The sequence below is a fragment of the Streptosporangium amethystogenes genome, assembly GCF_000721075.1.
Taxonomy (GTDB): domain Bacteria; phylum Actinomycetota; class Actinomycetes; order Streptosporangiales; family Streptosporangiaceae; genus Streptosporangium; species Streptosporangium amethystogenes.
This window is the reverse complement of record NZ_JOEQ01000004.1, coordinates 112,607-169,535: the sequence shown is the minus strand read 5'-3', so window position 1 is coordinate 169,535 and position 56,929 is coordinate 112,607. Positions and strand designations below refer to the sequence as shown.

At 70.5% G+C, this 56,929-nt stretch carries 53 protein-coding genes, 1 tRNA gene, 1 pseudogene and 2 riboswitches (2 of these 57 cut by a window edge); of the genes and pseudogenes, 35 read left to right on the top strand and 20 right to left on the bottom strand.

The window, feature by feature from the left end:
• From IG98_RS0105540 to IG98_RS0105520, 5 genes are all read left to right on the top strand, one after another.
• Positions 1-44 carry the end of a DUF2017 domain-containing protein gene (locus IG98_RS0105540; protein ID WP_030906442.1) on the top strand. 481 nt of this gene lie to the left of the window's left edge, so the window shows 44 of its 525 coding nt (coding positions 482-525); the start codon falls outside the window, past its left edge; the stop codon is at positions 42-44.
• A gap of 9 nt (positions 45-53) precedes the next feature.
• Positions 54-470, top strand: coding sequence for a M67 family metallopeptidase (locus IG98_RS0105535; RefSeq protein ID WP_030906440.1), 417 nt, complete (start codon positions 54-56; stop codon positions 468-470).
• Between the two features lie 37 nt (positions 471-507).
• The gene (locus tag IG98_RS50145; protein WP_157594170.1) at positions 508-663 is read left to right on the top strand and encodes a hypothetical protein; all 156 of its coding nucleotides are present in this window, start codon (positions 508-510) and stop codon (positions 661-663) included.
• Positions 664-751: 88 nt separating this feature from the next.
• A complete protein-coding gene (locus IG98_RS0105525; RefSeq protein WP_030906436.1) occupies positions 752-1,030 on the top strand; it encodes a MoaD/ThiS family protein in 279 nt (92 codons plus the stop codon).
• A 91-nt stretch (positions 1,031-1,121) separates the two neighbouring features.
• A complete protein-coding gene (locus tag IG98_RS0105520) occupies positions 1,122-2,069 on the top strand; it encodes a PLP-dependent cysteine synthase family protein (protein WP_030906433.1) in 948 nt (315 codons plus the stop codon).
• A gap of 165 nt (positions 2,070-2,234) precedes the next feature.
• Here IG98_RS0105520 and IG98_RS0105515 read toward each other — a convergent pair whose 3' ends face one another.
• A complete protein-coding gene (locus tag IG98_RS0105515) occupies positions 2,235-4,079 on the bottom strand; it encodes a DUF3352 domain-containing protein (RefSeq protein ID WP_030906430.1) in 1,845 nt (614 codons plus the stop codon).
• Between the two features lie 386 nt (positions 4,080-4,465).
• Here IG98_RS0105515 and IG98_RS0105510 point away from each other — a divergent pair, with 386 nt between their 5' ends.
• The 6 genes from IG98_RS0105510 (at position 4,466) to IG98_RS0105485 (ending at position 10,294) form a co-directional block, all read left to right on the top strand.
• On the top strand, positions 4,466-5,257 hold the full coding sequence (locus tag IG98_RS0105510) for a thioesterase family protein (protein WP_030906427.1): 792 nt from the start codon (positions 4,466-4,468) through the stop codon (positions 5,255-5,257).
• Positions 5,258-5,355: 98 nt separating this feature from the next.
• Positions 5,356-6,177, top strand: coding sequence for a glutamate racemase (gene murI, locus IG98_RS0105505; protein ID WP_037969442.1), 822 nt, complete (start codon positions 5,356-5,358; stop codon positions 6,175-6,177).
• Between the two features lie 100 nt (positions 6,178-6,277).
• Entirely contained in the window at positions 6,278-7,030 is a 753-nt protein-coding gene (locus tag IG98_RS0105500) for an MBL fold metallo-hydrolase (RefSeq protein ID WP_030906421.1), read from the top strand.
• A gap of 5 nt (positions 7,031-7,035) precedes the next feature.
• A complete protein-coding gene (rph, locus tag IG98_RS0105495; protein ID WP_030906418.1) occupies positions 7,036-7,752 on the top strand; it encodes a ribonuclease PH in 717 nt (238 codons plus the stop codon).
• A 43-nt stretch (positions 7,753-7,795) separates the two neighbouring features.
• Complete coding sequence (rdgB, locus tag IG98_RS0105490; protein ID WP_051751623.1) at positions 7,796-8,434, top strand: RdgB/HAM1 family non-canonical purine NTP pyrophosphatase; 639 nt, start codon at positions 7,796-7,798, stop codon at positions 8,432-8,434.
• A gap of 171 nt (positions 8,435-8,605) precedes the next feature.
• Entirely contained in the window at positions 8,606-10,294 is a 1,689-nt protein-coding gene (locus IG98_RS0105485) for a molybdopterin-dependent oxidoreductase (protein WP_030906413.1), read from the top strand.
• 178 nt (positions 10,295-10,472) lie between these two features.
• Here the strand turns inward: IG98_RS0105485 and IG98_RS0105480 are convergent, their stop codons facing one another.
• Together IG98_RS0105480 and IG98_RS0105470 are read right to left on the bottom strand one after the other, a co-directional pair.
• Complete coding sequence (locus tag IG98_RS0105480; protein ID WP_051751621.1) at positions 10,473-10,775, bottom strand: peptidase inhibitor family I36 protein; 303 nt, start codon at positions 10,773-10,775, stop codon at positions 10,473-10,475.
• A 401-nt stretch (positions 10,776-11,176) separates the two neighbouring features.
• Positions 11,177-11,473 carry a hypothetical protein gene (locus IG98_RS0105470; protein WP_030906407.1) on the bottom strand — a complete coding sequence of 99 codons (297 nt, stop codon included), beginning with the start codon at positions 11,471-11,473 and terminating at the stop codon, positions 11,177-11,179.
• A gap of 356 nt (positions 11,474-11,829) precedes the next feature.
• Here IG98_RS0105470 and IG98_RS0105465 point away from each other — a divergent pair, with 356 nt between their 5' ends.
• Positions 11,830-12,576, top strand: coding sequence for a toxin glutamine deamidase domain-containing protein (locus IG98_RS0105465; RefSeq protein WP_245651406.1), 747 nt, complete (start codon positions 11,830-11,832; stop codon positions 12,574-12,576).
• A complete protein-coding gene (locus tag IG98_RS0105460; RefSeq protein WP_030906401.1) occupies positions 12,573-12,842 on the top strand; it encodes a hypothetical protein in 270 nt (89 codons plus the stop codon). Before IG98_RS0105465 ends, IG98_RS0105460 begins: the two co-directional genes overlap by 4 nt.
• 233 nt (positions 12,843-13,075) lie before the next feature.
• Here IG98_RS0105460 and IG98_RS0105455 read toward each other — a convergent pair whose 3' ends face one another.
• The 7 genes and pseudogenes from IG98_RS0105455 to bcp all read right to left on the bottom strand — a co-directional run bounded on the left by IG98_RS0105455 (position 13,076) and on the right by bcp (position 20,270).
• Complete coding sequence (locus tag IG98_RS0105455) at positions 13,076-15,586, bottom strand: ABC transporter permease (protein WP_030906398.1); 2,511 nt, start codon at positions 15,584-15,586, stop codon at positions 13,076-13,078.
• A 1-nt stretch (position 15,587) separates the two neighbouring features.
• Positions 15,588-16,361, bottom strand: coding sequence for an ABC transporter ATP-binding protein (locus IG98_RS0105450; protein ID WP_030906395.1), 774 nt, complete (start codon positions 16,359-16,361; stop codon positions 15,588-15,590).
• 228 nt (positions 16,362-16,589) lie between these two features.
• Positions 16,590-17,255 (bottom strand): response regulator, encoded by a 666-nt coding sequence (locus IG98_RS0105445; RefSeq protein ID WP_211263897.1) that lies wholly within the window; start codon positions 17,253-17,255, stop codon positions 16,590-16,592.
• A gap of 81 nt (positions 17,256-17,336) precedes the next feature.
• Positions 17,337-18,536, bottom strand: a complete 1,200-nt coding sequence (locus IG98_RS0105440) for a sensor histidine kinase (protein WP_030906389.1) — start codon at positions 18,534-18,536, stop codon at positions 17,337-17,339.
• 655 nt (positions 18,537-19,191) lie between these two features.
• A tRNA-Leu gene (locus tag IG98_RS0105435) sits at positions 19,192-19,264 on the bottom strand.
• 28 nt (positions 19,265-19,292) lie between these two features.
• Positions 19,293-19,433, bottom strand: a pseudogene (locus tag IG98_RS54750) (HNH endonuclease); the annotation flags it as partial.
• A 372-nt stretch (positions 19,434-19,805) separates the two neighbouring features.
• The gene (gene bcp, locus IG98_RS0105430; RefSeq protein ID WP_030906386.1) at positions 19,806-20,270 is read right to left on the bottom strand and encodes a thioredoxin-dependent thiol peroxidase; all 465 of its coding nucleotides are present in this window, start codon (positions 20,268-20,270) and stop codon (positions 19,806-19,808) included.
• 111 nt (positions 20,271-20,381) lie between these two features.
• Between bcp and IG98_RS0105425 the strand changes: the two genes are divergently transcribed.
• Together IG98_RS0105425 and IG98_RS0105420 are read left to right on the top strand one after the other, a co-directional pair.
• Complete coding sequence (locus IG98_RS0105425; RefSeq protein ID WP_030906381.1) at positions 20,382-20,714, top strand: DUF3618 domain-containing protein; 333 nt, start codon at positions 20,382-20,384, stop codon at positions 20,712-20,714.
• A gap of 170 nt (positions 20,715-20,884) precedes the next feature.
• Positions 20,885-21,358: a hypothetical protein gene (locus IG98_RS0105420; protein ID WP_030906378.1), complete on the top strand. Its 474-nt coding sequence runs from the start codon at positions 20,885-20,887 to the stop codon at positions 21,356-21,358.
• 140 nt (positions 21,359-21,498) lie between these two features.
• Here IG98_RS0105420 and IG98_RS0105415 read toward each other — a convergent pair whose 3' ends face one another.
• Entirely contained in the window at positions 21,499-22,692 is a 1,194-nt protein-coding gene (locus tag IG98_RS0105415; protein ID WP_030906375.1) for an amino acid deaminase/aldolase, read from the bottom strand.
• Between the two features lie 148 nt (positions 22,693-22,840).
• On the opposite strand from IG98_RS0105415, the gene IG98_RS0105410 reads away from it, so the two are divergent.
• Complete coding sequence (locus IG98_RS0105410) at positions 22,841-23,479, top strand: DUF6286 domain-containing protein (RefSeq protein ID WP_051751616.1); 639 nt, start codon at positions 22,841-22,843, stop codon at positions 23,477-23,479.
• Between the two features lie 224 nt (positions 23,480-23,703).
• On the opposite strand, the gene IG98_RS0105405 is transcribed toward IG98_RS0105410, so the two are convergent.
• The 5 genes from IG98_RS0105405 to IG98_RS0105385 all read right to left on the bottom strand — a co-directional run bounded on the left by IG98_RS0105405 (position 23,704) and on the right by IG98_RS0105385 (position 29,405).
• Positions 23,704-25,470 carry a hypothetical protein gene (locus tag IG98_RS0105405; protein ID WP_169750075.1) on the bottom strand — a complete coding sequence of 589 codons (1,767 nt, stop codon included), beginning with the start codon at positions 25,468-25,470 and terminating at the stop codon, positions 23,704-23,706.
• 125 nt (positions 25,471-25,595) lie between these two features.
• Positions 25,596-26,972, bottom strand: coding sequence for an L-serine ammonia-lyase (locus IG98_RS0105400; protein WP_030906363.1), 1,377 nt, complete (start codon positions 26,970-26,972; stop codon positions 25,596-25,598).
• Positions 26,973-27,043: 71 nt separating this feature from the next.
• Complete coding sequence (gcvH, locus tag IG98_RS0105395) at positions 27,044-27,433, bottom strand: glycine cleavage system protein GcvH (RefSeq protein ID WP_030906360.1); 390 nt, start codon at positions 27,431-27,433, stop codon at positions 27,044-27,046.
• Complete coding sequence (gcvT, locus tag IG98_RS0105390) at positions 27,430-28,521, bottom strand: glycine cleavage system aminomethyltransferase GcvT (protein ID WP_030906357.1); 1,092 nt, start codon at positions 28,519-28,521, stop codon at positions 27,430-27,432. The genes gcvH and gcvT overlap by 4 nt, the downstream gene beginning before the upstream one ends.
• A 40-nt stretch (positions 28,522-28,561) precedes the next feature.
• Positions 28,562-28,646: riboswitch (glycine riboswitch) on the bottom strand.
• Positions 28,647-28,648: 2 nt separating this feature from the next.
• Positions 28,649-28,747: riboswitch (glycine riboswitch) on the bottom strand.
• A 70-nt stretch (positions 28,748-28,817) separates the two neighbouring features.
• Positions 28,818-29,405: a PadR family transcriptional regulator gene (locus IG98_RS0105385; RefSeq protein ID WP_084195146.1), complete on the bottom strand. Its 588-nt coding sequence runs from the start codon at positions 29,403-29,405 to the stop codon at positions 28,818-28,820.
• Between the two features lie 65 nt (positions 29,406-29,470).
• On the opposite strand from IG98_RS0105385, the gene IG98_RS0105380 reads away from it, so the two are divergent.
• Together IG98_RS0105380 and IG98_RS0105375 are read left to right on the top strand one after the other, a co-directional pair.
• Entirely contained in the window at positions 29,471-30,181 is a 711-nt protein-coding gene (locus tag IG98_RS0105380) for an ABC transporter ATP-binding protein (RefSeq protein ID WP_063766168.1), read from the top strand.
• Positions 30,178-32,958 carry an ABC transporter permease gene (locus IG98_RS0105375; protein ID WP_030906348.1) on the top strand — a complete coding sequence of 927 codons (2,781 nt, stop codon included), beginning with the start codon at positions 30,178-30,180 and terminating at the stop codon, positions 32,956-32,958. The genes IG98_RS0105380 and IG98_RS0105375 overlap by 4 nt, the downstream gene beginning before the upstream one ends.
• Before the next feature lie 65 nt (positions 32,959-33,023).
• Here the strand turns inward: IG98_RS0105375 and IG98_RS0105370 are convergent, their stop codons facing one another.
• The 4 genes from IG98_RS0105370 to IG98_RS0105355 all read right to left on the bottom strand — a co-directional run bounded on the left by IG98_RS0105370 (position 33,024) and on the right by IG98_RS0105355 (position 37,330).
• Positions 33,024-33,719: a gamma-glutamyl-gamma-aminobutyrate hydrolase family protein gene (locus IG98_RS0105370; RefSeq protein ID WP_030906345.1), complete on the bottom strand. Its 696-nt coding sequence runs from the start codon at positions 33,717-33,719 to the stop codon at positions 33,024-33,026.
• 124 nt (positions 33,720-33,843) lie between these two features.
• Positions 33,844-34,608, bottom strand: coding sequence for a 3-oxoacyl-ACP reductase (locus IG98_RS0105365; RefSeq protein WP_030906343.1), 765 nt, complete (start codon positions 34,606-34,608; stop codon positions 33,844-33,846).
• A gap of 5 nt (positions 34,609-34,613) precedes the next feature.
• Positions 34,614-35,960 carry an aldehyde dehydrogenase family protein gene (locus tag IG98_RS0105360; RefSeq protein ID WP_084195191.1) on the bottom strand — a complete coding sequence of 449 codons (1,347 nt, stop codon included), beginning with the start codon at positions 35,958-35,960 and terminating at the stop codon, positions 34,614-34,616.
• 2 nt (positions 35,961-35,962) lie between these two features.
• Positions 35,963-37,330 (bottom strand): glutamine synthetase family protein, encoded by a 1,368-nt coding sequence (locus IG98_RS0105355; protein ID WP_037969440.1) that lies wholly within the window; start codon positions 37,328-37,330, stop codon positions 35,963-35,965.
• Positions 37,331-37,394: 64 nt separating this feature from the next.
• Here IG98_RS0105355 and IG98_RS0105350 point away from each other — a divergent pair, with 64 nt between their 5' ends.
• The 17 genes from IG98_RS0105350 to IG98_RS44515 form a co-directional block, all read left to right on the top strand.
• Positions 37,395-38,114, top strand: coding sequence for a FadR/GntR family transcriptional regulator (locus IG98_RS0105350; RefSeq protein ID WP_030906334.1), 720 nt, complete (start codon positions 37,395-37,397; stop codon positions 38,112-38,114).
• Between the two features lie 39 nt (positions 38,115-38,153).
• A complete protein-coding gene (locus IG98_RS0105345) occupies positions 38,154-38,906 on the top strand; it encodes a hypothetical protein (protein ID WP_037969432.1) in 753 nt (250 codons plus the stop codon).
• Positions 38,869-39,288 (top strand): hypothetical protein, encoded by a 420-nt coding sequence (locus IG98_RS0105340; protein ID WP_211263906.1) that lies wholly within the window; start codon positions 38,869-38,871, stop codon positions 39,286-39,288. The genes IG98_RS0105345 and IG98_RS0105340 overlap by 38 nt, the downstream gene beginning before the upstream one ends.
• A 94-nt stretch (positions 39,289-39,382) precedes the next feature.
• Complete coding sequence (locus IG98_RS0105335; RefSeq protein WP_157594169.1) at positions 39,383-39,580, top strand: hypothetical protein; 198 nt, start codon at positions 39,383-39,385, stop codon at positions 39,578-39,580.
• A gap of 252 nt (positions 39,581-39,832) precedes the next feature.
• The gene (locus tag IG98_RS0105330) at positions 39,833-40,081 is read left to right on the top strand and encodes an acyl carrier protein (protein ID WP_084195145.1); all 249 of its coding nucleotides are present in this window, start codon (positions 39,833-39,835) and stop codon (positions 40,079-40,081) included.
• Positions 40,078-41,298: a beta-ketoacyl-[acyl-carrier-protein] synthase family protein gene (locus tag IG98_RS0105325; protein ID WP_030906320.1), complete on the top strand. Its 1,221-nt coding sequence runs from the start codon at positions 40,078-40,080 to the stop codon at positions 41,296-41,298. Before IG98_RS0105330 ends, IG98_RS0105325 begins: the two co-directional genes overlap by 4 nt.
• A gap of 490 nt (positions 41,299-41,788) precedes the next feature.
• Positions 41,789-43,444, top strand: coding sequence for a urocanate hydratase (gene hutU, locus IG98_RS0105320; protein ID WP_030906317.1), 1,656 nt, complete (start codon positions 41,789-41,791; stop codon positions 43,442-43,444).
• Between the two features lie 193 nt (positions 43,445-43,637).
• The gene (locus tag IG98_RS54190; RefSeq protein ID WP_281178435.1) at positions 43,638-44,462 is read left to right on the top strand and encodes a MurR/RpiR family transcriptional regulator; all 825 of its coding nucleotides are present in this window, start codon (positions 43,638-43,640) and stop codon (positions 44,460-44,462) included.
• Positions 44,463-44,481: 19 nt separating this feature from the next.
• Positions 44,482-45,168, top strand: a complete 687-nt coding sequence (locus tag IG98_RS0105310) for an SDR family oxidoreductase (protein WP_030906309.1) — start codon at positions 44,482-44,484, stop codon at positions 45,166-45,168.
• A gap of 124 nt (positions 45,169-45,292) precedes the next feature.
• The gene (locus tag IG98_RS0105305) at positions 45,293-46,456 is read left to right on the top strand and encodes an allantoate amidohydrolase (protein ID WP_030906306.1); all 1,164 of its coding nucleotides are present in this window, start codon (positions 45,293-45,295) and stop codon (positions 46,454-46,456) included.
• Entirely contained in the window at positions 46,444-47,805 is a 1,362-nt protein-coding gene (locus tag IG98_RS0105300; protein WP_037969428.1) for a formimidoylglutamate deiminase, read from the top strand. Before IG98_RS0105305 ends, IG98_RS0105300 begins: the two co-directional genes overlap by 13 nt.
• On the top strand, positions 47,802-48,974 hold the full coding sequence (gene hutI, locus IG98_RS0105295; protein WP_030906300.1) for an imidazolonepropionase: 1,173 nt from the start codon (positions 47,802-47,804) through the stop codon (positions 48,972-48,974). Before IG98_RS0105300 ends, hutI begins: the two co-directional genes overlap by 4 nt.
• Positions 48,975-49,184: 210 nt before the next feature.
• Positions 49,185-50,123, top strand: a complete 939-nt coding sequence (locus IG98_RS0105290) for a sigma-70 family RNA polymerase sigma factor (protein WP_030906298.1) — start codon at positions 49,185-49,187, stop codon at positions 50,121-50,123.
• A gap of 502 nt (positions 50,124-50,625) precedes the next feature.
• On the top strand, positions 50,626-51,945 hold the full coding sequence (locus IG98_RS0105285) for an ammonium transporter (protein WP_030906293.1): 1,320 nt from the start codon (positions 50,626-50,628) through the stop codon (positions 51,943-51,945).
• Positions 51,942-52,280, top strand: coding sequence for a P-II family nitrogen regulator (locus IG98_RS0105280; protein ID WP_030906290.1), 339 nt, complete (start codon positions 51,942-51,944; stop codon positions 52,278-52,280). Before IG98_RS0105285 ends, IG98_RS0105280 begins: the two co-directional genes overlap by 4 nt.
• A 3-nt stretch (positions 52,281-52,283) precedes the next feature.
• Positions 52,284-54,560, top strand: coding sequence for a [protein-PII] uridylyltransferase (locus IG98_RS0105275; RefSeq protein WP_030906287.1), 2,277 nt, complete (start codon positions 52,284-52,286; stop codon positions 54,558-54,560).
• 248 nt (positions 54,561-54,808) lie between these two features.
• Positions 54,809-56,929, top strand: the 5' portion of a protein-coding gene (locus tag IG98_RS44515) for a sensor histidine kinase (protein WP_051751612.1). The gene runs 690 nt beyond the window's last position; 2,121 of the gene's 2,811 nt are visible here — the first part of the coding sequence; the start codon lies at positions 54,809-54,811; the stop codon falls past the right edge of the window.

Here is a 56,929-nt window from a genome sequence, read left to right as displayed (position 1 = left end):
GGCTGACCTACCTCCAGGACACCCTGGTCCGAGCCCTTTGGTAGCTTTCAGGCATGCTCACGATCTCCCGGGAACTGGTTGACAAGATCATCGCGCACGCCAGGGTGGACCACCCCGACGAGGCCTGCGGTGTGATCGCCGGGCCCGTCGGTTCCGACTCTCCCGAACGGTTCATCGCCATGGAGAACGCCGAGCGGTCGCCGACGTTCTACCGGTTCGACTCGCTGGAGCAGTTGCGCGTCTGGCGGGAGATGGACGACCGCGACGAGGAACCCGTGGTGATCTACCATTCCCACACCGCCACCGAGGCCTACCCCTCCCGCACCGACATCTCCTACGCCGCCGAGCCGGGAGCCCACTACGTGCTGGTCTCCACCCGGGAGGAGCTGGGGGCGGAGGCCGAGTTCCGCTCGTACCGGATCGTCGACGGTGTCGTGAGCGAGGAGAAGGTGACGATCACCTCCGGGTGACCGTCCCGGGTGTACGGCCGTGTGGTGGATTGTCCCTTTGGGTAAGCTGGTGGGCATGCTGACCGCCGCCCCGAGCCAGGAGGACGTCGTGCGCTCGCGTCCGGGCCCACGGGCACGGCACGCGGGCGTCGCGCCCGTGCAGAACTTCCTGTTCGCGCACACGCCTTTCGTTGTCGTCTACGACTGTCGCTGACCGGCTTTTCTGGAATCCTCCGGCGCTCGCCGGTGTTTCGAACCGGTGGGCTACTACTCCCATGACGACACAAGGAGATTGACCCGCGATGGCCATTGAGGTTCGCATCCCGACCATCCTGCGCACCTACACCGACGGTGCCAAGGCCGTCGACGCCAAGGGCGCCACGCTTGAGGAGCTGATCGGCGACCTGGAGGCCCGGCACCCCGGGCTGAAGGAGCGCCTGGTCGACAAGGGCGCGCTGCGCCGCTTCGTGAACGTCTACCTGAATGACGAGGACGTCCGCTTCCTGGGCGGGCTGGAGACCCCGGTCGCCGACGGCGACACGGTCACCGTCCTGCCCGCCGTGGCCGGCGGTTCCCGCTAGTGCGCGGCGCCGCCCGCTCCGCGAGATCTCCCGGGGTGGGCGGTGCACCTCGCTGTCGTTGGTAGGACTACAGAGGCGGAAGCCGTACACCATGCGTTTTGACTCACTGATCGACTCGGTAGGCCGGACCCCGATGGTCGGCCTGCCCAGGCTCTCGCCCTCGGAGGACGTGCGGATCTGGGCCAAGCTCGAAGACCGCAACCCGACAGGTTCGATCAAGGACCGTCCGGCGCTGTGGATGATCGAGCAGGCGGAGAAGGACGGGCTCCTCTCACCGGGCTGCACCATCCTCGAACCCACGAGCGGCAACACCGGTATCTCGCTGGCGATGTCCGCCCGGCTCAAGGGTTACCGGCTGATCTGCGTGATGCCGGAGAACACCTCCGAGGAGCGCCGCCAGCTGCTGCGCATGTGGGGGGCGCAGATCATCTCCTCGCCCGCGGCGGGCGGCTCCAACGAGGCGGTCAGGGTCGCCAAGGGGCTGGCCGCAGAGAACCCCGACTGGGTGATGCTCTACCAGTACGGCAACCCGGCCAACTGGCGCTCGCACTACGAGTCGACCGGGCCGGAGATCCTGGCGGACCTGCCTTCCGTCACCCACTTCGTGGCCGGTCTGGGCACCACGGGCACCCTGATGGGCGTCGGCCGGTTCTTGCGCGAGCACGTCCCCGACGTGAAGATCGTCGCCGCCGAGCCGCGTTACGGCGAGCTGGTGTACGGCCTGCGCAACGTCGACGAGGGCTTCATCCCCGAGCTGTACGACGCCGAGGTCCTGACCACGCGTTTCTCCGTCTCCTCGGCCGACGCGCTGCGGCGCACCCGGGAGCTGCTGGCCGCAGAGGGCATCTTCGCCGGGGTCTCCACCGGAGCCGCCCTGCACGCCGCGCTCGGCATGGCGGCCAAGGCCGTCAAGGCGGGGGAACGGGCCGACATCGTCTTCGTGGTCGCGGACGGCGGCTGGAAGTACCTGTCCACCGGTGCCTACGAGGGGACGCTGGACGAGGCCGAGCAGCGGCTCGAAGGCCAGCTCTGGGCCTGATCCGAGGTCTCCGCGACGGGCCGGGGCGGCGAGGTCCGCGGGACCTGTGCCGAGCGCCGGATGCCAGGTGAACGACAAGGGCGGGCGTCCCGGTGGGACGCCCGCCCTTCGTCGTCCCCGAGGGGGACCGGTCCCCGGCGGGAGCCGCCGGGGACCGAGGGGGAGCTAGTCGTTGAGCAGGAGCCGCATCGAGAAGGTCGCCTCGCTGCCCGACTGGGTGCCGCTCACGCCCACGCCACGCAGTACCTGGAGGTTGGCCTTATCGTCGCCCTGCAGGCCTTCGAGATAGAGCTTCTCGATCTTGTCCAGGTCGACGAAGACGGCGAAGGTCGCCTCGTCGGCGTTGGGGATCGCGAGCTGGAAGGTCTCGCTGTCGCCAAGGGCGCCGTCCTTGTTGAGCTCGGCGGCGTACTCCTGCGAGCTGGCCAGGACGAAGGTGCCGTCACCGGGGACCTTGGCGAGCTGCGGGACGGTCGTCCCGGTGGTGGCAAGGTACTTCTCGATCTTGCCGACCACCTCCTGGGCCTTGGCCGGGTCGGTGACGATCTTCGCGCCGAACTTCGGGTCGCTGTCGAGGCCGCCTGCGTCCAGTGCGAGGGTGATGTTCTTGCCGAGCAGTGTCACCAGATCGTCGGGGAGCGCCAGGCCGGACTGCTGCTGGGCCTGGTCGACGAGCTGCTGCGCGTTGCTGCCAGCCGTGGTGGCCGACTTCATGAGCTGCGTCCACTGCTTGCCGATCACCTCGCCGAGACCGGAGATCGAGACCGCGCCGGCGGTGGAGGCCGGAAGCGTGCTGATCTTGGAGACCTCGGGGGTGCCCATGTCCAGATTCTGGGCGCCGCGGCTGATGCCCGCGAGCTCGACGTACCCGCTGTCGAAGCGGAGGGCGCCGGCCACCCGGACGTTCTTGATCTGGGCGAGGGTGGCGGGGTCCTGGGACGCCAGCTCGGGAGCCAGCTGGGCGATCTTGCCGGCATCCGCCCAGAAGGAGAGCACGCCGGTCTCGCCGAGTGCGCTCAGGTCGTCGGAGAAGTTGGCGTTCCCCGACAGCGGCGCGGCGGCCGCGGCCTGGTCGGCCTCCGCCTGGGTGGGGCTGAGCAGCGCGTAGTCGTCGCGGAACGCGATGCCGTACTTCTCCTTGCCCATCAGCTTGGCGATGCCGGCCTTGGCCTTGTCCTGGTCGGTGACCTGGACGGCCACCACGACACCGGGCTCCTTGGCACCCTTGGCCGGCGGCAGCGCGGCGACGCCGACCCGGACGCCGAGCCACGGCTCGATGTCGGCGGCGTAGTTCACCTTGCCAAGACTGTCCGCGTCCTTCTTCAGCAGGTCGAAGATCGCCTGGCGCGGGTCGTCACCGCTGAAGGAGTCCTTGGTGACCGTGAACTTCCTGGCGATGTTGAACAGCGCCACCTTCTGGTTCGCGGCCGGGTCGAGGTCAAGGCGTACGTAGCCGATGGCGTTGGCGGGCAGCACGTCGTGCGGCTGCGTGCCGCCGCCACTGAGCAGGTTGACGGCGAAGACGCTGCCACCGCCGATGAGGACCACCACGAGCGCGGCGATCGCCGCGAACAGCCAGCCCTTACCGCCCTTGCGGGGCGGAGTTCCGGTCGGCTGTCCGGCGCCCAGGAAGTCGGGGCCCTGCTGCCAGTTCCCCGCCTGCTGCGGATAGGTCTGCTGACCGTAGTGCTGCTGCTGGTAGCCGGGCTGCTGCTGGCCGTAGGGCTGGCCGGCCTGCTGCCCATAGTTCTGCTGGCCGGTCGGCTGCCCGTAGTTCTGCTGGCCGTACGCCTGCTGGGGGTTCTGCTGGGGCTGGCCCTGCTGCGGGTAGGGCTGCCCCTGCTGGTAGCCCTGCTGGGGCTGGGTGTATCCGGGCTGGCCGTTCTGGGGGTAGACCTGCGTGTGTGGTTGGTCGCTTCGCTGCGCGCCCTCGTTCCGGCGGTAGGCGATCGTCCTGTCGGGCTGCTGATCCGGCGTGGGCGACTGGTCTGGGGGATTGTTGGCAGGCATGATCACTCACAATGTGGACTTCGTGGATATGGAGAAGTTAGTGCACTTTGCTAGCAACCCGCTTGCATTGAACTAACCGTGGGATTGGTACGTCTAAGCGAGATTGAGCCTTCTCTCTTAGGATTCATCGGGTCTTGACGCGCTGTTTTCGCAGGTGGTCGTCATGTCCTTCTTCCTGTGGGCTTCGACCTTTCCACAGCCCCGGGCGGCTCGCGAAACCGCGAGGACTCTTGCGACTCGGGTGCCCTCAGCCTCATTTCGGGCTCGGTTTGGAATCGGATCGGGCTCGGGGCGGCCCAGGTGGTGGAGCGTCCGGGGGGGCGGGGAGGCGAAGGCGGCGGGGAGTAGGTAAAGTGAGCCGTCTAGAACAAGGTTCGGGAGTGTGGATGACGAAGTTCGACGAGGCGACAGGGGCAATCCGGGTGGACGAGACCACCTACGACGTGTGTCTCGACCCCGGATACTCGATCGGCGGCCCCCTCAACGGCGGCTACCTGATGGCCGTGCTGCTGCGCGCTGTCGTGGACGCCTCACCCCATGAGCACCCGGTGACCACCAGTGCCCAGTTCCTGCGCGCCGCCGTCCCCGGCCCCGCGCAGGTGCGCCTGGAGCAGATCAAGACCGGCCGCACCGCCACGATGACCCGGGCCAGCCTGGTCAGGGACGGCGACTCCATCATCGAGTCCCTCGTCACGACCGCGACCCTCGGCGGCGCCGTCCCCGACTGGACGGACGGCCCGTCGGTGACGATGCCGCCGATGGAGCAGTGCCTCTGGCTGCCCGCCCCCAAGATCGAGTCGAACATGACGCTCAACGCCCAAATGGAGCTGGCGTTCGACCCTCCCACCATCGGCTGGCTGGAGGGCAGGCCCAGCGGTCGCCCCGAGGCCCGCGCCTACTTCCGGATGGCCGAGCCGCAGGATCCCGACCCGTACGTGCTGGCACTGGCCGTGGACTGCCTGCCGCCGGTGGTCTTCTCCGCCGGAGAGCGCGGCTGGGCCCCCACCGTCGACCTCACCTGGCACCTGCGCGCGCTGCCCGCCCCCGGCTGGCTGACCGTCATCGCCGGCGGCAGGCTGATCAGCGACGGCTGGTTCGACGAGGACGTCGAGGTCTGGGACTCCACCGGCCGCCTGGTCGCCCAATCCCGCCAGCTGGCCCGCGTCGGGCGGGGCTGATACTCACGGGACCGGAAAAGTACAGGCCGAGCCGGCAATCGGCGGTGTGAGGATTCTTACCGTGTTCGATCGACCCAGGTCCCCTAGCCTTGGGAACTGTGTCGCGAGCGAGCGTTGGAATCTTTGACAGTGGTGTGGGCGGCCTCACGGTGGCTCGGGCGATCATCGATCAGTTGCCCAACGAGTCGATCCTCTACGTGGCGGACACGGCGCGGCAGCCGTACGGCCCCAAGAGCATCGCGCAGGTCCGCGCCTACGCGCTGGAGGTGATGGACCACCTCGTCGAGCACGACGTGAAGATGCTGGTGATCGCGTGCAACAGCGCCAGCGCCGCGGTGCTCCGCGACGCCCGCGAGCGCTACGACGTGCCGGTCGTCGAGGTGATCCAGCCGGCCACCCGCCGTGCCGTACGCGCCACCCGCAACGGCAGGGTCGGGGTGATCGGGACCAGGGCCACCATCGAGTCGATGGCCTACCACGACGCGTTCGCCGCGGCCCCCGACGTCCGGCTGACCACGGTGGCGGCGCCGCGCCTGGTGGAGTTCGTCGAGCGTGGGGAGACCATGAGCGAGGAGCTCATCGCGGTCATCCGCGAGTACCTGGAGCCGGTGCTCGCCGACCGGTGCGACACGTTGATCCTGGGATGCACGCACTACCCGCTCCTCGTCGGGCCGATCTCCTACGTGGTGGGAGACGGCGTCACGCTGGTGTCCAGCGCCGACGAGACGGCCAAGGACGTGTACCGCATCCTGCACGACCGGGGTCTGGCCGCCGTAGGGGGCGCGCCCGGACACCGTTTCCGCGCCACCGGTGACGCGGGTCTCTTCGCCGACCTCGGACGACGGTTCCTCGGACCGGAGATCGAGGCCGTCGAGGTGGCGGTGGTGGGTGATGTTTCGAACAACGGACATCGCGCGTAACGGTGCTCCGGCGCTCCGTAGGGGGAGCGCCCGGGAGCGGCGGACACCGGTCACCGGCGCCCGCGACGCGCAGCGCCGCAGAAAACAGTAGGAGGCCGCCGTGAAACTGACGATCATCGGGTGCTCGGGAAGCTTTCCCGGTCCTGACAGCCCTTCCTCCTGCTACCTGCTGGAGGCGGAGGGGTTCCGCATGCTGCTCGACTTCGGAAACGGCGCGCTCGGCGCGCTCCAGCGGCACATCGGCCTGTACGACGTGGACGCGATCTGCCTGTCCCACCTGCACGCCGACCACTGCCTCGACATGTGCCCCTATCACGTGGTCCGCACCTATTCCCCCGTGGGTCCGCTGCCCAAGGTGCCGGTGTACGGACCCTCCGACGCGCGCCGGCGGCTGAACTCGGCCTACGCGATGCCCGACGAGCCGTCGCTCGACACCGCCTTCGACTTCGTCGAACTGACGCCGGGGACGTTCGAGGTCGGCCCGTTCGAGGTGACGGCCGCGCTGATGAACCATCCGGTGGAGACCTACGGGTTCAGGGTCTCCCACGGCGGGCGCTCGGTGGCCTACTCCGGCGACACCGGCGAGAGCGCCGAGCTGGTCAAGCTCGCCTCGGGGGCCGACGTCTTCCTGTGTGAGGCGTCACACCTGGATCGGCCGGACCTCCCTTCCGGCCTGCACCTGAGCGGCCGCCAGGCGGCCGAGCACGCGGCCAGGGCGGATGTGGAGACCCTGGTGCTGACCCACCTGGTGCCCTGGAACGACAGCGACCGCGTCCTGGAGGAGGCCCGGGGCGGCGGGTTCGGCGGACGGATGGAACTCGCACGAAGCGGGGCTGGCTATGACCTAGGGTGAACTGCATGGCTCGTGCAGATGGACGTTCTCCCGATCAGCTCCGCCCCGTCACCATCACCCGCGACTGGATCACGCACGCCGAGGGTTCGGTGCTCGTCGAGTTCGGCGGCACCAGGGTGCTCTGTGCCGCCTCCGTGCAGGACAGCGTGCCGCGCTGGCGCCGGGGCAGCGGTCAGGGCTGGATCACCGCCGAGTACGCCATGCTGCCGCGTGCCACGAACACCCGCAACGACCGCGAGTCGGTACGCGGCAAGATCGGCGGCCGTACGCACGAGATCTCCCGCCTGATCGGCCGCTCGCTGCGCGCCTGCGTCGACTACAAGGTCCTCGGCGAGAACTCGATCGTCATCGACTGTGACGTGCTCCAGGCGGACGGCGGCACCCGCACCGCCGCCATCACCGGCGCGTACGTGGCGCTGGTCGACGCGATCGCCTGGATGCGCAAGCGGAAGATGTGCGGCGCAGACCCGCTGATCGACTCGGTCGCGGCGGTCTCCGTCGGCGTCGTCGGCTCGACGCCGCTGCTCGACCTCTGCTACACCGAGGACGTCGCCGCCGAGACGGACATGAACGTGGTGATGACCGGCTCCGGCGAGTTCGTCGAGGTCCAGGGCACCGCGGAGGGCAAGCCGTTCAACCGCGCCGCCCTCGACGAGCTGCTCGACCTCGGCGCGGCCGGCTGCGTGGAGCTCACCCGCCTGCAGCGGGAGGCCCTGGCATGAGCGGGTCTTTCCACGTGAGCGATTCTGGGGCTAGGGGATCGGCATGAGTGGACTCGATGTCAACGAGACCGGTTCGGGCAGGCCCCGCGTGATCCTCGCCACCCGGAACGCCGGGAAGATCGCCGAGCTGCGCCGGATCCTGGCCGACGCCGAGGTCCCGGTGGAGATCGTCGGGCTTGAGGAGTTCCCCGAGATCGGCGACGTCGCCGAGACCGGCCTGACCTTCGCGGAGAACGCCCTGCTCAAGGCGCACGCGGTGGCCCGGCAGTCCGGCCTGCCGGCGATCGCCGACGACTCCGGCCTCTGCGTCGACGCGCTGAACGGCATGCCGGGCATCTTCTCCGCCCGCTGGTCCGGCAAGCACGGCGACGACCTGGCCAACCTCGACCTGCTGCTCGCCCAGGTCTCCGACGTGCCCGCCGAGCACCGGGGCGCGCACTTCGCCTGCGCCGCCGCGCTGGCGCTCCCGTCGGGAGAGGAACGGATGACCGAGGGCGCGCTGCACGGCGTGATCATCGACACCCCGCGCGGTGTCAACGGCTTCGGCTACGACCCGATCCTGCTGCCCGAGGGCGAGAGCCGGACCGCCGCCGAGCTGTCCGCCGCGGAGAAGGACGCCATCAGCCACCGGGGCCGCGCCTTCCGCGCCCTGGCCCCCATCCTCGCCGAACTGCTCGTCTGACGGTCTTTCGCCGAGCCCGTACTTTTGGTGCGGCTCACACTGGGGGCGACGATCTCGTGCTCCTCGGCGGAGCCCGTACGGAAACGAGCGGCGGCCCGGGGCGACTGTTCGAGTCGGCCTGTAATCGGGGCGTAAGATCCTCCGTTCGCGGATGGGCGTAGCGTCGGAGGTATGCAGAGCAACAGGCGCATGCCCCAGTGGGCCGCGGCGCTGATCGGCCTGGTGTCCGGCGCGGTGGCGGTCGGGGTCTCCCTGCTCGTCGCGGGCCTGGTGAACCCGTCCGCCTTCCCGATCGTCGCGGTGGGCGACTCGGCGGTCGACCTCACCCCGGCCGTGCTCAAGGAGTGGGCGATCCGCACCTTCGGTGAGAACGACAAGGTCGTGCTGCTCGGCGGGATCATCGTGGTCATGGCGCTCATCGCCGTCGCGCTGGGCATCGCCGCCGCCCGCGACGTCCGGTACGGCCTGGCCGGCCTGGCCGCCTTCGGCCTCGTCGGCGTCGTCGCCGTGCTGACCCGTCCGGAGGCCGGGCTCGTGGACGTCCTGCCGACGGTGGTGGGCGTCGGCGCGGGCATGTTCGCGCTGCATCGGATCATCCGCCGCTCCCTCGTCCCCGCCGAAGAGCTCGCCGGCGCCTCGACCGGTCCGTACGGAGACCGGGGGCACCCGGCGCACGGCACCGGACCGGGGGAGATCGCGCCGGTTTCATCGCCGGAGCCTCTGCCGGAATCCGAGAGGCGGCCCGAGGTGGCCACACCGCCGGTCATGCGGGCCGGGAACGACCTGCGCGCGTTCGACCGCCGGGGCCTGCTGACCGGCGTGCTCGGCGGCGTCGCCGCCGCCGGGGTGGCCGGGATCGCCGGGCGGATGCTGTCGGGGCGGGCCGAGGTGAGCGTGGCCCGTAGCGGCATCACGCTGCCTCATCCCGCGAAACCCCTCGCGCCGCTGCCCGCCGGGGTCGACCTCAAGCTCAAGGGCCTGTCGCCGTTCGTCACCCCGAACAGCGACTTCTACCGGGTCGACACCGCCCTGGTCGTCCCCCAGGTGGACCCGGGCAGCTGGACCCTCAAGATCCACGGCATGGTCGACCGCCCGGTCGAGCTCACCTTCGCCGACCTGATGAAGCGCACCGTGGTCGAGGCCGACGTCACGCTCTGCTGCGTCTCCAACGAGGTCGGCGGTCCCTACATCGGTAACGCCCGATGGCTGGGCGTCAGCCTGGCCGACGTGCTGCGCGACGCGGGCGTGCAGAAGGGCGCCGACATGCTGCTCAGCACCTCCGCCGACGGCTGGACCGCCGGAACCCCGGTCGATGTCGTCCTCGACGGCCGCGACGCCCTGCTGGCCTTCGGCATGAACGGCGAAGCGCTCCCCGTCGACCACGGCTTCCCGGTCCGCCAGGTCGTCCCCGGCCTGTACGGCTACGTCTCGGCCACCAAGTGGGTCACCGACATCAGGGTCACCCGCTTCGACGAGGACGAGGCCTACTGGACGCCCAGGGGCTGGTCGGCCAAGGGCCCGATCAAGACCGAGTCGCGCATCGACCTGCCCAGGGACGGTGCGAGCGTCCCGGTGGGCCGCACCGTCATCGCGGGCGTCGCCTGGGCACAGCACAAGGGCGTGGACGCGGTCGAGGTCCGGGTCGACCGGGGTCAGTGGCGCCAGGCCCGCCTAGCCGAGGCCCCCACCGCCGACACCTGGCGCCAGTGGGTCATCGACGACTGGGACGCCACCGCCGGCGACCACACCATCGAGGTCCGCGCCACCGACGCCACCGGCTACACCCAGACCGCCGACCGAGCCCCGGTGGCCCCGGACGGCGCCACCGGCTGGCACACGATCCAGGTGCGGGTCGGCTGATCCGGGCGGTGGTTCCGTACCCCCTGTAGGCGCACCTCGCATGCGGGGACAGATCAGCTCGGTCCGTGCGACGTCGCTGCGTACGGGGTGGATCACCCTCGCGTGCGCGGGGCCGCCAGGGCGTCCCGCTGATTCCGCAACGCCCTGCGGTGTAGCCGAGAGGCCGCCCTGCGGTGGTTCATCGGTAGCACGGTTTCACGGAGCTTGCCCGGTTGTCCCATTCCGGGGACAGGTTTCCGGAGCCTCCGGGGTATATCGGCCAGGACGACTCGTCGTAGTTCGGGTTCTCGTACAGACACCACCAGGGGGTGGTGGTGCGGTCGGCGTAGCTCGATGCCCGGTTGTCCATGCTCTGCCGTCGCAGGTCCGGCGAGCCGTGCCGGAACGAGGCCATCAGCCCGGTCCCGCCGGCCCCGTCGAAAAGGCAGAAGTGCTGACGCGGGCAGCGTTCGTAGCCCGCGGGGGCGGCCTGGGCGAACACCGGGCCCCCGCCGCCCAGCAGGGCGAGCCCGAGCCTCGTACACTCTCGCCAAGGCGGCCGCCGGGCCGCCGGTGGCCAGGGCCAGGGGCGTGATCAAGGCGAGGACGCCCTTCTTGACCGGGTCGCGCATGTGTCTCCCTCACTGGTCGGTACGTCGGCGCTGCTCGTGGCCGCCGGTTCCGATCACCGCCGTCACGAGCCGCGGCAGCCGGGGCGTTCGCGTGGGTCTTCCGAACTTGGCCGGATAGCCCACCGCGGCATTCACCTCGCTGCGTCACCGAGAGTGCTTCGGGCCGGTCGCTTCCCGATGACCTGCCTGGTCGGCGGCCTGCAGTCTCGGTCCCTTCGGCGTTCCGCTCGCAGGTGGGCAGTGGACGCTCGTGGGGAGAACGCCGGTCGGGTCAGGTCCGCCGGAGTGAGGCGGGCCGGACGACGATGTCGGGCTGCCAGGGGTGGTCGGCGTTCTGGAGGCCGACGGCCGCGAGACCGCCCGCGAGCCCCGCCGCCGTACGGTGCAGCCAGAGGGCTGGGGCGTGCGGTCGTACGGCCAGGTCCGGGGCGTCGGCCAGGCCGTCGAGCTCGACGGTGACGGAGGAGTCGGCGAGCGCGGCTCCGGGCACCTCGCCCGAGTCGCAGGCGTCGCTCAGCCGACGAGCCGCCTGGAGGACGAGCGCGCTGATCCGGTCATCGGGGGTCATCGTCTCTCGTTCCTACGTTGCGGCCTGTATCGGGGCTATATCGGGCAAACCAACCTATCGATCTCCCCGGTTGGTCGGTGAGCCGGTTCGTTCGATCGCGAAACGCGGCCATGGGGAGCCGGTCGCGATTGAAAAGCGAAGAGAGGGGCGAGTGGCCGGGGGCGTTCATTGGTGTCGCGTTGTGCGAGGTGGAGGGCCAAAAGCAGTGGTTTCCGTGTTGCGTGCTGTTGGCGTGCCAAATCCTGCAGAGAGCGGAAAATCCCTGGTCACCGCCCCTGTAAATGGTCAACTCCGCCGTGCCGCGTTGGGAGCCGCCCTACTATCTGGCTCCCAGAGGTCGGGGGACGGGGGAGCCGGTGAGTGAGTGGAGTTTGGCCTCGGGGGTCTACAACCCCGTGGTGACCGTGGACGGGCAGCGGTGGCGGGACTTCGAGCTGGAGTTTCAGGTGCCTGCGGCGGCGGTGCCCCGGGAGCGGGAGCGGATGCGCTGGGGACCGGCCCGACTGGACCAGTGCCGGCCGTACGGGGTGGCGGGCGGGCTGGCCAGGCCCGATCCGCAGACCGAGGAGGACATGCTGCGGGCCGTCCCGGTCACCGAGCAGGGCACTCCGCGCCGCTTCCCGGACCCGCGCGGCATGTGGATCAGGCTGATCAACGGGACCGGGCCGGCCGACGACCCGTTCCGGGCCACCAACGCGATCGACTGTGCGCTGTCGGTGCTCTCCACCTGGTATGGAGCCCCGGCGGTGGCCGCGCCCCGGCGGCCCGAGTACGACCGGGTCGGCAGACCGCTGCTCAGCGGCGAGGCCGGGGGAGTGGCCAGGGCGGAGCGGTGGCTGGGACAGCGCTTCCAGTACGTGGGGCAGGGGCGCCACGCCTACCTGCCGATCGCGCAGGCGCTGCTGGCCGGGGGGCACGGCTCCTCGGCCGTGGTCATCAACCGCTGGCCGGCCGGGGGCAGTCACGCGTGGAACGCGGTGAACTTCGACGGCGAGGTGATCTGGATCGACGGGCAGCGGGGGCACATGGCGGTGGAGCCGCCGTACGAGTCGGTGACCGGTGTGTTCTGCGTTGTGATCGACAGGGAGGGGCGGCGGCTGTGAACCCGGACCAGGCCAGGGCGGTGGCGGAGGAGTACTTCAATGGTGTCCGCAGCGCGGGCGCCACCGTCGATATCAGGATTTATGCCTTTCAAGAGGGCTATGTCGCCTGGGCGAACGAGCCCGACTCCGACGACCCCAGTGTGCTGCCCGACACCGTCGGCTCCGGGTGCGTGGTCATCGACAGGGCCACCGGCGAGATCGTCATTCGGCCGCTGCTCAACCCCGAGACGGTGGCGGAGCAGTGGCCGGGACGCCGCCCCCGATAACGGAGACGTCCCGGCCACCATGCTCAACCTGCCCCGCCGCACCGGCCGGATTGGGGAGTATTCAGCTCGGCTCATCCGGCTCAGGCCGTCCGGCAGCGCTCCGGGCTCAACCTGCCCCGCCGGGCCGGATCGGAAAACACCCTGCTCATCCGGCTCGGGCCGCCCGGCAGGACTTCGGATCGTCCCGGCCGTGCCCGGACTCGCGCGACGCTTGCGATCCGGCCCGGCGGCGCTCAGCCACTCGCCAGCGAGCCCACCACCGAGGCGCGGGCCGCGCGCCGGGCGGGCAGCACCGCGGCGAGCACCCCGGCCAGGCCGGACAGCGCCACGAACGACAGGATCTGCGGCACCGGCAGCTGGAAGATGACGTTCTCGGTCATCGTCCGCGCGGCGGCCCAGCCGAACCCGATGCCCAGCACCACGCCGACCAGCGCGCCGATGAGCCCCAGGACCAGCGCCTCGACCGAGAGCATCCGCCGCAGCTGGGGCCTGGTCAGGCCGAGCGCCCGCAGCAGCGCCGACTCGCGGGTGCGCTCGTGGACCGACAGCGAGAGCGTGTTGGCGATGCCCAGCAGGGAGATGAGCACCGCCAGGCCGAGCAGCCCCGTGATGATCATCAGCATCATGTCGAGCGCCTCGTCGAACTCGCCCCGCACCTCCGTCGAGCTGGTGACCTTCGCCGTCGGATACGGCCGCGTCGCCGCCTCGATGACCATGAGCGCCCGGTCGGGATCCACTCCGTCGGAGTAGTTGACTATCACCTGGCTGTCGCCCACCTCGCCGAAGTAGCGGTCGAACTCCCGCTCAGGCACCGTCACACCGGAAAGGCCCGACTCCTGATTGGAGACGCCCACGATCGACAGCTCGACCGCACCCGCCTTCGCCGTCCGCACGGTGATCCGGTCACCGACCCCGACCTTGAGCCGCTCGGCGACGTGGTCCGCGACCAGCGCCGCCCCCGGCACGAGCCGGTCGATCGAGCCCTCGTTGAGCTTCGGGGTGAAGCCCGGAGCCGGGGTGAACGTCCCCACCTCGTACTTCTCGTCTCCGGTCCCGAGCCTGGCGGTGCTCCCGCGGAACGCGACGACCGCGGTCAGCTCGGGCCTGGTCCGCAGGTCCTCGGCGATCGCCCGGGGCAGCTCCGAGCTGCGATCCTGGCTCCGCACCAGGTAGTCGACCGGGAACTGCTCGTCGAGCTGATGAGCGTAGGTCACCCGGATGGTGCCGGTGAGGACGGAGATGACGGTCATCAGCGTCACGCCCACGGTGAGCGCCACCGTGGTGGTCGCCGACCGCTTCGGGTTACGCCGGGAGTTGTCCACGGCCAGCCTGCCCGGCACCCCGAAGAGCCTGGCCGGAACCCAGCCCGCGAAGGCGGACAGCGGCTTCACGATCACCGGGCCGAGGGTCAGCACCGCCAGGAAGACGAGCGAGCAACCGGCCATGACCACGACCAGGGCGGTCTCGCCGGGCTTCATGGCCATGCCCGCCGCGGTGATCCCCGCGCCCGAGACCAGGAAGAGCGCCGCGAAGATCATCCGTACCAGGCCGGCTTTGAAGGTCTGCTCCTCGGCCTGCGAGCGCAGCGCCGCGATCGGCGCCACCCGCGTCGCCGACCTGGCGGGCAGCAGCGCCGCGCCGACCGTGACGGTCAGGCCGATGACCAGGCCCAGGACGATCGTACGAGGCGTCAGGGAGGCCGCGACCGACGGTAGCGGCGCGCCGACCGCGGTGAGCACGGCCAGTGCTCCCGCCCCCATCCCGTAGCCGAGCAGCAGGCCCAGCACCGACGACAGCAGGCCGACCACCGCCGACTCCAGCACGATCGAGCCGAAGACCTGCCCGCGCGTCGCCCCGATACAGCGCAGCAGCGCCATCTCACGGGTCCGCTGGGCCACCAGGATGTTGAAGGTGTTGTAGATGACCAGCGCGGCCACGAACATCGCCACCACGCCGAACAGCAGCAGACCCAGGGTGAGGAACTCGCTGCTGGCACCGTTGGCCTTGGCCAGGTCCGCCGCGTACCGCTCACCGGTCTTGACCTGGTGACCCGCCCCCACGACCGCCGCGACCGAGGCGCGCAGCGTCTCCTGGGAGACACCCTCGGCGGCGGCGACGTCGACCTCCCGGAACCCCCGCTGCCCGGTCATCTTTCTGGCGGTGTCGGTGGTGTAGCCGACCGCGCCCGTGAACCCGATCTCCTGGTCCAGGCCGATGTCGAACAGCCCCACCAGGGTGAACTCGTGCCTGGCGTTCTCCGAGTCGAGCACCGCGACGGTGTCACCGACCTTGAAACCACGGGTCCTGGCCGTACCCTCGTCGAGCACCGCCTCCGTCGGGGTCCTCGGCGCCCTACCGCTGACGATCGAGGTACGGTTCAGCGCGCCCTCGGGCAGGGAGATCCCCACCGTGGGATAGTCACCGGCCGCCTTGCCGTCCTTGCCGATCAGGGCGGATGTGCCCCGCACCAGCCCCTGGGCGTCGGCGACACCTTCCGTGGCGCGAATCTTCTCCAGGGTCGCGTCGGAGATGGCCGACGGCTCGTCGCCCTTGTCCGGCCCCGGGAGCACCGCGACGTCGATCCGGTCGGCCGCCGCCGCGAACTTCTGGGTGAACCCCGCCTCGATGGTGTCGGTCAGTACGAACGTCCCCGCGATGAAGCCCACCCCCAGCGCGATCGCCAGCGATGTCAGCATCAGCCGCAGCCGGTGCGCGCGCAATCCGGCCAGCGTCGTCCTCAGCACCTCACGCCTCCAGCTTCATCAGCGTGTCCAGCACCGACTGCGGCGTCGGCCCCACCAGCTCGCTGACCAGCAGGCCGTCCCGGAGGAAGACCACCCGGTCGGCGTAGGAGGCCGCCACCGGGTCATGGGTGACCATCACGATCGTCTGGTCGAGCTCACGCACCGAGGTACGCAGGAATGACAGCACCTCGGCACCGCTCCGCGAGTCCAGGTTGCCGGTGGGCTCGTCGGCGAAGATGACCTGCGGCCCGCTGATCAGGGCGCGGGCGACCGCGACCCGCTGCTGCTGGCCGCCGGACAGCTCGGAGGGCTTGTGCCCCAGCCGGTCGCGCAGCCCCACGGTCCCCACGACCAGGTCGAACAGCTCCGGGTCGGCCAGCCGTCCGGCGATCTCCAGCGGGAGCCGGATGTTCTGCTCGGCGGTCAGTGTCGGCAACAGGTTGAACGCCTGGAAGACGAAGCCGATCCGCTCACGGCGCAGCAGGGTGAGCTGCCTGTCGTTGAGACCGGTGAGCTCCACGTCCCCGATGCGCACCTGTCCGCCGCTCACCGTGTCCAGCCCGGCCAGGCAGTGCATCAGCGTGGACTTGCCCGACCCCGAAGGTCCCATGATCGCGGTGAAGGCGCCGGACGAGAACGAGACGTCCACGCCGCGCAGCGCGTGCACGGCGGTGTCCCCCCGGCCGTACACCTTCGTGAGACCCCTGGCCGTCACGGCCGGCTCCGCGCCTTTTCCACGCGCACCCCACGCGCCGACCTCTCCGGTGATGGTCACGGCAGTTCTCCTCAACGACGTATGGCGTTATGACGCACCAAACGCTATTGATGGGGGAAGCGGGATCCATCAGGCTTTAGGCCTGAGCTGCGGCCCTACGCAGGGCGTACCCGGAAGAGGAGACGGCACCTACGTTGCAGCACCACCTCGGCCATTCGGCCGATGGCATCCACGACGACCGGCCGGGACGGCTCGAACAGGCCGACGTCGACCTGCGACGGCCCCGGGCTAGCCCGCCGAATGCGGGGTCACCAGACCGGACTCGTAGGCGTACACGACGACCTGCGCCCGATCCCGCAGACCCAGCTTGGCCAGCACCCGGCCCAGATGCGTCTTGACCGTCGCCTCCGCCAACTCCAGCCGACGGGCGATCTCCGTGTTCGACAATCCCCTCGCCACCAGCACCAGCACCTCACGCTCCCGCGCCGTCAACCCCGACAGCGCGGCCGACTCGGCCACCCCCGTCGAGGGAAGATGCACCGCGAACCGCTCCAGCAACCGCCGCGTCGTGCTCGGCGCCACCACCGCGTCGCCACTGTGCACCGAATGGATCGCACTCACCAGCTCGGCGGGCGGCACATCCTTCAGCAGGAACCCCGACGCACCCGCCTTCAACGCCGCGAACGCGTACTCGTCCAGATCGAACGTGGTCAGGATCAGTACCCGCGGCCCCCCGGCCATCGAACAGATCAACCGCGTCGCCTCCACCCCGTCCATCACCGGCATCCGCACGTCCATCAGCACCACATCCACCTCGACCGCCCGCACCGCCTCCACCGCGGCGGCCCCGTTGCCCGCCTCCGCGACGACCTCGATGCCGGGCTGGGCGCCGAGTACCATCCGGAACCCGGCACGCAGCAACTCCTGATCGTCGACCAGCATCACCCGAATCACCCGGTCGCTCACCGCTCCACACCCGTCCCACTCTCCACAAGACACGCGTTCTCCATGGAACGCCCTACCGGACGCCCGCTCTCAGGCCGCCCGCCCCGCGCCGGCCTCACCGATCGGCAGCCGCGCCACCACCCGGAAACCACCACCGGGACCCGGCTCCGCCTGCACACTCCCACCGAACAGCGCGACCCGCTCCCGCATGCCGACCAGGCCGTGCCCGCCCTCACACCGCGGCGCCGCGGCACCACGACCGTCGTCGGTCACCCGCAACAGCAACTCCCGCACGTCGTACTCCATCTCCACCACGGCCCTGCTCTCCGGACCGCCATGCTTGAGAGTATTGGTGAGCGCCTCCTGCACGATCCGATAGACGGTCAACTGCTCCCCTTCGGGAAGCCTCCGCGGCACCCCGAGCACCCGGAACTCCACCGGCAGTCCGGACGCGCGCACCCGCGCCACCAGATCGTCCAGCTGCGACATGCTCGGCTGCGGAGCGTACTCCTCAGGCACACCGTCGGCCCGCAACACACCCACCATCCGCCGCATCTCCGCCAGCGCCCCGCGCCCCGTCGCCGAGACCGCCCGCATCGCCTGACGCGCCTGCTCCGGATCATGCTCGATCGCATAACCCGCCCCGTCCGCCTGAACGATCATCACGCTCACATTGTGCGCGACCACATCGTGCAGCTCACGAGCGATCCGAGCCCGTTCCGCCGCCGCCGCCAACCGGGCCTGCTGATCACGCTCCCGCTCGGCCCGCTCGGCCCGCTCCTCCAACCCCTCCAGATAGCGGCGACGGGTGTTCGCGTAGATCCCCGCGATCCAGATCGCCACCGTGAACGCCGAGGTCGTGGCGAAGGCACGCACGTCAAGTTCCGGCGCCAACCGGGCGAACGCCAGAGCCAGCCCCAGCTCCACCACCAGACCCGCGCCGACCGCCCAGCGCAGCGGGCGCCGCGACGCCACCCCGTACATGGCGACGAGCACCGAGACGTTGAAGAACAAGGGCTGCACCCCGAGAAGCCACTGCAGGAAACAGGTCAGCGAGATGATCACGAAAACCGTGACGGGACGCTGCCGCAGCCAGAGCAGTGGCACGAACAGCAACAGCCCCAGCCCCGCGAACCCCCACAGCCCAAGCCTCGCCGCCCCCAGCGCCGCCAGGTCGCCCGTCCCGACGGCCCAGACATTGAGCACCGAGACCAGCAGGAACGGGCTCAGCCACAGCACGTCCGTGATCCCGGGATGGCGCCTGCTCCAGGCGCGTAGTCTGCCGAACACACCACCACGATACGTATGCGCGGATCACCGCCCTTCCCCCTGAAGGCGGAGCCGGTGTACGACCCAGGTCGCACATCCGGCACGGCTTACAGAGCCTTTACGGCCCCTGCGGCACCATGGTTTATGGGAGCGCCCTCCGGGGTGAGTAAAGGGAGACAGTTTGTGATGATCAGTCACAACGACGCTGGGTCGCGCGGCATTTAGACCACGCCGCGCGACCTGACGTTTTTCCCGTTCCCCCGCCACGCCGGATACCGCTCCGCGCCCGCTCGGATGCTTCGGTGATCTCCCCCGAATCACCCGCCTACCCGCGCGGATCCACCGGGTTTTTCCCGTCCAGCGGTGGACACCGTGCCGTTCCGGGCGACGCCGGTCCCACGAGCGGTCGGTCGGAGCTCAAGCAGGTGACTCACCGAAGCCGTCCCCCACGGCGAAGCCACCCGCTCCGGCCTCACCCGCCATACCGGACGCGGCGGCACGGTCTTCCGCGAGGACGGATTCGCGCAGTAGTTGAATGGCTCTGCGTATGACCGCAGATCTCGACGCGAAGCGTCTTTCGGTCCGGCAGTATTCGATGAAGAATGAATCCTGAGCCGATATTGTTATGCTGGTGTCCATCGACTTCATGTCGACCGGTTGGCTTTGAATTGTTTTGTGGGGTCGACGGGATTCGAACCCGCTCTGGACGGTACCTAAAACCGTTGCCTCTACCGTTGGGCTACGACCCCTATTTTTCCCTGCGAAATTCTCTGTCTGTGAATGGCAGTTGGGGCAGAGAAAGCGCAGGTTTTCTTTTCTGTTGTCCAGCCAGTTGCCATTGATGTGGTCAACGTGCAGTGTCAACGCCTGACCTTGCCAGGCGCCCTCGATCCTACAGCCCGCGCAGCGGTACGGCATCCCGATTTCGATCAAGCTGCGCCTGATCTGCCCGGGGTCCGGACGCGGGCTGCCCTCCGGTCGTACGGCGAGAACCTGTTCCGGGCGACTGCGTCGTGGTGAGGGCTTCCCTCTGTTGGGGGAGACCCTGCGAAAGTGCGATGTGTCGATTCCGAAGCGCTTCAGTTGACGGCTGATATGGGCGTGGTTGCCGCCCGCGATGGTGATGCCGAGGCGGCGGAGGACGTCGGCGATGCTGAGGGAGTCGGCCGCGGCCTCCGCCAGCATTTCGGGGGTGTATTTGTATTTGACGGGCACGCGTCGAGCCTAGGTAACGGCTACGACAATTCTCGACGCGTGCCCACATCATGATAAATGGCTAAAAAAAGGGATTTAATCGACGCTGAGTTCGCGGCGGAGCCGGGCCACGTGGCCGGTCGCCTTCACGTTGTAGAGAGCTTTCTCGATCTTGCCGTCGGCGTCGATGACAAAGGTGGAGCGGATCACCCCGACCGTCGTCTTGCCGTACATCATCTTCTCCCCGTAGGCGTCGTAGGCCTTGTGGACCTCCAGGTCCGGGTCCGACAGCAGCGGAAAGGTCAGCGCGTCGCGCTCGACGAACTTGGCGAGCTTGGCCGGGGTGTCCTTCGAGACGCCGAGCACGGCGAGGCCGGCCGAGGTGAGCGAGGCCAGGCTGTCGCGGAAGTCGCAGGCCTGTTTGGTGCAGCCGGGGGTCATCGCGGCGGGGTAGAAGTAGAGGATGACGCGCCGGCCGCGGTACTGCTCAAGCGACACGGTGGTGCCGTCGGCGGCCGGAAGCGTGAAGTCCGGGGCGGCGTCGCCCGGCTCGAGTTTCATGATGTCCCTCCGAGGAATGGTTCCCAGGTCAACTTACCGGCCTGCCCGAAGTGCCGTGGGTGGGCCGGACCTGACAGACTGATCGATGTCAAGGAGTAGGGGAGGAGAGCCATGGCGGACACCGATCCCGCGGAGTTGGAGCGGCAGATCGAGCGCACACGCGCGGAGTTGGCTCAGACGGTGGACGCCATCGCGGACCGGGTGAGCCCCAAGCGGGTCGCGGAGCGTGGCGTGGCGAAGGTCAGGGCGAATGCCGAGCATCTTGTCGCCCAGGTCGGTGACCTGGTGACCGGTGCGGCGGGGCCGAAACCGGTCAGGCTGGATGGCGAGCCCGAGGATCTGTGGGCGGAAGACCGGCCGGATCTGGCGCCGATCCTGATCGGTGTGGGGGCGTTGCTGGCGGTCAGTGCGGTGATCATGTTGTGGCGGCGCCGTCGGCCGTGACCGGCGGACGGCGCCGTCGCGCGGCGACGGGTGTGCGGGGTGTCGGCGCCGATCCTGACCGCTGCGAAGGGCGCCGGTGGTCGGCGGCCCCGAGTTGAGTAGGGGTTTACTCATGTGCCCTTTTCCTTGCTCGCGGAACATTGCGAGCAAGGAAAAGGGAGGGTAAATCCGTGAAAAGCATCATTCGCGCCGCGGTCGCGGTGGCGGCGACCACCGGTCTCATGCTGACGGTGGCTCCGGCCGCCTTCGCGGCGGCGCCGGTGTCGGCCGCGCGTGACTTCGATGACAGCTTCGACCAGGAGTCCAGGAACGGTCTGGCCACGGTCGAGGCCGAGTACTCGGTCGAGGGCGACGACGAGGACGAGAACACGTTCGCGCTGCGGGGCGGGCTGTACGACGGTGACAGGCGTTCGCTGGCTCGGGGCGGCCGGTGCGCCTACTTCGAGGTGCAGGCCGCCTCGTCCGATGACGAGGACTGGAATGCCGTCAAGCGGGTGAAGCAGTGCGGCTATGACGACACCAAGTACTTCCGCGTCAAGGCACACGATGTCAGCGAGGTGCGGGTGAGAACCTGCCAGATCAGCTACCAGGGTTGGTCCACCTACAAGTGCAGCAGGTGGTACGAGCTCGACCTGGGCTTCTAGAGGTTTCCGCCGAGCCCTGGCACGGGGCCTCTCCGGGCTCGGGGGCAGCGCGGGCCTCCGGGGCCGGAGGGTGGGGGATGAGACACGAGCGGGCATCCGCCGGTGGGCGAGGTGCCCGCTCCGCGTGCGCGGGTGATGGGTCAGAGGAAGGTGTGGCCCTCGCCCCGGTAGGTGGGGACCTCGTCCACCACCCTGTCCCCGTCGATCAGGTGCAGGCTGGCGAAGCGCTCGCAGAGCTCGCCGGCCTTGGCGTGCCTGAACCAGACCCGGTCGCCGGCGCGCAGGTCCTCGGCGGCCTGCCCGACCAGGGGGGTCTGGACCTCGCCGGCTCCCTCGTCGGGGTCGTAGCGCAACCCGCACGGCAGGTAGGGCTGGGGCAGGCGGTCGGCGCCGGGGGTGCCGGAGGCCGGATAGCCGCCGCCGAGGACCGTGACGACGCCGGGTGCGGGGCGGCGTACGACGGGCAGGGCGAAGAGGGCGGCGGGGTGGCCGCCGAAGCCCCGGTAGAAGTCGAACAGGCGGGGGTGGAAGAAGCCGGAGCCGGCGGCGATCTCGGTGACGGCCCTCTCCTTGGCGGTCTTCTCGATGCTGCCGGTGCCGCCGCCGTTGACGAACTCCAGGTCGGTGATCTGGCGGACGGCCTGGACGATCCGGCCCCTGCGTGTGATCAGCTCGCGCTGGGACCGGGTCTGCATCAGGCGGATGGCCCGGGTGAGGGCGGGCTTGCCGGGAGGGGCGTCGCCGACCCCGGCGATCTGCGCCTCGTACGCCATCACGCCCACGAGGCGGAATCCGGGGCGTTTGGCGATCTGGGTGGCCAGGTCGGCGGCCTGGTCGCTCTCGCGGATGGGGGAGCGGCGGACGCCCGCCCGGAACCGGCCGCCGAAGGCGAGGTAGCCCGCGTCGATGTCGAGGCAGACCCGGATCTCCTGGCGGCCGTGGACGCCGGCGACGGCGGAGTCGACGAGGTCGAGGTGGTCGATCTGGTCCACCATGACGGTGATCTCCCGTGCGGCGAGCGGTTCGGCGGCCAGCTCGGCGAGCGCGGCGCGGTCCACCGTGGGGTAGGCGACGAGTACGTTCCGCATTCCGGTGGAGACCAGCCAGAGGGCCTCGGGGAGGGTGAAGGCCATGATCCCGGTGAAGCCGTCCATGGCGAGGATCCGTTCGAGCACGGCCCGGGACCTGATGGACTTGCTGGCGACCCTGATCGGCTTGCCGTGAGCCCGATGGAGCATTCCCTCGGCATTGGCGCGCAGGGCGGGCAGGTCAAGGACGGCGAAGGGGGGGTCCAGGTGTGCGGTGGCCCGGTTGTAGCGCTGGAGGTCGTCCATATCCGCAGGATAACCCGGCTCGGGAGAATATGAGCAGTGTTCATGTTGTTGGGAGGTGCTCAATGCTCCCGCAAGGAGGTCCCCAAGATCGCGCAAGAGGGCGGTTGATCCCGGACTCGACCCCGCCGGAACGCGTACACCTGACCGAATGACGACTACTCTCCAGGACGTCCTGGCGGGCTCGGGGGGCACCGGGAGCGCGGGAGGCAGGGCGGCCGAGCAGTTTCAGGACGTCCGCCGCAGGTCGGTGCGGCTGCTTCGGCCGGGGAGGACCCCGGCGGGCGTGTCGGCGGCGCTGCTGGCGTCCGTCGTGCTGTCGGTCTCGGCCGCGGTGACCGTGGGCCTGCTGATGGAGTCGCCCGTCGCGCGAATGCCCTACCGGCGGCTCGTCAACGGCGCCGGCTCATGGAGCTGGTCGGACCCCGTCGTGTTCGCCATGGCAGTGCTCGCCATGGCGGCGGGCCTGCTGATGCTCGGGCTCGCGGCCCTGCCGGGACGGCCCAGGCTGGTGCCGCTGGAGTCGGGGGATCCGCACCTGGTGATCGGGATCACCAGGTCCGGGCTCTGCCGCACGCTGGGGGAGGCGGCGGCGTCGGTGGAGGAGGTGAACGGGGCACGGGTCCGGCTCGCGTCGCGGATCGTCGAGGTCACCGTGTTCACCGAGGCCGAGCGGACCGGGCCGGTGCTGCGCGGGGTGGGCGCGGCGGTGGGTGACCGGATGGCGGGCCTGGGCGCGATGTGCGCGGGCGACGTCGTGGTGCGGCTGCGCAGGCGGAGGGTCAGATGAGACCGTACCTCGGCAACCGGATCGGCCTGGCCGTCACCGGCGCGGTGCTGGCCTGCGCCGGTCTCTACGCCTTCCTGCGGGGACGTGGCGACCTGCCCGGCCAGCCGCCGGGGGCCAGGCTCGTGCGCGGGGGGTTTCCCGGGTGGCTGGCCGCGCATCCGTGGCTGGGCTGGCTGGTCGCGCTGCTGCTGGTGGTGCTCGCGCTGCTGGCGGTGCGCTGGCTGCTACACGCCCTGGGCTGGAGACGGTGGGGCAGGCGGACCGGAACGGGGACCGCGATGCTCGCCGTTGCCCTTAAAGAAGTCGAAGGGCTCGTCCGGATTCGGGTCAGGTACGTAAGGCACGAGCGGTTGCGAATCAGTGTGGGCTGCGCGCCGGGGACCGATGTCGGCAGGCTCGTGGCGCGGCTGAACAAGGACGCGGTGGGGAAGGTCAGACGGGCTCTCGGGGAGGTAGAACTCGGCGCGATGGTTCGGCTGCACGTCCGCCGGCGCTGACCTGCCGTACATCGGCTCCTCGACGGGGCTCGCGTACACCGGCCGCTCGGCGGTCCTGCCGTAGGCCGGTTCGAAGTCCGGCTCCTCGGGGGCGCTCTCCTGCTGCCGGACGCCGAAGGCCAGTCCGGCGGCCAGGCAGAGCAGCGGGAGCGCGGGCACCACGTAGCGGTGGTCGAAGGCCGCGATGAAGGGCGGCAGGATCAGCAGCATGGTCCCCGCGGCCCAGGGCAGCAGCACCGCGCCGCCGAGCCGCCGCAGCCGCATCAGCACGCCGACCAGGCCGACCAGGCAGATCACCGCGAGGAACGGGCCGCGCACGAAGCCGTGCTCCTGGTAGCCGCGCAGCCAGCCCGCGTACGGCTCGGCCATCGTCGGCGCGCCCGAGGAGCCCTGGTAGGCCACGGTCAGTTGCTCGGCGGTCTTCCCCTGGGAGGCGGCCCCGGTGGGGAAGGGGGGCAGCGTGTCGGGGAAGACGTAGGCGCTCTGCGGCCCGGGGGTCGGGTAGACGCGCCGGGTCCAGTCGAAGATGTGGACCGCGTCGTCCAGGCCCGCCCGCAGGAAGTCCAGGGGCTGGGCCTTGATGGCCTGGGTGGCGAAGGCGCCGGCGAGCGCGTCGCGCTCGGCCCAGCTGCCCTTGACCTTGTTCAGCGGTGAGGCGCCGTCCTGGATGTAGACCGGCGGCGCCGCGCGCCGCCCCACCGGTTCTGTGGGGCACAGGGCCGCCTCGGGGCCGGTCGGCCGGATCCTGGCGCAGTCGGCGAAGGTCATCGTCCGCGCCCACAGGAAGGCGTTGCCCCGGGTCAGCGCGTAGCCGCCGTGCTCGGATTCGAACCAGGCGGCGTAGGAGCCCAGGCCGATGGCGGCGGCCAGGGCCGCCGAGACGACCGCCCGCCACCCGGCCCGGCGGATCACCAGGCAGACCAGCGCCACGGCGATCAGCGGCAGCCCGATGGTCCGGGTGACCGTCGCGGCGGCCAGCAGCAGGCCGGCCAGCGCCGCGACCCAGGCGGCCGGGCGTTGCCGCCACAGCAGCAGGGTGACCGCCGACACCGCCAGGAACTGGAAGAGCAGGTCGGCCATGACGAGGTGTTCGAGCTGGATCTGGTGGGCGTCCAGCAACGCCGGCAGTGCGGCGAGCGTCGCGCCCCATCCCGGCAGGCGGCCCAGCCTGCGCAGCAGCAGGTAGACGCAGAGCGCCACGGTCAGCCCGAGCAGGTGCTGGACGACGACCACGGCCTGGACGTCGGCCAGCGGTTTGAGGATCCACAGGAACAGTGAGTAGCCCGCGGGGCGGGACTCCAGGGGGCGGGGGCCGAGCCCGGCGTTCAGGTATAAGAAGGAGTCGGCCCAGAACCACAGGGCGGGCCGGTAGCCGAGCACGGCCAGGGCGCGCAGGCCGCCGCCGGCCAGCAGGGCGGCGATGAAGAGCCAGTGTGCCCCGAGGAAACGGAGCACCCGCGAGGCACGGTTCGCCGGGTGCGTTCCCGTTACCACCGCGACCTCCCGAGTCCAGCGGACATGGCCACCCAGCATAGGCGCGGGACGGGAGGGGCCTATGCGTGATGCGAAATTTGGTGGCGATCGAGTTCTATGCGGCTTTCCTTATCGGAAGTACGGGGTCAGCACTCGATGACGTTCACCGCGAGCCCGCCGCGGCTGGTCTCCTTGTACTTGTCGAGCATGTCGCGGCCGGTGTCGCGCATCGTCTTGATGGCCTTGTCCAGCGAGACGAAGTGGCGGCCGTCGCCGCGCAGCGCGATCCTGGCCGCGGCGATGGCCTTGATCGAGGCGACGGCGTTGCGCTCGATGCACGGGATCTGCACCAGGCCGCCGATCGGGTCGCAGGTCAGCCCCAGATTGTGCTCGATGCCGATCTCGGCGGCGTTCTCGACCTGCTCGGGGGTGCCGCCCATCACCTCGGTGAGCCCGGCGGCGGCCATCGAGCAGGCCGAGCCGACCTCACCCTGGCAGCCCACCTCGGCCCCGGAGATGGAGGCGTTCTCCTTGAAGAGCACGCCGATCGCCCCCGCGGTCAGCAGGAAGCGGATCACGCCCTCGTCGTCGGAGTCCTTCGTGAAGCGGTCGTAGTAGGTGAGCACGGCGGGGATGATGCCCGCGGCGCCGTTGGTGGGCGCGGTGACGATCCGGCCCCCGGCGGCGTTCTCCTCATTGACCGCGAGGGCGAACAGCGAGACCCAGTCAATCGTCTGCAGCGAGTCCTTCTCCGCCGACTCGCTCCGCAGCTGCCGGTGGAGCTGGTGGGCGCGGCGGCGGACCTTCAGGCCGCCGGGCAGCACGCCCTCCTTGTCGATGCCGCGCCGCACGCACTCGCTCATCACCCGCCACAGGACGAGCAGCTGGTCGCGGATCTCGGCCTCGGTGCGGCCGAACGCCCGCTCGTTCTCCAGCATCAGCCCGGAGATCGACAGCCCGGTCTCCGCGCACTGGGCGAGCAGTTCCGCGGCCGTGGTGAAGGGGTGCGGCAGGACCGTGTCGTCGGGTTTGATCCGGTCGGCGCCGGTGGCGTTCTCGTCGACGACGAAGCCGCCGCCCACCGAGTAGTAGACCTTCTCGCGCAGCGTCTCGCCGGACTCCGACAGGGCGGTGAAGCGCATGCCGTTGGGGTGGTGGGGCAGCGAGATCTTGCGTTCGAAGACGAGGTCCTCGCCGATGACGAAGGGGATCTCGTGGGAGTCGTACAGGCGGACGGTGCCCTTCTCACGCATGGCGGCCAGCCGCTCGTCGACCGTGTCGACGTCGACCAGCTCGGGTTTCTCGCCCGACAGGCCGAGCAGCACCGCCTTGTCGCTGCCGTGACCCTTGCCGGTCAGCCCGAGCGAGCCGTACAGGATGGCGCTCACCCGCGCGGTCTTCTCCAGCAACCCGTCCTGGTGCAGGCCCCGGGCGAACTTGTGGGCGGCGGCCATCGGGCCGCCCGTGTGCGAGCTGGACGGGCCGATTCCGATCTTGAAGAGATCGAAGACACTGATCGTCATCTGAATCCTTCCAGCGTGGACGGTCACGCGCGCCCTCCGGACGCGCGTGACCGTGACGCGAGGCGTCGAACTTATGACTCACCCGAGGTGAGCGCGGTGTACTCCTCCGGCGACAGCAGGTCGTCGGCGGAGCCCTCAAGACGTACGCGGAACAGCCAGCCGTCACCGTAGGAGTCGCTGTTGACCAGCGAGGGGTCGTCCACGACCGCCTGGTTGACCTCCACGACCTCGCCGGTGACCGGTGCGAAGATGTCACTCACCGACTTGGTCGACTCGACCTCGCCGACGGCGTCACCGGTGGCGATCGACGCGCCGACCTCCGGTACCTGCACGTAGACCACGTCGCCGAGCGCCTCGGCGGCGTAGGCGGTGATGCCAACGGTGAGGGTCAGGCCGTCGTCGACGCCGCCGATCCACTCGTGTTCCTTGGTGTAGTGCAGGTCCTCGGGAATGCTGCTCATTTTTTCCTCCTATAGAAAGGCAGTTCGACGACCTCGACCGGCTCGCGGCTGCCCCGGATGTCAACGGCCAGTCCCGACGACAGGCCGCTGTCCACGTAGGCCATGGCGATGGGCCTGCCCAGTGTCTGGGAGGGCGCCCCGCTGGTGACCTCCCCGACGACCGTGCCGTCGTCGGCGACCACCACCGGATACCCGTGCCGGGGCACCCTGCGGCCGTGCCCGACCAGGCCGACCAGACGACGGGCCGGCGGGACGTCCCTGAGCGGTTCGAGGGCGGCCCGGCCGACGAAGTCGCCCGGCTTGTCAAACCTCACCACACGGCCGAGCCCGGCGTCGAACGGAGTGAGGTCCGCGGAGAGCTCGTTGCCGTAGAGCGGCATGCCGGCCTCCAGACGGAGGGTGTCGCGCGCGGACAGGCCGGCGGGGACCAGCCCGTGCGGTGCGCCCGCCTCGGTGAGGGCGGCCCAGAGGGGTTCCGCCGCCGAGGCCGCGACGAACAGCTCGAAGCCGTCCTCGCCGGTGTATCCGGTGCGGGCGACGAGGGCCTCGTGTCCGGCCACCACGGCGGGCAGGCCCGCGTAGTACCCGAGCCCGTCCAGGTCGGCATCGGTGAGAGTGCTCAGGATCTCCACCGAACGCGGTCCCTGGATCGCGACCAGCGCGTACTCCTCGGAGCGGTCCCGCACCGCGGCGTCGAACTCCTTGGCACGCTCGGTCAGCTCGGCGGCCACCCGGGGGTAGTTGGAGGCGTTGGCGACGACCATGAACTCCTCGGGGGCCAGCCGGTAGACGATCAGGTCGTCCAGCACGCCGCCCCCGGCGTCGACGATCATCGTGTAGCGGGCGCGGCCGGGCACCAGCGCGGAGAGGTGGCCGACCAGCGCGTGGTCGAGGGCCTCGGCGGCCTGCGGGCCGGTCACGAAGATCTCCCCCATGTGGGAGAGGTCGAACAGGCCGGCCGCCTGGCGGACCGCGTTGTGCTCGGCGGACTCACTGCCGTAGCGGAGCGGCATCAGCCAGCCCGCGAAGTCGGTCAGCGTCGCGCCGAGGGACTCGTGCACGCCGCGCAGCGGCGTAGGTCGGGACATGTTCGCACCTCAGACAAGGGACAGATGAGATCATCCTCCCCCTCTGTCATTGGTGCCTGAGAGTTTCATCCGGGTTTTGCCGGACTTTCACCTTCGGCGAGGTCGTGGGACCTGCTTTCCAGAGGCACCTACCCGCACGGTCCTTTGCCTTGAGAGGTTCGCGGGGAGGGCTTGCTCCTTCAGGGGTCCTGGCCTGGATGTCAGGACGCTCTCCCGCGCGGGGTTCATCGGTGTCGTCGGCCAGCCTAACCGCCCGCACCGGCCGAGCGAAATCCCCTCGCACCGGCCGGCTGGGATCAGGCACCCTCGCCAAGTGCCCGGAGACCATCGCCCTCGGGCCTTACGGTGTGCACGTCCGTGCCGGCGGTGGCCATCGCCGTCAGACGCTCCTCGGCGCCGTCGACGATCTGCAGGTCGGCTCTGGTGTGCGCGATGGCCGCGTCGACGAGCAGGGACACCAGGGGGTCGTCCTGCTCGCGGCGCAGGCGTGTCAGTGCCGCCAGGTCCGAGAGGTAGGCCTGGCGCTGCGCGGACACGAACGAGCCGAGCGCGTCCGTGCCCAGCCGGGTGGCCGCGAGCAGCTTGAGGAACAGTTCGTCCCGGAATCCCGACGAGCGGACCCAGGGAGCGCTCGCCCATTCCCGCAGCTCACCGGCACCGCTCTCGGTCAGCTGGTACAGCGTCTTGTCCGGGCGGTCGCTCTGGGTCACGTGACTGCGGGTCACGTGGCCGTCCCTGACCAGCCGGTCCAGGATCTGGTACAGGTGCCCGATGTTGAGGCCGCCCCACTGAGGGCCGACCGCCGCCTCGAACCGGGCCTTGAGTTCGTAGCCGTGGCTGGGCCCGTCGGCCAGCAGGGTGAGCACGGCATGGCTAAGTGGCATGATTTCTACATTGTCACAAGATAGGAGCTTCACGAACCCTTATGCATTGTGACAATGTAGCGGCCATGAGCGTTGAAGTCAGCCTGCGAGGCGTCAGCCGCGTCCACGGCTCCACCAGGGCACTCGACGAGGTCGGCCTGGAGGTCGGGGCCGGTCAGGCGGTCGCGTTCACCGGGCCCTCGGGGGCGGGCAAATCCACGCTCCTCCATCTCGTCGGTGCGATGGATCTCCCCGACGGGGGCGAGATCCACGTCGGAGGAAAGCGCGTCGACGATCTCGGGCGCCGGGGTCTCGACCGGCACCGGCGCGCGGTGGGCTTCGTCTTCCAGCGTTTCCACCTGCTCCCGGCGCTGAGCCTGCTGGACAACGTGCTCGCCCCCGTACTGCCGCGCAGGGTGGGCTTCGACCGCCGGGCCCGGGCCAGGGAACTGCTGGCCGCGGTCGGGCTGGCCGACCGGGAGCGGGCGCTGCCCGGCGAACTCTCCGGCGGGCAGCAGCAGCGGGTGGCGATCGCCCGGGCGCTGATCGCCCATCCGCCGCTGCTCCTGGCGGACGAGCCCACCGGCAACCTCGACAGCGTCACCGGCCAGGAGATCGTCGACCTGCTGTTCTCCCTGCGGGAGGAGTACGGCATGACCATGCTGGTCGCCACCCACAATCCCGAGGTGGCGGCGGCGTGCGACCGGGTGGTCCGGATGCGTGACGGCCGGATCACCGGCGACGACCGGGTGACGCCCGCCCAGGACGTGCTCGGCCGGATCGGGCGGCTCGGATGACCCGCCTGCTCTGGGCCCGGCTCCGCCACCGGTTCGGCCGGGCACTGCTGCTCCTGTTCGGCATCGTGGTCGCGGCCACCGGGTTCACCGTGCTGACCGGCACCGCCGAGACCCAGCGTCTGGAGATCATCGGTACCGTCGGGAAGAACTTCCGGGCGCAGTACGACATCCTGGTCCGCCCGGAGAACTCGGCCACCGCCATCGAGCGGTCGCAGGGGCTGGTCCGCGCCAACTACCTGTCGGACGTCTTCGGAGGGATCACCTTCGACCAGTACGAGCGGATCAAGCGAGTCAACGGCGTCGAGATCGCCGCCCCGATCGGCATGATCGGTCATGTCGTGCACACGGCGGGCGTCAGGGTCGACGTGACGGACCTGCTGCACGAGGGCGACCGCACGATGCTGAGCGTGGAGCGCACCCGGGTCACCGACCGAGGCCTCACCCGCATCCCGTTCCTGCAGCCCCAGTACGAGTACGTCACCCGCCGCCCCGTCACGCTCGACTTCACAGAGATCGCCGACGGGGGCGAGTCCGTCGAGGGGGCCGAGGAGGAGCTGCTCGATGGCCGGCGGGTCCGGTTGGCGACCTCGCTCGGCTGGTCGGAGGACCCGGCGAGGACCAGTCCCTTCCCCTCCGAGCGGACGCTGCCCGACCGCGGCTACTGGTCCACCCGGACCGGCCTGGGCGACGGCAGCGGATATTTCTGGAACGGACTGAAGCCCGGCCAGGCGGGCGTGCCGCTCTACCAGGAGTTCCCGTTCGTGCTCGCGGCCGTCGACCCGGATGCCGAGGCCCGGCTGGCAGGGTTGGAGGGGGCGATGGTCGAGGGACGCTACCTCACGGTGAAGGCGGCCAGGGACGACCCCAACGAGATCCCGCTGATCGCGGCCTCGGTGCCCTACACGGACCAGCGGGACGAGGTCGTGATCCGGCGGCTGCCCGCCGAGGCGGCCGAGAAGGTCACCGAGGGCGTGCCGGCCAAGAGGCTCCTGTCCTATCTCGCCGCGAACCGGGGTGAGGAGGTCCGGCGTCTCACCCTCGACGCCGGACAGGTCTACGAGTCGATGCTCGACCGGTGGTCGGACCTGTCGGACGGGCACTACGTGCCGTTGACGAGGTACTGGACATCCGGGCCCGTCGACTACCGGCAACGGGGAGCGCGTGAGCTCGACGCGCTCCCGGTGCGGAACGGGTCCGGTGTCTGGAAGGATCCGTGGTTCTCGGGGGTGACGAGGGTGACCAAGGACCTCCAGGGCGCGACGGTCGGGGCATCCGACACCCAGTTCCGCACGCTGAACCGCAGGGCGATCTCCAAACGCCACACCGGGGATCTCAAGTCCCGTGTCGTCGGACGGTTCGACCCGGCCAGGCTGCCCGGTTTCAGCGAGCTGACCCGGCTCCCCATGGAGACCTACAACCCGCCGGTCGCCATGCCGGGCGACGGCCGGACCACCGCGCTCCTCGGCGGCCGGACTCTGCTGCCCAACGACAACGTCGCCGGATACCTCCAGACGCCGCCCCTGCTCCTCACCAGCCTGCAGTGGCTGGAGGAGATCGCGGAGAGGACCGAGGGGCGGCCCGCGGCGCGGGCGCCGCTGAGCGTCATACGGGTACGGGTCGACGGTGTCACCGGGCCCGACCCGGTCAGCCGGGAGCGGATCGGTCAGGTGGCCAGGGACATCGTGGCGGCCACCGGACTGAAGGTGGACATCACGGTCGGCTCGTCGCCGTCGCCGATGACGGTGAACCTGCCCGCCGGGTCCTTCGGGCGTCCCGCGCTGACCCTCCGGGAGGACTGGGTGAACAAGAACGTCGCCTACCGGATCCTGAACGCCGCCGATCGCAAGTCGCTCGTGTTGTTCGTACTGGTCCTGGCCGTCTGCGGGTTGTTCGTGCTCAACGGTGCGGCGGCGACCGTGCGGGCCAGGAGGTCCGAGCTCGGCGTGCTGGCCTGCCTGGGCTGGTCGCGGCCGAAACTGTTCGGGACCGTGCTCTGCGAGGTCGGCGCCATCGGTCTGCTGGCAGGCCTGCTGTCCGTCGCGCTGGCCTGGCCCGTCGCCCTGTGGTCGGGGGTCGCGCCGCCGGGGCAGCGGGCGTGGCTGGCGGTCCCGGCGGCGGTGACGCTGGCGCTGTCGGCGGGACTGGTCCCTGCCTGGCGGGCCTCGCGGGTGCCGCCCGCGGAGGCGGTGCGGCCCGCCGTGCGGCTGCCGCGCAGGGCGCGCTCGCCGCGCGGGGTGGCCGGGCTGGCGGTGAGCGGGTTGACCAGGTCCCCCGGGCGGACCCTGCTGGGCGCGGCGACGCTCGCGGCCGCGGTCTTCGGGCTGACGATGCTGCTCGGCGTCACCTACGGCTTCCGCGGCCGGGTGGTGGGCTCGCTGCTCGGCGACGCCATAGTGGTGCAGGCCCGCCCGGCCGACTACGCGGCTGTCGCGGTGATGTTCGGGCTGGCGGTGCTGGCCGTGGCCGACGTGCTCTACCTGGGGATACGGGAGCGCGACACCGAGCTGGCCGTGCTGCGCGCCTCGGGCTGGTCGGGGGGCTCGCTGGCCCGGCTGATCGTTCTGGAAGGGGCCGGCATCGGCCTGCTCGGCGCCCTCGTCGGGGTCCTGGGCGGGGTGACGGCCGCGTTCGCGCTGGCGGGCGGCCTGCCGGGCGCGGTGGTCGTGGGAGCGGCGGTCGCGGCGGTGGTGGCCGTCACGCTCGCGGCCCTGGCCTCCGTCGTTCCCGCCCTGCTGGTGCAGCGGCTCCCGCTGGCCCTGATCCTCACCCGGGAATGAGCCCGGCTCCGGTGCTCCGCCCCACGGTGAGCGGGCCTGGGGTGAGCGTGCCCGGGTCGGGCCGCTCAGCGGCGGGCGTGCCGGACCAGCGCCTCGAACAGGGCAGGCTCGTCGTCGGTCTCGGGATGCCACTGGACGGCGAGGGCGAACGGATGATCCTCCACCTCCACGGCCTCCACCGTGCCGTCCTCGGCGTGGGCGGTCACGGTCAGGCCCTCGGCGAGCAGGTCGACGGCCTGGTGGTGGTAGTGGGCCACGTCCACGGTCTCGGTTCCGAAGACCTTCGAGGTCAGGCTGCCGGGGGCGAGCCGCACCGGCATCCTGCCGTAGCTGCCGGGGGCCGGGGCATGCCCCTGGTGGCCCACCACGTCTGGCAGGTGCTGGTGGAGGCCGCCGCCGAGGGCGACGTTCAGGATCTGCATGCCCCTGCAGACGCCGAGGAAGGGCAGGTCCCGCTCCAGCGCCACCCGGACCAGTCCCAGCTCGGCGTCGTCGCGGAACGACCGGACGTAGCCGGTCCGCTCGTGCGGTTGCTGTCCGTACCGTTCCGGGCCGACGTCCCCGCCGCCGGCCAGGATCAGCCCGTCCAGGCGCTCCACCAGCGTCGCGGGGTCGCCCGCGGGCGGCAGGATCACCGGCTGCCCGCCCGCGCGGGCCACGTGGTCGACGTAGTCGTACGGCAGCAGCGCGGTGGTCGTCTCCCAGACGGTGAACCTCGCGGGTTCGACGTAGCAGGTGATGCCGATGACGGGACGGGACATGGTCTCTTTCTCACGCGGACGCCGGTGACATGGGACATCTGCCCATGTCCTCGCACGCTATCGGGGCCAGGGTATGGCCTGGGCAAATCCCGCCACCGCCGGTCGCGAAGATGGCGGGGAGCGGTCAGAGCGGCGTGACGTAGGCGCCCGAGATGCCGCCGTCCACCAGGAACTCCGAGCCGGTGATGAAGCTCGCGTCGTCCGAGGCGAGGAACGCCACCGCGGCGGCGATCTCGGTCGCCTCGGCGAAGCGGCCGATCGGGATGTGCACCAGGCGGCGCTGTGCCCGCTCGGGGTCCTTGGCGAACAACTCCTGCAGCAGCGGGGTGTTGACCGGGCCGGGGCAGAGCGCGTTGACCCGGATGCCCTCGCGGGCGAACTGCACACCCAGCTCGCGCGACATCGCCAGCACCCCGCCCTTGGAGGCGGTGTAGGAGATCTGGCTGGTCGCCGAGCCCATCACGGCCACGAACGACGCGGTGTTGATGATCGACCCCTTGCCCTGCCGTCGCATGTACGGGATGGCGTGCTTGCAGCACAGGTAGACGGAGGTGAGGTTGACCTCCTGGACCCGGCGCCAGGCGTCGATGCCGGTCTCCAGGATCGAGTCGTCCTCCGGCGGTGAGATGCCCGCGTTGTTGAACGCGATGTCCACGCTGCCGTAGCTGTCGAACGCGGTCGAAAACATCCGGACGACGTCGTCCTCGCTGGTCACGTCGGCCTTCACGAACAGGCCGCCGACCTCGGCCGCGGCCGCCGCGCCGGTCGTCTCGTCCAGGTCCACGCACACGACGCGGGCGCCCTCCTCGGCGAACCGGCGCGCGGTGGCCAGGCCGATCCCGCTGCCGGCGCCCGTGATGACGGCCACCCGGTCCTGCAAACGCAGCATCGCTTCTACTCCTCGGAAATGAAGACGTTCTTGGTCTCGGTGAACGCGGACAGGGCGTCCGGTCCCAGCTCGCGGCCGAGACCCGACTGCTTGAAACCGCCGAACGGGGTCCAGTAGCGGACGCTCGAATGCGAGTTGACGCTCAGGTTGCCCGCCTCGACGGCCCTGGCCACCCGGAGCGCCCGGCCGACGTCACGGGTCCAGATGGACCCGCTCAGGCCGTACGGGGTGTCGTTGGCGATCCGTACGGCGTCCGCCTCGTCGTCGAACGGCAGCACCGACACCACCGGTCCGAAGATCTCCTCGGTGAACGCCCGGTCGTCGGCCGAGCTCGGGGTCAGGACCGTCGGCGGGAACCAGAACCCCGGCCCCGACGGGCACGCGCCCCGCAGGTAGGGCGGCCCGGTGACGTAGGAGGCCACCCGCTCCCGGTGTTCGGCGCTGATCAGCGGGCCCATCTCGGTGCTCTCGTCGCGGGGGTCGCCGACTCGGACGTTCAGCACGGCCTCGCCGAACCGGGCCAGGAACTCGTCGTGCACCGAGCGCTCGACCAGGATCCGGGAGCGCGCGCAGCAGTCCTGGCCCGCGTTGTCGAAGACCGCGTACGGCGCGGTCGCCGCCGCCCGTTCCAGGTCGGCGTCGGCGAAGACCACGTTGGCGCTCTTGCCGCCCAGCTCCAGGGTGAGCCGCTTGACCTGCCCGGCGCAGACGGCGGCGATCTCCTTGCCCACCTCGGTGGAACCGGTGAACACGATCTTCGCCACGTCCGGGTGCTCGACCAGCCGGGCGCCCGCGACCTCTCCGGCGCCGGGCAGGACCTGGAACACCCCCTCGGGCAGTCCGGCGGCCAGGGCCAGCTCGGCCACCCGCAGGGCGGTCAGCGGTGTCCACTCGGCGGGCTTGACGATCACGGTGTTGCCCGCGGCCAGCGCCGGGGCCGTCCCCCAGGTCATGATGACCATCGGGAAGTTCCACGGCACGATCACCCCGACGACGCCCAGCGGTTCCCTGAAGGTGACGTCCAGGCCGCCGGGCACCGGGATCTGCAGGCCGTGGTCGCGCTCGGGCGCCCCGGCGTAGAAGTCGAGCACGTCGGCGACGTTGCCCGCCTCCCAGCGGGCGTTGCCGATCGTGTGCCCGGCGCCCGCGACCTCGGCCAGGGCCAGTTCCTCGGCGTGCTCGCGCACCAGCGAGGCGAACCGGCGCAGCAGCCGGGCCCGGTCGGAAGGGCCGACGCTCCGCCAGGTGGCGAAGGCCCTTCTGGCGCGCTCCACCGCCCTGTCGACCTCGGCGGCGTCCGCCATCTCGACCTCGGCGATCACCTCTTCTGTCGCCGGATTTATGATCTTCACCGTCACATCCGTTCGAATCCTCGGAACAGCTCCCAGTCGGTCACCGCCGCGTCGAAGGCGGCCAGCTCGGTCCGGGCGTTGTTCGCGTAGTGCGCCACGACGTCCTCGCCGAAGACGGAGGCCGCGAACGCGGAGCCCTCCCAGAGCTCCAGCGCGTCCCGCAGCGTGTGCGGGACGGTCTCCGCGCCCGAGGTGTAGGCGTTCCCCGTGACCGCCTCCTGGAGCGGCAGCTCGTTCTCGACGCCGTGCAGCCCGGCCGCGACCAGTGCCGAGACCGCCAGGTAGGGGTTGACGTCGCCGCCGGGCACCCGGTTCTCGATCCGCAGCGAGGAGCCGTGGCCGACCAGGCGCAGCGCGCACGTCCTGTTGTCCACGCCCCACTTGACGGCGGTGGGGGCGAAGCTGCCCGGCACATACCGCTTGTAGGAGTTGACGTTCGGCGCGTACAGCAGGGTCAGCTCGCGCATGAGGGCGAGCTGGCCGGCGATGAAGTGCTGTCCCGTCGCGGACAGTCCGTGCGCCTCGGAACCCGCCATGACCGGTTCTCCGGTGGCGTCCCTGAGCGAGATGTGGATGTGGCAGGAGTTGCCCTCGCGCTGGTTCGGTTTGGCCATGAAGGTGATCGACACGCCCTCTTGGGCGGCGATCTCCTTGGCGCCGTTCTTGTAGACGGCGTGGTCGTCGCAGCTGGACAGGGCCTCGCCGAAGCGGAAGGCGATCTCGTGCTGGCCGAGGTTGCACTCGCCCTTGGCCGACTCGACGTACATGCCCGCGCCCTCCATGCCGAGCCTTATCCTGCGCAGCAGCGGCTCGACCCTGGCGGTGCCGAGAAGGGAGTAGTCGACGTTGTAGAGGTTGGCGGGCGTCAGGTCACGGTAACCGCCGCGCCAGGCGTCCTCGTAGCTGTCGTTGAAGATCACGAACTCCAGCTCGGTCCCGACGAAAGCCCCCCAGCCCCGCTCGGTCAGCCGGGCGAGTTGCCGGCGCAGGATCTGCCGCGGCGAGGCGGTCACGTCGGAGCCGTCCTCCCAGAGCAGGTCGGCCATCACCAGGGCCGTCCCCTCCTGCCACGGCACCCGGCGCAGGGTGGACAGGTCGGGTTTCATGACGAAGTCGCCGTATCCCCGCTCCCAGGAGGACATCGCGTAGCCGTCGACCGTGTTCATGTCGACGTCGACCGCGAGCAGGTAGTTGCATCCCTCGGCGGCGTGTCCCAGCACCTCCTGCAGGAAGTAACGTGCCGACAGGCGTTTCCCCTGCAGGCGGCCCTGCATGTCGACGATCGCCAGCAGCACGGTGTCGATCCGTCCTGCCCGCACCTCGTCGTGAAGTTCGCGGACGTCCACACGCCCTCCTCGCCGGAGTCTTATTGGGCTAGTGTCAGACCATTGACGTGTAGCGGGGGGAGCATTGTCAAGGGCCGGAGGAGATCAATTGGACGAGGTGTCGCGACTGGCGACCGTGCTGCGGCCGGTGCGCGCGGGCAACGCGTTCGAGGAGACCGTGGAACGCCTGCTCCAGGTCATCAAGCTGGGGCTGGTGGCCGAGAAGCTGCCGCCCGAGCGGGAGCTCGCCGCCCAGCTCGGGATCAGCAGGGTCACCTTGCGCGAGGCCATCCGCGCCCTGGCGGAGGCGGGCTACCTCACCGTGCGCCGTGGCAGGTACGGCGGCGCTTTTCTCACCTACACCCCGCCGCGCCCGCGCCGTGACGATCTGCGCAGGGCGGTCGTCGACATGGGCACCGACGACCTGGGTGACGCGCTCACCTTCAGGATGGCCGTGGAGTGCGGCGCAGCCCAGGTGCTCGCCACCGCCGCGCTCACCGAGGAGCGGCGCGACACCCTGCGGGAGCGGCTGCGCGAGGTCAACTCGTCGGGGCCCGACGACTACCGCCGCCTCGACACGGCCTTTCACCTGGCCATCGCCGAGCTGACCGGCTCCTCGCTGCTCGCCGCGGCCTGCGCCGACGCCCGGCTGCGGGTCACCGACCTGCTCAACGCCATCCCGGTGCTCCGGCGCAACATCGAGCACGCCGCGATCCAGCACGAGGCGATCGTGACGGCGATCCTGGCCGGCGACCCCGAGGGTGCGCGCCGCGCCGTGGCCGAGCACCTTGAGGGCACCGCCGCGCTGCTGCGGGGCTTCCTCGCATAGCCTGAGGAAACGGTGGGAGATTTGTTCCGAGATCGGATCATGGAAACAGGACGGCTGCCGCTGTTCTGTTTCTTTGTCGCGCTGATCGTCGCCTTCGTGTTCACCAGGATCAACGTCCGGCTCATCCGGGCCAAGATCGGCTGGTTCCGTAACGTCAACGTCGGCGAGATGCACATCCACCACGTGGTGTTCGGCGTGGTGCTGACCCTGCTCGGCGGGGTGTCCGGCCTCATCGTCTCCGGGGTCTCCGAGGGCTGGTACGCGGTGACGGCGGCGATCTTCGGCATCGGCGCCGCCCTCGTCCTCGACGAGTTCGCGCTGATCCTGCACCTGCGCGACGTCTACTGGGAGGAGGAGGGCCGAGCCTCCGTCGACGCGGTGTTCATCGCCGTCGCGATCACCGGCCTGCTCCTGCTCGGCCTGCGCCCCCTCGGCTGGGAGAACTCCGACGGCACCCCCAGGGGCACCTGGCTGACCGTCGGCTTCATCGTGACCAATCTCGGGCTCGCCGTGGTCACGCTGCTCAAGGGCAAGATCTGGACGGGCCTGGTCGGACTGTTCGTGCCGGTCCTCCTGGTGCCGGGGGCCGTGCGGCTGGCCCGCCCGGGATCGCCCTGGGCGCACTGGTTCTTCGCTCCGGGTGCCCGGCACCCGCGGCTCCGCAAGATGGCCAGGGCCGAGCGCCGCGAGGAGCGCTGGCGCCGCCCGGTGATCCGCGGCAAGATCGCGTTCCAGGAGTTCGTCTCCGGCCGCCATGACCTCCCCTCCACCCGCCGCCGCGCCCGCCGCTGAGCCGCCGATGTCCTCGCCGTCGCCCCCGCCGTCGTCCTCGCCGGGTGGACCGGGAGCCGAGGCCGGCCCGCGAGTGTGGGCACTGCACGAGCGCGGTCTCGCCCGCGACGTCATCGACGTCGCCTCGGTCTCCGAGTCGTACGGCTTCCGCGAACTCGAACACCTCGCCCGCCTGCACGACGAGGGGTTCTCGCTCGCCGAGCTGGTGATGCGGCTGGAGTTCGTCGCGCTGATCGCCGACGAGGACTTCGAGGCCCACGGCGTGGCGGGCGATCGGCTCCGGGAGATCCGCCGGTTCGCCGGCGCCTGGGTGGAGGACATCGGGCTGCGCCGTGCGGAGGAGGGCGACATCGACTACGACGACGTCCCCGACCTCGACTGAGGGGCGTGGGGAAAGCGGCTGAGCTTGCGAACCCGTGCATATCCGGTCGCCTGCCGGGCAGATGACGGCCCTGCCTGTCGAAAGGGTGCTGATCATGGGTCTGATGGAGAAGCTCAACCTGCGCGAAATGAAGGCCAGGGCCAAGCGGAGGCTGGCCGGGCGGACGGGCAACCGCCGGCTGGTGGCCGAGGCCAGAACCGAGGAGGCCGAGGCGAAGCTGCTGAAGACCCAGGACGAGATCCTGGACACCGTCGCGGAGATGCGCAGGGAGTACGGCGTCCGCCGCCGCTGACTCCGCTCGCCGGTGTCCCGCCGATGGGCTCCTCGCCGAGCCGGCTCCGGATCGGCGGGGCACCGGTGCGCGGTGGCCGGTCCTCGGCCCGGCTCCGGAAGGGGCGATTTTTCACCGCGCCGCTCATCACTTAATGAGTAGAAATTTCAAGAATTCCGCCTGGTCGTACATAGACAGAACATATGTCTGTTTCGCTATAGTCCGAAGACATTGCAGGGGCGCGAGTGGACCAATCCTTTTAAAGGTGGGCGAATGACAAGCCTCGATTCAGCGACATCCGTGGTCCGGTCGGCGATCGCCGAGGTGCTGAGCGTACCGAGCGATCAGGTGAAGCCGGGGGCCACCATCGCCGACCACCAGATCGACAGCCTGGAATGGGTGGAGATCTCCGTCATCATCGAGGAGAAGCTGGGCATCCAGCTCGACCCCAGTGACTTCGCCGGGGCGCAGACCGTCGCCGACATGGCGGGCGTACTGCACGCCGCGCTGGCGGCCCGGTGACGCGCGTCGTCATCACGGGGCTGGGGGTCAAGAGCCCGGCGGGCAACACGGCGCAGGACGTCTTCGCCACGGTGCTCGCGGGCAAGTCGCTCGCGACCGCCATCCCCGAACTGGCCGACGCCCGGGTGCCGGTCTCGATCGGGTGCCCGCTGGCACCGTTCGAGCCGGACGACTACTTCGGCGGGCGCGAGCTCCGGACCCTCGACCGCACCTCCCAGATCGGCCTCGCCGCGGCGATCGACGCCGTCGCCGACGCGGACGGCCTGCCCGCCGAGGGCTGCGGGGTGTACGTGGGCACCGGTGGCGGCGGGTTCGCCACCCTGGAGAACCTGATCGTGGGGCACACGCTCGGCAGGGAGAAGGTGCCCGTCCACGCGGTCCCGACACTGATGTCCAGCTCGACCGCCTCGCGCATCGCCATCAGGTACGGCTTCAGGGGGCCATGCCTCACCTTCAACACGGCCTGCGCCAGCGGGGCCACCGCGATCGGCGAGGCGTTGCGCGCGATCCGCTCGGGCGTGGTCGGCTCCGCCGTCGCCGGGGGCCTGGACGCGCTGCTCTCCCCGCTCGCGATGGAGGCCTTCGCCCGGGTCGGTGCCCTGTCGGAGCGGACGCACGCCCCCTCGGAGGCGTCCCGCCCCTTCGACGCCGACCGTGACGGCTTCGTCATGGGGGAGGGCGCGGCCTTTCTCGTCCTGGAGCGCGCGGACCTCGCCGAGGCGCGAGGAGCCCGTGTCTACGGCGAGGTCAGCGGCTACGCGGCCAACTGCGACGCCAACCACATCGTGGCCCCGCTGCGGGACGGCTCGGTGGCGGCCGAGTGCATGCGCGCCGCCCTGCTCGACGCCGGACTCGACACCGGCGACGTCGGGCACGTCAACGCCCACGGGACCTCGACCCCGCACAACGACAGCGCCGAGGCCGCCGCCCTGCACGCGTGCTTCGGCGGCCGTACGCCCCCGGTGACCTCGACCAAGGGCGTGACCGGTCACCTTGTCGGCGGCGCGGGTGCGCTGGAGGCGGTCATCGCCCTGCTGTCGGCCCGAGAGGGCCTGATTCCCCCGACCGCCAACTTCGCGGGTGGCCCCGAGGCCGACCTCATCGACATCGTCTGTGGTGAGCCCCGGCCCGCGGCCGTCGCCCCCGTCCTGTCCAACTCCTTCGGCTTCGGGGGCAGCAACGCCTGCCTGGTCCTCACCCCCTCCCCGGAGTCCTGACATTCCGTGAGGCCCCGACGGTTCGGCGCCGTTTCACGGCGGGCAGTCGGGGCCTTCGCCCACGTCCTGCTGCGCGGCCCCCGGCTCCTGCTGCCCGGGTTGGTCCCGCCGCCCGGTGGCTGTCCGGCATGGTGAAGGTCGCGCGGTGGTACTGGCGTGGTTGTGTAAATTCATATCGTTCACAAAGGAATAATTCGGACATCGGGTCGATGGTCTGATTCGCCATCCGGCGAACCGGGCATCCCCGCCTGTGCGAAGCCTCTCCTTCGCACCGGGGTGCCCCATCGGGCGCGCGCCGCATTCGATCTCCCGATCCCGTCCGTGCGGGACGAAGATCGGGGCGCGACGATCGTTACGGCCACCACCGGGGGGTGTCGCGGGCGTGCCGCCCGTGACACCCCCTGCCGTGATACCCCTTCCCGGGTTGACCTGTAGCCTCCAGGTGACAAATATGAATGTATTCATTCATTTTTGATGGGGAGGTCCGGGCATGACCGGCAGCCGGGTTGTGCGCGCGCCGCGCGGCACCACGCTCACCGCCAAGGGATGGCCGCAGGAAGCGGCGCTTCGCATGATCCAGAACAATCTGGATCCCGAGGTGGCCGAGCATCCGGAACAGCTCGTCGTCTACGGCGGCTCGGGCAAGGCCGCCCGCGACTGGCGCTCCTTCGACGCGATCACCCGCACCCTGACCACCCTGGAGGGCGACGAGACACTGCTGGTGCAGTCCGGCCGCCCCGTCGGGGTGTTCCGCACCCACGAGTGGGCCCCGCGGGTGCTCATCGCCAACTCCAACCTGGTGCCCGACTGGGCCGACTGGGAGGAGTTCCGGCGCCTGGAGGCCGCCGGACTGACCATGTACGGGCAGATGACGGCGGGTTCCTGGATCTACATCGGCACCCAGGGCATCCTGCAGGGCACCTACGAGACCTTCGGCGCCGTGGCCGCCAAGCGATTCGGCGGGAGCCTCGCGGGAACGATCACGCTGACCGCCGGGCTCGGCGGCATGGGCGGCGCGCAGCCGCTGGCCGTGACCATGAACGGCGGCGTGGTGATCTGCGTCGACTGCGATCCCAGGTCGATCGACCGGCGGATCGAGCACCGCTACCTGGACGTCCGCGCCGCCGACCTCGACGAGGCGCTGCGCCTGGCGTACGAGGCCCGCGACCAGCGCAGGCCGCTGAGCATCGGGGTCGAGGGCAACGCGGCCGAGGTCGTGCCCGAACTGCTCCGCAGAGGCGCCGAGATCGACGTCGTCACCGACCAGACCTCCGCCCACGACCCGCTGATGTACCTGCCGATCGGCGTGGCCTTCGAGGACATGGCCGACGAACGGGAGAAGGACCCGGCGGGTTTCACCCGCAGAGCCCGCGAGGCCATGGCCGCTCACGTGGAGGCCATGGTCGGCTTCCAGGACGCCGGAGCCGAGGTCTTCGACTACGGCAACTCGATCCGGGGAGAGGCCCGGCTGGCGGGTTACGGTCGCGCGTTCGACTTCCCCGGCTTCGTGCCCGCCTACATCCGGCCGCTGTTCTGCGAGGGCAAGGGGCCGTTCCGGTGGGCCGCGCTCTCCGGTTCCCCCTCCGACATCGCCAAGACCGACCGCGCGATCCTGGAGCTCTTCCCTGACAACGAGCCGCTCGCCAGGTGGATCCGGATGGCCGGGGAGAGGGTCCACTTCCAGGGCCTGCCCGCCCGTATCTGCTGGCTCGGATACGGGGAGCGCCACCTGGCCGGAGAGCGGTTCAACGACATGGTGGCCTCGGGGGAGATCGAGGCTCCGCTGGTGATCGGCCGCGACCACCTCGACTGCGGCAGCGTGGCGAGCCCGTACCGGGAGACCGAGGGCATGGCCGACGGCTCCGACGCGATCGCCGACTGGCCGTTGCTGAACGCGATGCTCAACGTCGCCTCCGGTGCCGCCTGGGTCTCCATCCACCACGGTGGCGGCGTCGGCATCGGCCGCTCCATCCACGCCGGCCAGGTCACCGTCGCCGACGGCACCAGGCTCGGTGCCGAGAAGCTCAACCGGGTACTCACCAACGACCCGGGCATGGGGGTCATCCGGCACGTCGACGCCGGCTACGACGAGGCCGTCGCCGTGGCCGAGGAGCGGGACGTCCGCATCCCGATGCGCGAATCCTGATCGGAGGCGCGGGTCCCGGCCGGCGCGCCGGCCCTGATCGGAGGGTGCGCGCACCGATCCGCGTACCGTGTCCCGATCCCGGGGGGTGAATCCTGCCGGCACCGCTCGCTCCCGCCCCGCCCGGGTGTATGAACTACAGCGGGGTGGGGTGGGGAGGGGAATGCTCGTGGAGTGTCGAGCGGTTGGAGGGGGCGTGGGGGACGGACTCGATCAGCTTCTGGAGGGGCGGCGGCTGTCGCCGGTGCAGCGGCGGATCGCGCGCTACCTGGGCGACCATCTGTCCGAGGCCATCTTCCTGTCCAGCGTGGAGCTGGCCGAGCGGGCGGGGGTCAGCCAGCCGTCGGTGACGAGGTTCGCGATGGTGCTCGGTTTCGCGGGATATCCCGAGCTCAGACAGGCGCTGCGGCCCCTCGTCGTGGGCGGGCGGAGGCCGTCGCGGGCCAACGACCTGCAGGCGGCCATAGACGTGGAGATCGACAACCTGCGGAGCGTGCGCGACGGGCTGGCCGACCCCTCCGACATCTCGGAGCTGGGTGCCAAGCTGGCGGGATGCGAGCCGCTGCCGGTGGTGGGCCTGCGGGTGTCGAGCGGGCTGGCCACCACGTTCGCCTACTTCGCGCGCCGGATCCACCCTGACGTCCGCCTGCTGACCCACGGCGGCTCCGAGCTGGCCGACGGCCTGTACGCCGCGCGCCGCGCGGGGGCGAGCTGGCTGGTCGCGGTGATCCTGCCCCGCTACCCGGCCGAGGCCCTGCAGGCGCTGCGTGGCGCCCGGGACCTGGGCCTGCGTACGGCGGTGATCACCGACCGGCGGGACGTGCCCTTCGAGGCCGACGTGGTCCTGGCCGCCCCCGTCGGGGAACGACTGGTCTTCGACTCGCACGCGGCGCCACTGGCCCTGGCCATGGTGCTGGTGGAGGCCATGGCGGACGCGGCGCCGCTGCGCACGCAGGCCCGGCTGGAGGAGTACGAACGGATGACCGACCAGGCGGGGGTCTTCACCGAACGGTTCGGCTGATCCGGATAGGGTGATCGACATGCCCGTACGTCCGACCGCACTGGTCACCGGTGCCTCACGAGGGGTCGGCGCCGCGATCGCCCGCGCCCTGGCCCCCACCCATGATCTGCTGCTCGGCGGCCGCGACCCCGAGGCGCTGGCCGAGACGGCCTCCGCCCTGCCCGGCGCGCGGCCCTGGCCGGTGGAGCTCACCACCGTCACGGAGGCCGACGTCGCCGCCGTCGACCGGCTCGACGTGCTGGTGCACAGTGCGGGCGTGCTGCACCTGGGGCGGGTGGAGGAGACCCCGGCCGAGGTGTGGCGGCACACCATGGAGGTCAACGTGATCGCGGTGGTCGAGCTGACCCGGCTGCTGCTGCCCGCCCTGCGCGCGGGACGCGGTCACGTGGTGCTGATCAACTCCGGCTCGGGACAGCGGGCCGGCGCCGGCTGGGGCTCCTACTCGGCGAGCAAGTTCGCGCTGCGCGCCTTCGCCGACGCGCTCCGCCTGGAGGAGCCGGAGCTCCGAGTGACGACGATCTACCCCGGACGGGTCGACACCGACATGCAGCGTGCGGCGCGGGCCCGGGAGGGCGGTCCCTACCAGCCGGAGAAGTACCTGAACGCGGACTCGGTGGCCAGGGTGGTGCAGGCGGCCCTGACCGCGTCACCCGACGCCCACGTCACCGAGATCACCGTCCGTCCCGCCGCAGGTCCCCTGAACTGAGGGGCCGTACGGCCTCTCGCCCGGCGCGGCGGAGCGGTTCCGTGGGGCAGGGGCAATCGGGCGAAGGCGCGGCGGACTCGCCAATGAATGGGATCATTCACATAATGGGAGGGTGTTCGACGAGATGTGGGGTGCCATCGAGCACCTCGGACGTGATGGCCGGACCCGGGGCTACCTGCGAGACGCGTGGTCGCCGGCGGATCTGGAGCTTCGACGCTGGTTCGGACAGGAGGCGGCCAGGCGCGGCCTCGACCTGAGGGAGGACCGCAACGGCAACCTGTGGGCCTGGTGGGGTGACCCGTCGGTGCGGCCGGGCGTGGTCACCGGCAGCCACCTCGACTCGGTACGGCAGGGCGGCGCCTTCGACGGCCCCCTGGGAGTCGTGTCGGCCTTCGCCGCCCTCGACCTGCTGCGGGCCAGGGACCTCCGGCCCGCGCGCCCCCTGGGGATCGCCTGCTTCAGCGACGAGGAGGGTGCCAGGTTCGGCGTCCCGTGCGTCGGCTCCCGCCTGCTGACCGGAATCCTGGACCCGGACAGGGCACGCGCGCTGACCGACGACGAGGGCGACTCGCTGGCCGAGGTACTGCGCGGGGCCGGACGCGACCCGGGCGCCCTGGGCCGGGACGAGGAGACCCTGCGGCATGTCGGGGTCTTCGTCGAGCTCCATGTCGAGCAGGGCAAGGACCTGGTCCACCGGGACGCACCGGTCGGCGTCGCCTCGGCCATCTGGCCGCACGGCCGCTGGCGGTTCGACTTCCACGGCCAGGCCAACCACGCCGGCACCACCAGGCTGGCCGACCGCGACGATCCGATGCTGCCCTTCGCCCGTACCGTGCTCCACGCCCGCCAGGCCGCCGAGCGCGGCGGCGTGGTCGCCACCTTCGGTAAGACGCGCGTGTCGCCCAACAACGCCAACGCCGTCCCCGGACTGGTCAGCGCCTGGCTGGATGCCAGAGGTGGTGACGAGGACGCGGTCAGGGCGCTGGTCGCCGAGCTGACCGAGTTCTCCGGTGCCGAGGTCACCGTCGAGTCGTGGACCCCGGTCGTCGACTTCGACACGGTCCTGCGCGAGCGGGTCGCCGCCGCCGCCGGGGGCGCACCCGTCCTGCCGACCGGGGCCGGACACGACGCGGGCATTCTCGCGTCCGCGGGCGTGCCCAGCGCGATGGTGTTCGTCCGCAATCCGACGGGCATCTCTCACTCTCCGGACGAACACGCGGAGGCGGCCGACTGCCACACGGGGGTCACCGTCCTCGCCGCGGTTTTGGAGGACCTGTGCGCGAGCTGAACTACTGGTGCGAGCTGGCCTGGCTGCCACCGGGCGAGGCCGTCGCGGGGGTGCTCGTCAGGGTCCACGACACGGTGATCTCCGAGATCGTCACCGGTGTGGCGACCCCGCCCGGCGGAGCCGTCCGGCTGGCCGGGCTGACCATCCCGGGCCTGGCCAACGCGCACTCCCACGCCTTCCACCGCGCCCTGCGCGGGGCGACGCAACGGGAGAAGGGCAGTTTCTGGACCTGGCGCGAGCAGATGTACGAGGTGGCGGGGACCCTCGACCCCGACTCCTATCTCAGACTCGCCAGGGCCGTGTTCGCCGAGATGGCGCTGGCCGGCATCACCTGCGTCGGGGAGTTCCACTACCTGCACCACGGTCCGGGCGGCAGGCGCTACGACGACCCGAACGCGATGGGCCACGCGCTCGTCCAGGCGGCGCGTGAGGCGGGGCTGCGCATCGCGCTGCTGGACGCCTGTTACCTGGCCGGGGGCGTCGGCACCCCGTTGAGCGGTGTCCAGTTGCGGTTCGGTGACGGCGACGCCGACGGATGGGCGGCACGGGTGGAGGCGCTCACCACCCACTACCGGGGCGATCCGGACGTGGAGATCGGTGTGGCCGTGCACTCGGTCCGTGCGGTCAGGCCCGAGCAGATCCCCGTGGTCGCCGAGTTCTCCCGCCACCACGCGGTCCCGCTCCACGCCCACGTCTCCGAGCAGCGGGCGGAGAACACCGCCTGCGTGGACGCGTACTCCGCGAGCCCGGTCCAGCTGCTGGAGGCGCACGGCGCGCTCGGCCCCCGCTCGACCGCCGTGCACGCCACGCACCTGTCGGACGTGGACGTCGCGCTGCTCGGCGGCTCCGGCACGCGCGTGTGCATGTGCCCCACGACCGAGCGCGACCTCGCCGACGGCATCGGGCCGGCCAGGGCGCTGTTCGACGCGGGGTCGCCCGTCACGCTCGGCTCGGACAGTCACGCGGTCGTCGACCTGTTCGAGGAGGCCCGCGCGGTCGAACTGGACGAGCGGCTGGCCACCGAGCGGCGCGGTCACTGGTCGGCCGCCGAGCTCCTGCACGCCGCCACGACGGCGGGACACGACTCACTCGGCTTCGCCTGCGCGGGCATGCTCGTCCCCGGCGCGTGGGCCGACCTGGTGTCGGTGCGCCTGGACTCGGTCCGTACGGCGGGCGCCTCCCCGGCGCATCTGGCCGAGACCGTCGTGTTCGCCGCCACGGCCGCCGACGTGCACTCCGTGGTGTCGGGGGGCCGCCGCGTGGTCACCGAGGGCAGGCACGTATTCGGTGACGTGGGCGGCATGCTCACCGAGGCGATCATCGAGGCACGAGCGGGAAGGTCGGTATGACGAGCGAGGACCGGCAGGCGAGGAGCACCCTCTTCGATCGCATCGGACTGCTCTACACGGGCGATCCGGCGCGGGAGGAGATCGAGGACGCGGCGCTGGTGGTGCAGGACGGCGAGGTGGTGTGGGCGGGGCCCGCCGGTGCGGCTCCCTGCGCCGACGAGCGGGTGGACATCGACGGGCGCTGCGTGATCCCCGGGTTCGTCGACAGTCACGCCCACCTCGTCTTCGCGGGCGACCGCACGGCCGAGTTCGCCGCCCGGATGGGGGGCCTGCCCTACACGGCCGGGGGCATCCGCACCACGGTGTCGGCCACCCGCGCCGCCTCCGACGTCGAACTCGTGACGCTCACCGCTTCCCTGGTCGCGGAGATGCTCGCCCAGGGGACGACCACGGTGGAGATCAAGAGTGGTTACGGCCTCACGGTCGAGGACGAGCGCAGGTCCCTGGAGATCGCGCGGGGGTTCACCGAGGAGACCACCTACCTGGGCGCGCACGTGGTGCCCCCCGACGCCTCCTCGGCCGACGAGTACGTCCGCACGGTCACCGGGGAGATGCTGGAGGCCTGCGCGCCGCACGCCCGGTGGGTCGACGTGTTCTGCGAGCGCGGCGCCTTCGACGCCGACCAGAGCAGGGAGATCCTCCTCGCCGGGATGAAGGCGGGACTGCTGCCGAGGATCCACGCCAACCAGCTGGGCCCGGGCCCCGGGGCGCGGATCGCCGCCGAGGTGGGCGCGGCCTCCGCCGACCACTGCACCCATCTGAGTGACGACGACGTCTCGGCGCTGTCGTCGGCGGGAGTGGTGGCCACCCTGCTGCCCGGTGCGGAGTTCTCCACCCGCTCGCCCTACCCGGACGCCCGCCGCCTGCTGGACGCCGGGGTGACGGTCGCGCTGGCCACCGACTGCAACCCGGGCTCCTCCTTCACCTCCTCGATGCCCTTCTGCGTGGCGCTGGCGGTCCGCGAGATGCGGATGACGCCGCTGGAGGCGATCAGGGCGGCCACGTACGGCGGGGCCAGGGCGTTGCGCCGCGGGGACGTCGGCACGCTGCGCGTGGGAACCAGGGGGAATCTGGTGATCCTGGACGCCCCGACGTACGTCCATCTCGCCTACCGGCCGGGGGTGCCGCTGGTGACACAGGTGTGGAAGGAGGGGCGCCGTCTGGTTTAGCACCCTTCGCCGGGGGCAGCCGCGGGCACTGTCGTGGCGCCGGGAGGCATCCTCCCTGAGGAGGAGTTCGGAACCATTCTCCAGGCGTACTTCTTGAGGGAATCTTTGCCCTGATCCAGCCGTTGAAAAATCAAGCGACGTGTCCGCGCGCATGGGGCGTTGAGCGAGTGAGCGGACACGTCATAAGCAGCCGGAGCGAGGTGCCATCGGATGGCAAGGCCGACGGGGAATCGGACGCAGGATCAACACGTCTCTGACAGGGATCTGCTCGGAACCTACCTGGCAGAGATTGGCAGGGTGCCCCTGCTCACCGCGGAGGAAGAGGTGGAGCTCGCCAAGCGGATCGAGGCGGGTCTCTTCGCTGAGCAGTTGCTGGACGGCGGGTTGACGGAGCCGCGGATCGCGGACGCCGCCGATGAGGAGCTTGAGCGTTTGGCCGTTTCGGGGCGAAGGGCCAAAGACGAATTCATCCAGGCCAATCTACGTCTTGTGGTGGCCGTCGCGCGCAAATATTCAGGACGGGGAATGCCGCTGATCGATCTGGTCCAGGAGGGAAACCTGGGGTTGGTTCGCGCGGTTGAGAAGTTCGACTACCGGCGCGGTTACAAGTTCTCGACCTATGCCACCTGGTGGATCCGGCAGTCCGTGGGGCGTGCCATCCACGAGCAGGCCCGGCCGGTCCGCCTGCCCACCCACGCGGGTGAGCAGATGACCAGGCTGATGCGGGTCCGCCGGGACATGCTGGCCGAGTTCGACACCGAGCCGACCGACGCCGACCTGGCGGCGGTGCTCGAACTGCCCATCGAGCGGGTCCGCGAGCTCCGTCGCTGGGCCTCCGACCCCGTCTCCCTGCAGCTCGGCGTGGGCGACGAGGACGAGACCGAACTCGGCGACATGATCGCCGACGACACCTGGGCCGATCCCGAGCAGCAGGCGATGGACGTCCTTGAGCGCGAGCGTCTGGAGGAGTGGCTGACGGGGCTGGAGGGGCAGACCCGCGAGATGCTCCGCTGGCGCTACGGCCTGATGGACGGTCGCGAGCACACGCTGACCGAGGTCGGTGAGCGCTACGGCATCGGCAGGGACCGCGCCCGCCGTATCGAGCGCGACGCCCTGGCCCGGCTGCGGAAGATGGCCACGGCGGCCTGAGCCGTCTGCGATCCGGCACGTCCCCTGTGGGGGCGTGCCGGATCGTTTTTTTGGGCGCTGTGCCCGCTGTGGTGGGCCGCTCCGTGCTCGCTGCGGTAGGCGGTCGTTCCGGGCGGCCGTCTCAGTCGCCGTCCTGTGGTTCAGGCCTCCGGCCTGCCCGGGCGCTGTGGTCGCGGGCTTCTTCTAGCCGCCCCGGTGAGGGGACGTGACGGGCGTGGCGGCGGTCATGCGGGTGGTCATCGGCGGCTCTCCGAAGAGCCGGGTGGTTGCCCATCTGGGCATCTTTTGGGTCATTGGTAAGTCGAGGCATGCCCGGTCCGAAACTCGGCGGAAACATCGTGTGGCCGAGATTCACAGATGCGAAACACGCAGGGTCGCGCCTTGAAACGGCGGAAGAACACGCTGTGGCGCAACGTCAGTGCGCGGCCGGTCGACGGAGCCCTGGAAGCGTCCACTGCATGTGAAACCGGCAAAACGCCAATTGGAAGGAGGGTCGCTTCGCATGGAGATCGATAGCGGCTCCACAGCCTGGATGCTCGCGAGCACCGCACTCGTTCTGCTCATGACGCCAGGTCTCGCTTTCTTCTACGGGGGCATGACCAGGGCGAAGAGCGTTCTCAACATGATGATGATGTCGTGGGTCAGCATCATCGTCGTAACGATCGCCTGGGTTCTCTACGGTCACTCGCTGGCCTTCGACGCCGTCGGAGACGGCTCTGGATTCCTCAACAAGATCATTGGCGGGCTCGACAACATCGGGCTGAGCGGCCTGGTCGAGACGGCGACCAAGGATGACGGCACCGGTATGCCGAGTCTGGTCTTCTCGACGTTCCAGATGACTTTCGCCATCATTACGGTCGCGCTGATCAGCGGCGCGCTCGCCGACCGAGTCAAGTTCGGCGCCTGGGTGGTCTTCGCCCTCGTCTGGGCGACCGCCGTCTACTTCCCGGTGGCCCACTGGGTGTGGGGCGGTGGCTGGCTGAGCACCCTCGGCATCGAGGACTTCGCCGGAGGCACCGTCGTCCACATCAACGCCGGTGCCGCGGCCCTGGCGGTCGCGCTCGTGATCGGCAAGCGGGTCGGCTGGCGCAAGGACCCGATGCGGCCGCACAACCTCACGCTCGTCCTCCTTGGCGCGGGCCTGCTCTGGTTCGGCTGGTTCGGCTTCAACGCGGGCTCCGAGCTCGCCGTCGACGGCACGACCGGCCTGGCGTTCATGAACACCCAGATCGCCACCGCGGTCGCGGCCGGCGCCTGGATCCTCGTCGAGAAGCTCCGCGACGGCCACTCCACCACCCTCGGTGTCGCCTCCGGTGCGGTCTCCGGTCTGGTCGCCATCACCCCGGCCTGCGGTTTCGTCGACCCCTGGGCGGCGTTCGTGATCGGCGCGCTCGCCGGTGTCGCCTGCGCCTACGCGGTCGGCCTGAAGTACAAGCTCGGCTACGACGACTCCCTCGACGTGGTCGGCGTTCACATGGTCGGCGGTGTCGTGGGCGCGGTGGCGCTGGGCTTCGTCGCCGCCTACCCGTTCGCCGACGGTCAGGAGAAGGGCCTCTTCTACGGCGGTCCGATCTCCCAGCTCGGCGTGCAGGTGCTCGGTCCCGTCGCGGTCGGCGTCTACTCCTTCGTCGTCTCCTGGATCATCGCGAAGATCATCGACAAGACGATGGGCTTCCGCATCACCCAGGAGCAGGAGATCGCCGGCGTCGACATCACCACCCACGCCGAGACCGGTTACGACCTCGGCACCATCCACTCCTCGGGTGTCGCGGCCGTCAACGGTCCGGTTTCCACCCCGGCGTCTAAGAAGGTGGACGCATGAGACTCATCACCGCGATCATCAAACCGTTCAAACTCGACGACGTGAAGGCGGCCCTGGAGCAGTTCGGGGTCAAGGGCATGACGGTCAGCGAGGCCAGCGGCTACGGCCGCCAGCGCGGCCACACCGAGGTCTACCGGGGGGCCGAGTATCAGGTCGACCTGGTGCCCAAGGTCCGCCTCGAAGTGCTCACCGAGGAGGACGACGCCGAGGACGTCATCGACGTCATCGTCAAGGCCGCGCAGACCGGCAAGATCGGCGACGGCAAGGTCTGGTCCGTTCCGGTGGACACGGTGATCCGCGTCCGTACCGGGGAACGCGGACCTGAGGCGCTCTAACCGGTGAGAGGCGACACTCGCTCGTACGCCGCGGCCCGTAAGGAACGGGCCGCGGACATCGACCGCTGGCTGACGGACCTGGTCAGGACCGCCTGCGGCACGCCGTACGGGCACAACGGGGGAACGACGAGAAACGACGAGCGCGGCGCCCTCAGCGGAGTCGCGCTCGTCGCGGTTGGCAGCCTGGGCCGCTCGGAGCTCGCGCCGGGCAGTGACCTCGACCTGGTCCTGCTCCACGACGGGCGAGATGATGTGGCGCGTATCGCCGACCGCATCTGGTATCCGATCTGGGACTCCGGGATCGGCCTCGACCACTCGGTGCGGACCGTGGACGAGGCGGCGAAGGTGGCCAGGGAGGACCTCAAGGCGGTCCTCGGGCTGATCCAGGCCCGGCACGTGGCGGGAGACCAGGAGCTGACGCGGTCGGCGCGCGAGGTCGTGCTCGCCGAGTGGCGGGCCGACTCCCGGCGCCGGCTGGGTGAGTTGCGCGATGCCGCGGACAAGCGGGCGGAGGCGAGCGGGGAGCTGGCGTTCCTGCTCGAACCCGACCTCAAGGACTCCCGCGGCGGCATCCGTGACGTGCAGGCGATGCAGGCCGTGGCGGCGGCCTGGGTCGCCTCGGCTCCCGGTCCGCGAGTCCGCGAGGCCTACGAGCTGCTGCTCGACATCCGGCACGGGCTGCACCTGGTGACCGCCCGAGGCGCCGACCGGCTGGTGCTCCAGGAGCAGGACGCGGTCGCCGGGATCCTCGGCCTGCTCGACGCCGAGGCGCTGATGCGCAGGCTCGCCGAGGCCGCCAGGACCATCGGGCACGCCTTCGACGCCACCTGGCGCACCGTCGACCGGCTGCTGACCGGTCCCACCCCCCGTGGCCGCCGCCCGCTCGCCGACGGCGTCGTCGAGCACGGTGGAGAGGTCGTGCTGGCCCGCGGGGTCAACCCCCGCAAGGACCCGGTCCTGGTGCTGCGCGCCGCCGCCGCGGCGGCCGAGGCGGGGTTGCCGCTGGCGCCCGCCACGGTCACCACGCTGGCGGCCCAGTCGCCGCCACTGCCGGTGCCCTGGCCGGACGAGGCACGTGATGCCCTGGTGGCCCTGCTGGGCGCCGGGCGCGCGGCCGTGCCGGTCTGGGAGGAGCTGGACCAGGCGGGGATGCTGGTCCGCCTGCTGCCCGACTGGGAGCGGGTGCGGCACCGCCCGCAGCGCAACCCGGTGCACCGCTACACGGTCGACCGGCACCTGATCGAGGCCGCCGCCGGGGCCGCCTCGTTCACCCGCGAGGTCTCCCGGCCCGACCTGCTGCTGATATCGGCGCTTCTGCACGACATCGGTAAGGGATACCCCGGCGACCACTCCACCACCGGCGCCGTCGTCGCCCGCGACATCGGGACCCGGATGGGCCTGCCTCCGGCGGACGTCGACACCCTGGAGACCGTGGTCCGCCATCACCTCCTGCTGCCCGAGACGGCCACCCGTCGCGACCTGGACGACCCGGTGACCATTTCCCGGGTGGCCGAGGCCGTCGGTACGCGCGAGGTCCTCGAACTGCTGGCGGCCCTCGCCGTGGCAGACGGCCACGCCACCGGGCCCGCCGCCTGGAACTCGTGGAAGGCCTCACTGGTCACCGATCTGGTACGCCGGGTCCGTTCGGCGCTCTCCGGCACCCCGTTGCGGCCCGCGCCCTCGCTCTCGGTGGAGCAGGCGTCCCTGGCCCGACACGGTGGAGGAGCCGTGCGGATCAACGGGGGAGCGGTCACCGTGGTCGCGCCGGACCGCGCCGGGCTGCTCTGGCGTGCGGCCGGGGTGCTGGCCGCGCACCGGATGGTGGTCCGTGCCGCGTCGGCCGCCTCGGCGGGGACGACCGCCGTGATCGAGTTCTCGGTCGTTCCCGAGTACGGCTCGCCGCCCGATCCCGCGACGCTGGAGGCCGACCTGCGGCTGGTCCTGGCCGGTCGCCTCGACATCGAGCAGCGCCTCGCCAGGAGGAGCAGGTCGATGCGCCCGGCCCGGGTGCCGGTGGCGCCGCCCAGGGTGAACCTGGTGGACGACGCGTCGAACACCGCGACGGTCATCGAGGTGCGCGCCCACGACCGTCCGGGACTTTTGTGGCGGATCGGTAGAGCGTTTGGTGAATGTGGCCTTGACGTACGGGCCGCCCGTGTGGAGACTCTCGGCGCGGAGGCGGTGGACGTCTTCTACGTGGTCGACAGGGCCGGCCGTCCGCTGACCGAGGAGATCCAGCGAGCTCAGATCCGAGACCAGGTGCTGGCTGCCCTGCGGTAGCCGCGAATGACCGCCCCTTGTCGCCTTCGTAACAATTAAAGGTGATATGTCGGTTTTGTCGATCCCTTCACGTGACCTTGTGGTCTGATGTTGTTCGTCTGTGTCGTGATTGAGGGGTAGCGAGAGCTGTGGCGAGGGCGACATCCGATAGCGGGAGTACTTCGGCACCCGACCGTGACAGGCGGCCTGCCGCTCGGTTCGGCCTGAAGAACTGGCGTGTCCGTTCGCGTCTGACGGCGCTGATCCTGGTGCCGACCACGGTGGGTGTCGTGCTCGCGGGCACGCGCGTGGTCGCCTCCGTCGACAGTGTCGCCGGATACCAGCGGACCGCCGCCGCGGCGGAGTACTCCGGCGGTCTTCGGGATCTGGCCCAGGCGCTCGGATTGGAACGTGACAGGGGCGCCTGGGCGTCGTTCCAGCCCTCGGACAAGGGGTTGAAGGAGAGCGAGGAAGCCCAGCGGAAGGCGGTCGACGCACTGGCCGGGAAGGTGCTGCTGGAGGTCCGGGCGATCGACGACTCCTACGGCCCCCGAGCCGTCGAGGCGGCCAGGAGCGTCGCCTACCAGCTGGAAGGCCTTCCCGAGCTGCGCCGCCTGCCGGGCACGACCCGGGTGGAACGTTACAGCCACATGATCGCCCCGCTGCTCAAGCTCCACGAGGAGCTCACGCTGGTCAGCGACGATTCGGAGATCATCGGCAACACCCGCGCGCTCAGCGCCCTGGCGTACGCCAAGGAGGAGGTCTCCAGGCAGCGCGCCCGTCTGCTGGCCGGTTACTACGCGCCCTCGCTGATCAACCCGCAGGAGATCGAGAAGTTCATCGCCTCCCGTTCCCGCATGAACGAGTTCGAGGCGAACTTCAGCGTCGAGGCGAGCCCGGCCAACGGCCGGCTCCTGGCCGGCGCCATGATCGACGAGAGGGTGTACCGGGCCGAGCTGACCAAGTCCAGAGCGATCGTGCTCGCCGGCGATCCCCGGCACACCGGACGGCTGCTGTCGGACTCCAACGATGTCAAGCAGTGGTTCTCGGACAACACCGCGGTCCTCGACCTGATGCGGAAGGTGGAGACCAGGGTCGCGGACGACGTGGTCGCCAGGGCCCGGATGCTGGAGGACACCGAGCAGCGCGATGCGATCATCACGTCCGCCCTGATCCTGCTCCTGCTCCTGCTGGTACTCGGCCTCACGGTGGTCATCGCCCGCTCGATGGTGACGCCGCTGCGCCGCCTGCGAGCCGAGGCGCTGGAGGTCGCGGGCTTCAGGCTTCCCGAGGTGGTGCAACGGCTACGGGTCTCCGGCGACACCAGGACGCCCGAGATCGCCCCCATCCCGATCGAGAGCACCGACGAGATCGGCGAGGTGGCCAAGGCCTTCGACGAGGTCCACCGGCAGGCCGTGCGCCTGGCCGCCGAGGAGTCCGAGCTTCGCTCCAACGTCAGCGCGATGTTCGTCAACCTGTCGCGCCGCACGCAGACCCTGGTCGAGCGGCAGATCTCGCTGATCGACGGGCTGGAGAAGGGCGAGGAGGACGGCAGCCGCCTGGCCGACCTGTTCAGGCTCGACCACCTGGCCACCCGCATGCGCCGCAACTCCGAGAACCTGCTGGTCCTCGCCGGCCACGAGCCGCCCCGCAGGCGCAGCAAGCCGGCCAAGCTCGTCGACGTCGTGCGCGCCTCCCTGTCGGAGGTCGAGGACTACGAGCGGGTCCAGGTCAGGGTGCACCGTACGATCTCGGTCGCGGGCAGCGCCGCCAACGACGTCGTGCACCTGGTCGCCGAACTGGTGGAGAACGCCATCCAGTTCTCCCCCCGGGCCAGCCGGGTCGTGGTCTCCAGCAGCGCGATCGAGGGCGGCGGCGCGCTGCTCGCGGTCAGCGACCCGGGTATCGGCATGACCCACGAGGAGCTGGTCGAGGCGAACCGCAGGCTGGCGGAGCCACCCGTCGTCGACGTCTCGGTGTCGCGGCGTATGGGCCTGTTCGTGGTCGGCCGCCTGGCCCTGCGGCACGGCATCCGGGTGCAGCTGCGCCCGCAGGAGGGCGGCGGCCTCGTCGCCATGGTGCTGCTCCCGCCGGAACTCGTCACTCAGGAGGACCAGCCGGTGCGGACCCCCTCCTGGGGAGCGGAGCAGACCGCCTCGGGGGACTACTCCGCCCAGATGCCCACCGGTCGCCCGCCCGTCGGGCAACCCTCGTATGGGCAGACCCAGTCCTCGTTCGAGGATTCCTCGTTCGGGCAGAGTTCTTTCGGTCATGGCTCGTTCGGGCAGCCGTCCATCCCGGACACTTCCTCGTTCGGCTCTGCCTCGTCGCCCGGTGACCACCTCGCCGCGGAACAGCAGGCCTTCACGGGCCGGACGGGCTCGCCCGGC

Bases quoted from the DNA above. Each gene is read 5' to 3' on its own strand.
- gcvH (WP_030906360.1), bottom strand. From the start codon at position 27,433: ATGAGCAGCATTCCCGAGGACCTGCACTACACCAAGGAACACGAGTGG.
- IG98_RS0105510 (WP_030906427.1), top strand. From the start codon at position 4,466: ATGACGAAGTTCGACGAGGCGACAGGGGCAATCCGGGTGGACGAGACC.
- rdgB (WP_051751623.1), top strand. From the start codon at position 7,796: ATGAGTGGACTCGATGTCAACGAGACCGGTTCGGGCAGGCCCCGCGTG.
- rph (WP_030906418.1), top strand. From the start codon at position 7,036: ATGGCTCGTGCAGATGGACGTTCTCCCGATCAGCTCCGCCCCGTCACC.
- IG98_RS0105415 (WP_030906375.1), bottom strand. From the start codon at position 22,692: ATGGACGACCTCCAGCGCTACAACCGGGCCACCGCACACCTGGACCCC.
- IG98_RS0105535 (WP_030906440.1), top strand. From the start codon at position 54: ATGCTCACGATCTCCCGGGAACTGGTTGACAAGATCATCGCGCACGCC.
- IG98_RS0105425 (WP_030906381.1), top strand. From the start codon at position 20,382: ATGGCGGACACCGATCCCGCGGAGTTGGAGCGGCAGATCGAGCGCACA.
- IG98_RS0105380 (WP_063766168.1), top strand. From the start codon at position 29,471: ATGAGCGTTGAAGTCAGCCTGCGAGGCGTCAGCCGCGTCCACGGCTCC.
- IG98_RS0105280 (WP_030906290.1), top strand. From the start codon at position 51,942: ATGAGACTCATCACCGCGATCATCAAACCGTTCAAACTCGACGACGTG.
- IG98_RS0105310 (WP_030906309.1), top strand. From the start codon at position 44,482: ATGCCCGTACGTCCGACCGCACTGGTCACCGGTGCCTCACGAGGGGTC.
- IG98_RS0105330 (WP_084195145.1), top strand. From the start codon at position 39,833: ATGACAAGCCTCGATTCAGCGACATCCGTGGTCCGGTCGGCGATCGCC.
- IG98_RS0105305 (WP_030906306.1), top strand. From the start codon at position 45,293: ATGTGGGGTGCCATCGAGCACCTCGGACGTGATGGCCGGACCCGGGGC.
- hutU (WP_030906317.1), top strand. From the start codon at position 41,789: ATGACCGGCAGCCGGGTTGTGCGCGCGCCGCGCGGCACCACGCTCACC.
- IG98_RS0105335 (WP_157594169.1), top strand. From the start codon at position 39,383: ATGGGTCTGATGGAGAAGCTCAACCTGCGCGAAATGAAGGCCAGGGCC.
- IG98_RS0105385 (WP_084195146.1), bottom strand. From the start codon at position 29,405: ATGCCACTTAGCCATGCCGTGCTCACCCTGCTGGCCGACGGGCCCAGC.
- IG98_RS0105290 (WP_030906298.1), top strand. From the start codon at position 49,185: ATGGCAAGGCCGACGGGGAATCGGACGCAGGATCAACACGTCTCTGAC.
- IG98_RS0105485 (WP_030906413.1), top strand. From the start codon at position 8,606: ATGCAGAGCAACAGGCGCATGCCCCAGTGGGCCGCGGCGCTGATCGGC.
- bcp (WP_030906386.1), bottom strand. From the start codon at position 20,270: ATGAAACTCGAGCCGGGCGACGCCGCCCCGGACTTCACGCTTCCGGCC.
- hutI (WP_030906300.1), top strand. From the start codon at position 47,802: ATGACGAGCGAGGACCGGCAGGCGAGGAGCACCCTCTTCGATCGCATC.
- IG98_RS0105375 (WP_030906348.1), top strand. From the start codon at position 30,178: ATGACCCGCCTGCTCTGGGCCCGGCTCCGCCACCGGTTCGGCCGGGCA.
- IG98_RS0105370 (WP_030906345.1), bottom strand. From the start codon at position 33,719: ATGTCCCGTCCCGTCATCGGCATCACCTGCTACGTCGAACCCGCGAGG.
- IG98_RS0105520 (WP_030906433.1), top strand. From the start codon at position 1,122: ATGCGTTTTGACTCACTGATCGACTCGGTAGGCCGGACCCCGATGGTC.
- IG98_RS0105365 (WP_030906343.1), bottom strand. From the start codon at position 34,608: ATGCTGCGTTTGCAGGACCGGGTGGCCGTCATCACGGGCGCCGGCAGC.
- IG98_RS0105345 (WP_037969432.1), top strand. From the start codon at position 38,154: ATGGAAACAGGACGGCTGCCGCTGTTCTGTTTCTTTGTCGCGCTGATC.
- IG98_RS0105340 (WP_211263906.1), top strand. From the start codon at position 38,869: ATGACCTCCCCTCCACCCGCCGCCGCGCCCGCCGCTGAGCCGCCGATG.
- gcvT (WP_030906357.1), bottom strand. From the start codon at position 28,521: ATGTCCCGACCTACGCCGCTGCGCGGCGTGCACGAGTCCCTCGGCGCG.
- IG98_RS0105400 (WP_030906363.1), bottom strand. From the start codon at position 26,972: ATGACGATCAGTGTCTTCGATCTCTTCAAGATCGGAATCGGCCCGTCC.
- IG98_RS0105285 (WP_030906293.1), top strand. From the start codon at position 50,626: ATGGAGATCGATAGCGGCTCCACAGCCTGGATGCTCGCGAGCACCGCA.
- IG98_RS0105515 (WP_030906430.1), bottom strand. From the start codon at position 4,079: ATGCCTGCCAACAATCCCCCAGACCAGTCGCCCACGCCGGATCAGCAG.
- IG98_RS0105410 (WP_051751616.1), top strand. From the start codon at position 22,841: ATGACGACTACTCTCCAGGACGTCCTGGCGGGCTCGGGGGGCACCGGG.
- IG98_RS0105470 (WP_030906407.1), bottom strand. From the start codon at position 11,473: ATGACCCCCGATGACCGGATCAGCGCGCTCGTCCTCCAGGCGGCTCGT.
- IG98_RS0105525 (WP_030906436.1), top strand. From the start codon at position 752: ATGGCCATTGAGGTTCGCATCCCGACCATCCTGCGCACCTACACCGAC.